Origin of the sequence: Gordonia polyisoprenivorans NBRC 16320 = JCM 10675, from assembly GCF_000241325.1 — a bacterium.
Lineage (GTDB): Bacteria > Actinomycetota > Actinomycetes > Mycobacteriales > Mycobacteriaceae > Gordonia > Gordonia polyisoprenivorans.
Window position 1 is genome coordinate 56,952 of sequence record NZ_BAEI01000094.1, and the last position, 56,635, is coordinate 113,586.

Annotated in this window: 52 protein-coding genes and 1 pseudogene (2 of these 53 only partly in view); 27 read left to right on the forward strand and 26 right to left on the reverse strand. The window is 65.0% G+C overall.

Annotated elements, in window-relative coordinates; translation table 11 throughout:
• The 5 genes from GOPIP_RS26955 to GOPIP_RS26975 all read right to left on the reverse strand — a co-directional run.
• Positions 1 to 60 carry the 5' end (the start) of an MlaD family protein gene (locus GOPIP_RS26955; RefSeq protein ID WP_035728916.1) on the reverse strand. Its footprint begins 939 nt before the window's first position, so the window shows 60 of its 999 coding nt (coding positions 1-60); the start codon lies at positions 58 to 60; its stop codon lies beyond the left edge, outside the window.
• Positions 61 to 77: 17 nt separating this feature from the next.
• Complete coding sequence (locus tag GOPIP_RS26960) at positions 78 to 1,157, reverse strand: MlaD family protein (RefSeq protein WP_006373064.1); 1,080 nt, start codon at positions 1,155 to 1,157, stop codon at positions 78 to 80.
• 1 nt (position 1,158) lies between these two features.
• Positions 1,159 to 2,025 (reverse strand): MlaE family ABC transporter permease, encoded by an 867-nt coding sequence (locus GOPIP_RS26965; protein WP_006373065.1) that lies wholly within the window; start codon positions 2,023 to 2,025, stop codon positions 1,159 to 1,161.
• A gap of 4 nt (positions 2,026 to 2,029) precedes the next feature.
• Positions 2,030 to 2,890 carry an ABC transporter permease gene (locus GOPIP_RS26970; RefSeq protein WP_006373066.1) on the reverse strand — a complete coding sequence of 287 codons (861 nt, stop codon included), beginning with the start codon at positions 2,888 to 2,890 and terminating at the stop codon, positions 2,030 to 2,032.
• Between the two features lie 92 nt (positions 2,891 to 2,982).
• The gene (locus tag GOPIP_RS26975) at positions 2,983 to 4,374 is read right to left on the reverse strand and encodes an aldehyde dehydrogenase family protein (RefSeq protein WP_006373067.1); all 1,392 of its coding nucleotides are present in this window, start codon (positions 4,372 to 4,374) and stop codon (positions 2,983 to 2,985) included.
• Between the two features lie 323 nt (positions 4,375 to 4,697).
• Here GOPIP_RS26975 and GOPIP_RS26980 point away from each other — a divergent pair, with 323 nt between their 5' ends.
• A complete protein-coding gene (locus GOPIP_RS26980; protein WP_035728917.1) occupies positions 4,698 to 5,513 on the forward strand; it encodes an enoyl-CoA hydratase-related protein in 816 nt (271 codons plus the stop codon).
• A gap of 39 nt (positions 5,514 to 5,552) precedes the next feature.
• On the opposite strand, the gene GOPIP_RS26985 is transcribed toward GOPIP_RS26980, so the two are convergent.
• Genes GOPIP_RS26985 through GOPIP_RS26995 form a run of 3 tightly spaced genes read right to left on the reverse strand, consistent with a single transcriptional unit; the run spans position 5,553 to position 8,485 of the window.
• A complete protein-coding gene (locus GOPIP_RS26985; RefSeq protein ID WP_006373069.1) occupies positions 5,553 to 6,851 on the reverse strand; it encodes a TetR/AcrR family transcriptional regulator in 1,299 nt (432 codons plus the stop codon).
• A gap of 9 nt (positions 6,852 to 6,860) precedes the next feature.
• A complete protein-coding gene (locus GOPIP_RS26990; RefSeq protein WP_006373070.1) occupies positions 6,861 to 7,727 on the reverse strand; it encodes an alpha/beta fold hydrolase in 867 nt (288 codons plus the stop codon).
• Complete coding sequence (locus GOPIP_RS26995) at positions 7,724 to 8,485, reverse strand: nitroreductase (protein ID WP_006373071.1); 762 nt, start codon at positions 8,483 to 8,485, stop codon at positions 7,724 to 7,726. The genes GOPIP_RS26990 and GOPIP_RS26995 overlap by 4 nt, the downstream gene beginning before the upstream one ends.
• A gap of 195 nt (positions 8,486 to 8,680) precedes the next feature.
• Here GOPIP_RS26995 and GOPIP_RS27000 point away from each other — a divergent pair, with 195 nt between their 5' ends.
• Positions 8,681 to 10,006 (forward strand): oxygenase MpaB family protein, encoded by a 1,326-nt coding sequence (locus tag GOPIP_RS27000; RefSeq protein ID WP_006373072.1) that lies wholly within the window; start codon positions 8,681 to 8,683, stop codon positions 10,004 to 10,006.
• Positions 10,003 to 11,156: pseudogene (locus GOPIP_RS27005) on the forward strand (CaiB/BaiF CoA transferase family protein). The gene GOPIP_RS27000 and the pseudogene GOPIP_RS27005 overlap by 4 nt, the downstream one beginning before the upstream one ends.
• Positions 11,157 to 11,223: 67 nt before the next feature.
• Here GOPIP_RS27005 and GOPIP_RS27010 read toward each other — a convergent pair.
• The 4 genes from GOPIP_RS27010 to GOPIP_RS27025 are packed head-to-tail and all read right to left on the reverse strand — an operon-like array spanning position 11,224 to position 17,469.
• Positions 11,224 to 12,363: an acyl-CoA dehydrogenase family protein gene (locus GOPIP_RS27010; RefSeq protein WP_006373074.1), complete on the reverse strand. Its 1,140-nt coding sequence runs from the start codon at positions 12,361 to 12,363 to the stop codon at positions 11,224 to 11,226.
• Positions 12,360 to 13,544 (reverse strand): acyl-CoA dehydrogenase family protein, encoded by a 1,185-nt coding sequence (locus tag GOPIP_RS27015; RefSeq protein WP_006373075.1) that lies wholly within the window; start codon positions 13,542 to 13,544, stop codon positions 12,360 to 12,362. Before GOPIP_RS27015 ends, GOPIP_RS27010 begins: the two co-directional genes overlap by 4 nt.
• Before the next feature lie 5 nt (positions 13,545 to 13,549).
• Positions 13,550 to 16,537, reverse strand: a complete 2,988-nt coding sequence (locus GOPIP_RS27020; RefSeq protein ID WP_244421236.1) for an AMP-binding protein — start codon at positions 16,535 to 16,537, stop codon at positions 13,550 to 13,552.
• Positions 16,534 to 17,469 carry an alpha/beta fold hydrolase gene (locus tag GOPIP_RS27025; protein ID WP_006373077.1) on the reverse strand — a complete coding sequence of 312 codons (936 nt, stop codon included), beginning with the start codon at positions 17,467 to 17,469 and terminating at the stop codon, positions 16,534 to 16,536. Before GOPIP_RS27025 ends, GOPIP_RS27020 begins: the two co-directional genes overlap by 4 nt.
• A gap of 81 nt (positions 17,470 to 17,550) precedes the next feature.
• Here GOPIP_RS27025 and GOPIP_RS27030 point away from each other — a divergent pair, with 81 nt between their 5' ends.
• From GOPIP_RS27030 to GOPIP_RS27055, 7 genes are all read left to right on the forward strand, one after another.
• Entirely contained in the window at positions 17,551 to 19,593 is a 2,043-nt protein-coding gene (locus GOPIP_RS27030) for a flavin-containing monooxygenase (protein WP_006373078.1), read from the forward strand.
• A gap of 92 nt (positions 19,594 to 19,685) precedes the next feature.
• Positions 19,686 to 21,521, forward strand: coding sequence for an AMP-dependent synthetase/ligase (locus GOPIP_RS27035; protein WP_006373079.1), 1,836 nt, complete (start codon positions 19,686 to 19,688; stop codon positions 21,519 to 21,521).
• A 131-nt stretch (positions 21,522 to 21,652) separates the two neighbouring features.
• Positions 21,653 to 22,873, forward strand: coding sequence for an aromatic ring-hydroxylating oxygenase subunit alpha (locus tag GOPIP_RS27040; RefSeq protein WP_006373080.1), 1,221 nt, complete (start codon positions 21,653 to 21,655; stop codon positions 22,871 to 22,873).
• Positions 22,874 to 22,875: 2 nt separating this feature from the next.
• The gene (locus tag GOPIP_RS27045) at positions 22,876 to 23,748 is read left to right on the forward strand and encodes a hypothetical protein (protein ID WP_244421237.1); all 873 of its coding nucleotides are present in this window, start codon (positions 22,876 to 22,878) and stop codon (positions 23,746 to 23,748) included.
• Positions 23,745 to 24,221 carry a class I adenylate-forming enzyme family protein gene (locus GOPIP_RS29770; protein ID WP_006373082.1) on the forward strand — a complete coding sequence of 159 codons (477 nt, stop codon included), beginning with the start codon at positions 23,745 to 23,747 and terminating at the stop codon, positions 24,219 to 24,221. The genes GOPIP_RS27045 and GOPIP_RS29770 overlap by 4 nt, the downstream gene beginning before the upstream one ends.
• 28 nt (positions 24,222 to 24,249) lie before the next feature.
• On the forward strand, positions 24,250 to 25,251 hold the full coding sequence (locus GOPIP_RS29775) for a class I adenylate-forming enzyme family protein (protein ID WP_280110156.1): 1,002 nt from the start codon (positions 24,250 to 24,252) through the stop codon (positions 25,249 to 25,251).
• A 69-nt stretch (positions 25,252 to 25,320) separates the two neighbouring features.
• The gene (locus tag GOPIP_RS27055; protein WP_035728918.1) at positions 25,321 to 25,926 is read left to right on the forward strand and encodes a TetR family transcriptional regulator; all 606 of its coding nucleotides are present in this window, start codon (positions 25,321 to 25,323) and stop codon (positions 25,924 to 25,926) included.
• Between the two features lie 65 nt (positions 25,927 to 25,991).
• On the opposite strand, the gene GOPIP_RS27060 is transcribed toward GOPIP_RS27055, so the two are convergent.
• Positions 25,992 to 26,495, reverse strand: coding sequence for a MarR family winged helix-turn-helix transcriptional regulator (locus GOPIP_RS27060; RefSeq protein ID WP_006373085.1), 504 nt, complete (start codon positions 26,493 to 26,495; stop codon positions 25,992 to 25,994).
• Positions 26,496 to 26,560: 65 nt separating this feature from the next.
• On the opposite strand from GOPIP_RS27060, the gene GOPIP_RS27065 reads away from it, so the two are divergent.
• Complete coding sequence (locus tag GOPIP_RS27065; RefSeq protein WP_006373086.1) at positions 26,561 to 27,868, forward strand: MFS transporter; 1,308 nt, start codon at positions 26,561 to 26,563, stop codon at positions 27,866 to 27,868.
• 9 nt (positions 27,869 to 27,877) lie between these two features.
• On the opposite strand, the gene GOPIP_RS27070 is transcribed toward GOPIP_RS27065, so the two are convergent.
• The 3 genes from GOPIP_RS27070 to GOPIP_RS27080 form a co-directional block, all read right to left on the reverse strand.
• Positions 27,878 to 29,521 carry an AMP-binding protein gene (locus tag GOPIP_RS27070; protein WP_006373087.1) on the reverse strand — a complete coding sequence of 548 codons (1,644 nt, stop codon included), beginning with the start codon at positions 29,519 to 29,521 and terminating at the stop codon, positions 27,878 to 27,880.
• A 226-nt stretch (positions 29,522 to 29,747) separates the two neighbouring features.
• Entirely contained in the window at positions 29,748 to 30,617 is an 870-nt protein-coding gene (locus GOPIP_RS27075) for a PaaI family thioesterase (protein WP_020171861.1), read from the reverse strand.
• Between the two features lie 27 nt (positions 30,618 to 30,644).
• Positions 30,645 to 31,436, reverse strand: coding sequence for an SDR family NAD(P)-dependent oxidoreductase (locus GOPIP_RS27080; protein WP_006373089.1), 792 nt, complete (start codon positions 31,434 to 31,436; stop codon positions 30,645 to 30,647).
• A 144-nt stretch (positions 31,437 to 31,580) separates the two neighbouring features.
• Between GOPIP_RS27080 and GOPIP_RS27085 the strand changes: the two genes are divergently transcribed.
• The 5 genes from GOPIP_RS27085 (at position 31,581) to GOPIP_RS27105 (ending at position 36,483) form a co-directional block, all read left to right on the forward strand.
• Positions 31,581 to 32,408: a PaaX family transcriptional regulator gene (locus GOPIP_RS27085; protein ID WP_006373090.1), complete on the forward strand. Its 828-nt coding sequence runs from the start codon at positions 31,581 to 31,583 to the stop codon at positions 32,406 to 32,408.
• Positions 32,409 to 32,561: 153 nt separating this feature from the next.
• On the forward strand, positions 32,562 to 33,707 hold the full coding sequence (locus tag GOPIP_RS27090) for a 2-hydroxyacyl-CoA dehydratase subunit D (protein ID WP_035728919.1): 1,146 nt from the start codon (positions 32,562 to 32,564) through the stop codon (positions 33,705 to 33,707).
• A 15-nt stretch (positions 33,708 to 33,722) separates the two neighbouring features.
• Entirely contained in the window at positions 33,723 to 35,063 is a 1,341-nt protein-coding gene (locus GOPIP_RS27095; RefSeq protein ID WP_006373092.1) for a 2-hydroxyacyl-CoA dehydratase subunit D, read from the forward strand.
• Positions 35,063 to 35,995 carry an acyl-CoA dehydratase activase gene (locus GOPIP_RS27100; RefSeq protein ID WP_006373093.1) on the forward strand — a complete coding sequence of 311 codons (933 nt, stop codon included), beginning with the start codon at positions 35,063 to 35,065 and terminating at the stop codon, positions 35,993 to 35,995. The genes GOPIP_RS27095 and GOPIP_RS27100 overlap by 1 nt, the downstream gene beginning before the upstream one ends.
• Entirely contained in the window at positions 35,992 to 36,483 is a 492-nt protein-coding gene (locus GOPIP_RS27105) for a hypothetical protein (RefSeq protein WP_006373094.1), read from the forward strand. Before GOPIP_RS27100 ends, GOPIP_RS27105 begins: the two co-directional genes overlap by 4 nt.
• Here GOPIP_RS27105 and GOPIP_RS27110 read toward each other — a convergent pair.
• Positions 36,455 to 37,156, reverse strand: coding sequence for a tyrosine-protein phosphatase (locus GOPIP_RS27110; RefSeq protein WP_006373096.1), 702 nt, complete (start codon positions 37,154 to 37,156; stop codon positions 36,455 to 36,457). The two genes, GOPIP_RS27105 and GOPIP_RS27110, sit on opposite strands and share 29 nt — an antisense overlap.
• A gap of 115 nt (positions 37,157 to 37,271) precedes the next feature.
• On the opposite strand from GOPIP_RS27110, the gene GOPIP_RS27115 reads away from it, so the two are divergent.
• Positions 37,272 to 37,703 carry a PaaI family thioesterase gene (locus GOPIP_RS27115; protein WP_006373099.1) on the forward strand — a complete coding sequence of 144 codons (432 nt, stop codon included), beginning with the start codon at positions 37,272 to 37,274 and terminating at the stop codon, positions 37,701 to 37,703.
• Between the two features lie 19 nt (positions 37,704 to 37,722).
• On the opposite strand, the gene dmpG is transcribed toward GOPIP_RS27115, so the two are convergent.
• From dmpG to GOPIP_RS27130, 3 genes are read right to left on the reverse strand one after another with little or no spacing between them, the layout of a single operon-like run.
• Entirely contained in the window at positions 37,723 to 38,799 is a 1,077-nt protein-coding gene (gene dmpG / locus GOPIP_RS27120) for a 4-hydroxy-2-oxovalerate aldolase (RefSeq protein ID WP_006373101.1), read from the reverse strand.
• 15 nt (positions 38,800 to 38,814) lie between these two features.
• Positions 38,815 to 39,783: an acetaldehyde dehydrogenase (acetylating) gene (locus tag GOPIP_RS27125; protein ID WP_006373103.1), complete on the reverse strand. Its 969-nt coding sequence runs from the start codon at positions 39,781 to 39,783 to the stop codon at positions 38,815 to 38,817.
• A complete protein-coding gene (locus GOPIP_RS27130) occupies positions 39,783 to 40,601 on the reverse strand; it encodes a 2-keto-4-pentenoate hydratase (protein WP_006373105.1) in 819 nt (272 codons plus the stop codon). Before GOPIP_RS27130 ends, GOPIP_RS27125 begins: the two co-directional genes overlap by 1 nt.
• A 201-nt stretch (positions 40,602 to 40,802) precedes the next feature.
• Here GOPIP_RS27130 and GOPIP_RS27135 point away from each other — a divergent pair, with 201 nt between their 5' ends.
• From GOPIP_RS27135 to GOPIP_RS27145, 3 genes are all read left to right on the forward strand, one after another.
• On the forward strand, positions 40,803 to 41,321 hold the full coding sequence (locus GOPIP_RS27135) for an aromatic-ring-hydroxylating dioxygenase subunit beta (RefSeq protein WP_006373107.1): 519 nt from the start codon (positions 40,803 to 40,805) through the stop codon (positions 41,319 to 41,321).
• Positions 41,318 to 42,121: an SDR family NAD(P)-dependent oxidoreductase gene (locus GOPIP_RS27140; RefSeq protein ID WP_006373108.1), complete on the forward strand. Its 804-nt coding sequence runs from the start codon at positions 41,318 to 41,320 to the stop codon at positions 42,119 to 42,121. The genes GOPIP_RS27135 and GOPIP_RS27140 overlap by 4 nt, the downstream gene beginning before the upstream one ends.
• 82 nt (positions 42,122 to 42,203) lie before the next feature.
• Positions 42,204 to 42,869, forward strand: a complete 666-nt coding sequence (locus GOPIP_RS27145) for a dienelactone hydrolase family protein (protein WP_231386699.1) — start codon at positions 42,204 to 42,206, stop codon at positions 42,867 to 42,869.
• A 92-nt stretch (positions 42,870 to 42,961) separates the two neighbouring features.
• Here GOPIP_RS27145 and GOPIP_RS27150 read toward each other — a convergent pair whose 3' ends face one another.
• Positions 42,962 to 44,287 (reverse strand): aromatic ring-hydroxylating oxygenase subunit alpha, encoded by a 1,326-nt coding sequence (locus tag GOPIP_RS27150; RefSeq protein ID WP_006373110.1) that lies wholly within the window; start codon positions 44,285 to 44,287, stop codon positions 42,962 to 42,964.
• 217 nt (positions 44,288 to 44,504) lie between these two features.
• Between GOPIP_RS27150 and GOPIP_RS27155 the strand changes: the two genes are divergently transcribed.
• From GOPIP_RS27155 to GOPIP_RS27165, 3 genes are read left to right on the forward strand one after another with little or no spacing between them, the layout of a single operon-like run.
• Positions 44,505 to 44,831 (forward strand): non-heme iron oxygenase ferredoxin subunit, encoded by a 327-nt coding sequence (locus tag GOPIP_RS27155; protein ID WP_006373111.1) that lies wholly within the window; start codon positions 44,505 to 44,507, stop codon positions 44,829 to 44,831.
• 59 nt (positions 44,832 to 44,890) lie between these two features.
• Entirely contained in the window at positions 44,891 to 46,099 is a 1,209-nt protein-coding gene (locus GOPIP_RS27160) for an NAD(P)/FAD-dependent oxidoreductase (RefSeq protein ID WP_006373112.1), read from the forward strand.
• A gap of 40 nt (positions 46,100 to 46,139) precedes the next feature.
• The gene (locus GOPIP_RS27165) at positions 46,140 to 47,207 is read left to right on the forward strand and encodes a DODA-type extradiol aromatic ring-opening family dioxygenase (RefSeq protein ID WP_006373113.1); all 1,068 of its coding nucleotides are present in this window, start codon (positions 46,140 to 46,142) and stop codon (positions 47,205 to 47,207) included.
• Between the two features lie 16 nt (positions 47,208 to 47,223).
• Here the strand turns inward: GOPIP_RS27165 and GOPIP_RS27170 are convergent, their stop codons facing one another.
• A complete protein-coding gene (locus GOPIP_RS27170) occupies positions 47,224 to 48,030 on the reverse strand; it encodes an IclR family transcriptional regulator (RefSeq protein ID WP_006373114.1) in 807 nt (268 codons plus the stop codon).
• Between the two features lie 188 nt (positions 48,031 to 48,218).
• Between GOPIP_RS27170 and GOPIP_RS27175 the strand changes: the two genes are divergently transcribed.
• The 3 genes from GOPIP_RS27175 (at position 48,219) to GOPIP_RS27185 (ending at position 51,415) form a co-directional block, all read left to right on the forward strand.
• Positions 48,219 to 49,286 (forward strand): amidohydrolase family protein, encoded by a 1,068-nt coding sequence (locus tag GOPIP_RS27175; protein ID WP_006373115.1) that lies wholly within the window; start codon positions 48,219 to 48,221, stop codon positions 49,284 to 49,286.
• On the forward strand, positions 49,283 to 50,458 hold the full coding sequence (locus GOPIP_RS27180; protein ID WP_006373116.1) for an FAD-dependent oxidoreductase: 1,176 nt from the start codon (positions 49,283 to 49,285) through the stop codon (positions 50,456 to 50,458). The genes GOPIP_RS27175 and GOPIP_RS27180 overlap by 4 nt, the downstream gene beginning before the upstream one ends.
• Positions 50,459 to 50,581: 123 nt before the next feature.
• Positions 50,582 to 51,415, forward strand: a complete 834-nt coding sequence (locus tag GOPIP_RS27185; protein WP_006373117.1) for an alpha/beta fold hydrolase — start codon at positions 50,582 to 50,584, stop codon at positions 51,413 to 51,415.
• 92 nt (positions 51,416 to 51,507) lie between these two features.
• Here the strand turns inward: GOPIP_RS27185 and GOPIP_RS27190 are convergent, their stop codons facing one another.
• The 4 genes from GOPIP_RS27190 to GOPIP_RS27205 all read right to left on the reverse strand — a co-directional run bounded on the left by GOPIP_RS27190 (position 51,508) and on the right by GOPIP_RS27205 (position 55,998).
• A complete protein-coding gene (locus tag GOPIP_RS27190; RefSeq protein ID WP_006373118.1) occupies positions 51,508 to 53,157 on the reverse strand; it encodes an AMP-binding protein in 1,650 nt (549 codons plus the stop codon).
• Between the two features lie 172 nt (positions 53,158 to 53,329).
• On the reverse strand, positions 53,330 to 54,115 hold the full coding sequence (locus GOPIP_RS27195; RefSeq protein ID WP_006373119.1) for an SDR family NAD(P)-dependent oxidoreductase: 786 nt from the start codon (positions 54,113 to 54,115) through the stop codon (positions 53,330 to 53,332).
• Complete coding sequence (locus tag GOPIP_RS27200) at positions 54,112 to 55,266, reverse strand: acyl-CoA dehydrogenase family protein (protein WP_006373120.1); 1,155 nt, start codon at positions 55,264 to 55,266, stop codon at positions 54,112 to 54,114. The genes GOPIP_RS27195 and GOPIP_RS27200 overlap by 4 nt, the downstream gene beginning before the upstream one ends.
• A 183-nt stretch (positions 55,267 to 55,449) precedes the next feature.
• Positions 55,450 to 55,998 carry a MarR family winged helix-turn-helix transcriptional regulator gene (locus tag GOPIP_RS27205; RefSeq protein WP_006373121.1) on the reverse strand — a complete coding sequence of 183 codons (549 nt, stop codon included), beginning with the start codon at positions 55,996 to 55,998 and terminating at the stop codon, positions 55,450 to 55,452.
• Positions 55,999 to 56,107: 109 nt separating this feature from the next.
• Between GOPIP_RS27205 and GOPIP_RS27210 the strand changes: the two genes are divergently transcribed.
• A protein-coding gene (locus tag GOPIP_RS27210; RefSeq protein WP_006373122.1) for a CaiB/BaiF CoA transferase family protein crosses the window boundary here: on the forward strand, positions 56,108 to 56,635 show its beginning. Its footprint extends 567 nt past the window's final position; only the first 528 of its 1,095 coding nucleotides appear in the window; its start codon is at positions 56,108 to 56,110; its stop codon lies beyond the right edge, outside the window.

The window sequence follows — 56,635 nt, forward strand, 5'->3', positions numbered from 1 at the left end:
GATGAACAGGAGCACGGTGATCACCGCGACGGCGGCCACCTTGGCCCCCGTGATGAACATCCGCGTATTCGGTGACATTATCGGGTCCCTCCCTGCGTCACGGTGGTCATCCGGGCGAGCGGGCCGGCCATTGCCGGCATGCTGTCCAGGACGATGCGCAACTGCAGCGTCTTCTGCTGGTCGGTGCCGGTGAACGACGATTCCAGACCTGCCAACGCTGCCCGTGCCTTGGCCACCGTGGCGCCACCGCCGATCGCCGCGGGCAGCGGATCGGTCAGGTACTTGATGATGGTCACCAGCGGGGTCAGTTCGGTGCCGTGCGACGCCAAGAGCGCACCTGCCTTTCCGAACAGGTCGTTGGCAGCAACGGTCAGCGAATCGTCGGTCAGGTTGTGGAAGCCCTCGTTGACCCCGCGAGAACCGTCGGGCAGCTTGTTGTACGGGCTTTCGGTGATCGCGTAGAGCCCGATCATCGTCTGCTCGGTGAACCCCGGGAAGGAGTCGAGGACATTGTTCACGCGATTGATCAGGGTCGCCGGCAACTGCTGCTGGGTGCGCGCCACGTTGTCGGCGAAGATGACTCCCGTCTGGATCAGGGGTGCCAGGCCGTTGGCGTAGCGCATCACCTTGTCGAGACTGTCGATCATGTCGCGGGTCAGTGAGCCGTCCACCACGATCGACCCCCGCTCGAGCATCGTCGACATCGTGAAGTCCGGTGCGGTGGTGCGGTCGAGGGTCTCACCATCGGTGAGTGCCTTTCCGCCGCGTTGGGCGACCAGGTTGACCGCGGTGACCCCGAAGTAGTTCTCGGGACGGAAGTCGACACTGAGCGAATCGGTCAACGTCTGTGCCGCCGCATCGTTGAGGACCACCGCGAGATGTACCGAATCTGCGCTGGGCGCCACGATGTCGGTGACCTCACCCACCTCGGCTCCGCGTAGCAGGACCTTGGAACCCGACTTGATGCCGGGGCCCAGGGCGGGCACGACGAAATGGATGGTGGTGCCGCTGGGCGCCTTGGCCTTCGGGTAGACGATGGCCACCGCCGCGATCAACACGATGACCACGGCAAGCGAGCTGAGCCCGGCGATCACGAGGGTACGCATCTGACCACGGGTGCCACCGCGCAGGAAGTCTTGACTGGTGAATCCGGCCACGTCAACCCCTAAAAGGCAATGCGGGGTTGAGTCCCCAGATCACCACTGTCATACAGAAGTTCAGGACAACGATCGCGACCAGGCTGGCGCGGATGGCCCGGCCGGATGCCGCGCCCACGCCGGCCGGTCCGCCGCTCGCGAAATAGCCGTAGTAGCAATGGATCAGCGTGACCACCGCGCAGAAGATGAGAGCTTTGGCGATGGATGCGAGGAGATCCGGCAACGTCACGAATTGCGCGAAATAGTGGTCGTAGGTGCCCGACGGCTGACTGTGGAAGGTCTTGATGATGATGCCGCCGGTGATGAAACTGACCACGACTGCCATCAGGTAGCTCGGCAGGACGACGAGCATGCCGCCGATCAGACGGGTGCCCACCACGAACGGGATGGCCCGCAGCCCCATCACCTCGGTCGCGTCGATCTCCTCGGAGATCCGCATGGCGCCGATCTCGGCGGTCATTCGGCATCCGGCCTGGGCGGCGAAGCCGATTCCGGTGATGATCGGGGCGACCACGCGAATGTTGCCGAAGGAACCGATGATTCCGGTCAGCGCACCAAAGCCCAGGAGGTCGAACGCCATGAAGGCCTCGATCGCCACCACCGCGCCGACGGCGATTCCGAGGAAGAACATGAGACTGACGACGCCACCATCGACGATGATCGACCCACTGCCCCAGGCCATGTCGTTCATCGTCTTGAGGGTCTGCTTGCGGTAGTGGCGGATCGTGGTGGGCAGCAGCGCGAAGGTCTTGCCCACGAAGACCACGATCTGACCGAACTGGGCGATGGCGCCCAAGATCTTGTCGATGACGGTGCGGGATGCACGTACGGCGAAGTTGTCTCGCGTTGCGATTCTGTTGGCGGTCATCGGATCACGCCAACTGCGCCGGGAAGAACATGGTCTGCAGCTGGCTCACGACGAGATTGGTCATGAAGATGCAGAACACGCTGAGGACGACCGAGGCGTTGACCGCGTTGGCGACGCCCTTGGGCCCGCCTTTGGCCTCCAGCCCGCGCAGGCTGGCGATGATCACCACGATCACGGCGAACAGCAACGCCTTGACCACCGAGAAGATGAGGTCGACCGGCGTGGCGAAAGCACCGAACGACTGCCAGAAGCTGGCCGGCACCACGTCGTTGACGTTCGCCGAGATGGCCAGGCCGGCGGCGACGCCGGAGGCGACGATGATGATGCACAATGCCGGCGAGATGGCCACCATGGCGATGAACCGCGGGACAATCAGTCGCTGAACGGGATTGACGCCCATGACGCGCATCGCCTCGATCTCTTCGCGGATCGACCGCGCCCCGAGGTCGGAGGCGATGGCCGATGCCGCGGCACCACTCATCAGCAGCCCCGCCGCCATGGGTGCGCCCTGGCTGACGACGCCGAGGCCGCTGGCCGCACCGGCCAGGGAGTTCGCACCCACCTGGTCCATGACGCCACCGACCTGGACCGAGACCTCGGCTCCGATGGGTACAGCCATCAGTAGTGCCGGTAATGCGGTGACCTTGAACAGTTTCCACATCTGTTCGATGACCTCGCCCAGCGCGAGTCGCAAGGTGAGGGTGTCGGTGACGGAGAACCGGACGACCTCCATTGCGAGCCGGGCCGAACGGCCGATCGTGTTGATGCTGCGGACCATGCGGTCCACGATCGAATCGATGACCTTCCGGACTCCCGCGCCGACGGCCACTGCGGGCCGGCGTCTGTCGAGCGCGCTGACGCTCATCTCCACCTCTTTCACTTCAGGATTCACCGCGTGCGATCGGGACATGACCGCACGGGGACCGGGCTACCCGCCGACGGCGGGGTGATGTGGGGCTAACCCATGACGCGCCGCAGGATTCGCCTCATCCCCGGGCTGTAGGGCGGATAGGCGAATGACGGATCCGGTCGAGCCGGCTTGCGCAGCACCGCTTTGTGATGGCTGAACGTGTCGAAACCGAACTTTCCGTGGTATCGACCGAGCCCCGATTCTCCGACGCCACCGAACGGCAGCTCGGGAACAAGGAGCTGATAGAGAAGGTGATTGACGCCGACCGCGCCGGACGAGGTCTTACCGACGACGAGGTCCTCGGTGCGTCGAGAATTGGTGAAGAGGTAGAGCGCCAGAGGTTTCGGCCGCGCATTGATGAACTCGACCGCGTCGGCGACGCTGGGCACCGAGATCAGCGGGAGGATGGGGCCGAAGATCTCCTCGGTCATCAGCTCCGAGGTCGGGTCGGGATCGGTGATCAGCGCCGGCGTGATCGTCAGCCGATCGATGTCGGTGTCGCCGCCGTACTGTTCACCGCCGTGCGAGCCCAGCACCTCCGAGAGCCGATCGAATTGACGGCGGTTCACGATGTGGGTCGAGTCGTTGGCCGCGTGGGCGGGCAACTCGGCGAGGAGTCGTTCGACGAGAGCGGGCCGAACGGAGTCCTCGACGAGGACATAGTCGGGGGCGATGCAGGTCTGGCCCGCGTTGATCGACTTCGCCCAGGCGATGCGTCGCGCGGCGACCTCGATATCGGCATCCGCGGTCACGATGACCGGGCTCTTGCCACCGAGCTCGAGGGTCACCGGTGTGAGATGGCGTGCACTGGCCTCCATCACTGCCTTGCCCACAGTGGTGGACCCGGTGAAAAAGGTGTGATCAAACCGCAATTCAAGCAGCGCGCGGTTGATCTTGCCGTCACCCAGCACGACGCGCACCGCGTCCGGGTCGACGTACTTCGGCAACTTCTCGGCGATCATCCGCGCGGTGGCACCGGCGACGTCGGAGGGCTTGACCACGGCAGCATTGCCGGCCGCCAGGGCACTGACCAGTGGCTGAATCGTCAACAGCAGCGGGAAATTCCACGTTCCGAGGATGAGTACGACGCCCTTGGGTTCGGCGACGATGCGAGCCTTCCCTGGGGCGGTCGCGGCACTCACGCGCACCCGCGACGGCTTCATCCAGGTCGCCAACTTCGTGAGGGTGTGCCGGATCTCGTGGCGCACCGGGCCGATGTCGGCCATGAACGAGGCCATGGCCCCGCGGCCGAGATCGGCACTGATCGCGTCGGCGATCTCGTCCTCGCACTCGTCGATGAAGCGCAGCAAACCCTCGAGTTGCGCCACCCGCCACGAATACGAGCGGGTGCGGCCGGTGCCGAAGGCCGACCGCGCGCGGTCCACCTCGTCGGCCACATCGGCGGGACGGGTCGTCCCCCGCAACTCGGTAACGCTCATCTGATCTCACCCCAGACGGATCGAGCGGTGGGCCTCAACGGACGGCCACACCGGGTCGTGCTTTGTTTGGACAGCGCGAGCATACAATGTGTTCATACGTGACGTCAATCACTTGTCAATGGTGCTGTCGTGCACCCGACACTGCCGTCTCCCACCATGAGCGGGGCTGTGGCATTGTGATGTGGAACACGAAACGAACGACATGACGTTAACAGACACGAGACGTTTCGTGTCAAGTGTCATCAGCTAAGTTTTCACTCTGCTGCAGGTCCACCGCTTGTGAACACCTTGTCTGGACAGAAAGTTCTCGCTACTGTGCACAGGTGACCGATTGGGAGAAGATCCGCAGTTCGCAGGTAATCGAGGTCCATCGCAGAGGATCGGCGACGCGCGTGACACTGGCGCGACCGCAGGCTCTCAACGCCTTCGACACCTTGCTGCAGTCCGAACTCCGGAACACACTCGACGAGCTCACGGCCGATGATTCCGTGCGCTGCGTGGTCCTCACCGGGGCGGGCCGCGCCTTCTCCTCGGGAGCCGATCTGACGCTCGACGACCTCGGTCCGCAGACCCGGCTGGCTCCGCGTACCGAGGAGGAGCTGCGGATGCGCTACAACCCGACGATCCGTGCGATCCGCACCATGCCCAAGCCGGTGATCGCTGCGGTCAACGGCACCGCCGCAGGAGTGGGGTGTGCGCTCGCCCTTGCCTGTGATCACGTGGTGGCCGTCCGGTCGGCGAGCTTCGTCCTGGCCTTCTCCCGGGTGGGGCTGACGCTCGACGCGGGCACCTCGGCGTTGCTCGGTGCGCGTGTCGGATTCGGCCGTGCCACCCGGATGGCCATGTTGGCAGAGCCGGTGGACGCCGACACCGCGCTGTCGTGGGGGATGATCGACGCCGTGGTCGCCGACGACGCGCTTGCCGCTCGGGTCGATGAGGTCGCCGAGCATTTCGCCACCGGCCCCACCCGCTCCTACGCCGCCACCAAACGCAGCCTCAACGCCGCACTGCTCCCCCATCTCGACGAGGCCTTCGAAGCCGAGATCGCCGGGCAGACCGAGCTGGTCGACTCCACGGACTTCCGCACCGGGGTGGACGCCTTCATGAATCGGCGCACACCGCAATTCATTGGTCGCTGAACAGAATTCGGCGCGGACCCGCGCGTGGGGCGGGTGGCGTCAGCGGCGTCCGTAGACGGCTGCGTACAGGAATCGACCGACCATCTCGGTGACCGCAGCCAGATCGGCGAGGTGCTCCTCGCCGGCGAGGGCACCGGCCACGGCTCGTTCGATGGTCCAGAGGATGACCACCGCATACGCCGGCACGGGCGGCCCCGCAGGTGCGAGTCCGGCAGCACGATCGGAGTCGATGATCGACTCCAGGGTCGTTTCCATGGCGTTCATCGCCGCGAGATACTCCGCGCGCAGTTCCGGCAGACGCGGCCACGCGTGGACCGCGTTGCGGATCACCGGACCGGCGAAACCCTCCAGATTGAGCCACTCACCGACCTGGGCCAACAGCCTCTCCGGCTCGTCTCGATCGATGTCGGCCAGCCCGCGTAGGCCCGCCACGATGTCGGCCGCTGCCTCGCGGAACAACACCACGAAGGCGTCTTCCTTGCTACGGAAGTAGAAGTAGAACGATGCGCGCGAGATGCCGGACTTCTCCAGGATCTTGGCCACGCTGACATCGGCGAGGCTTTCCTCGACGAGGAGCTCGCGCATCGCCTGCAGAATCGCCGTCGCGGTTTCTCCCTCGACGACGGGTGCGGTGATCTCGGGCATCGGTGATCGTTCGAGATCGGTTGCTGCAGATGAACTCTTGTCGGATACAGCCTCGTGACGTCCACCGAAGATCGCCGCCTCGTTGACCGCACGCAGCGGTGCCACCACGTCGTCGACCGTGGCCAGCCGCGGATCGAGCCCCCGCGAGCTGACGTAGAACACGCGCTCGGCCGCACCGACGAGCATGGTGGCGATCATGTCCGGCGGCGAGCCCGCCGGAGCTTGGCCCGAATCCCGCTCGTAGACAACCTGTTCGGTGATCGCATCGACGAAGCGTGCATACATGCGCTGCCACGCCGCGGCCACTGCCGGTTCGCTGTGCATGTGCTCGATCACCGAGCAGATGACTGCGCCGTGCGCAGACCACATCTCGAGCGTGCTCTCCAGACTCGTGCCCATCCGCTGAGCGCGGGCCTTACCCGGAGTCGTGGACCACGGCGCGTCCTGGCCGTACGAATCGTCGAAGACCCGCCCGAGCAATGCCACGAGGACGTCGTACTTGTTGGCGAAATAGTGGTAGAAATTCGCCCGGGACAGTCCGGCCGCGCGCAGGATCTGCGCCACCGTGAGTTTCTGGAGCGACGTGTCACGCAGCAGTTCTTCCGTCGCGGCGAACACGGCCAGTTCGGCGGACGAGGTGCCGTCGAACTCGCGGGGTCGGCGCCGCACGAAAGAGCCCTGGGTCATGACCATGACTTTACATTATGTCCGGACACGTAGTATTGACGCTTCTGCGCCGGATTCTTCCGCCTTGGGCACTTCCCGGCGCCTACCGATTCCGCCGAGAAGCGCGGCGTCGAACTCGTCGGGGCATTCGAGCATCGGATAGTGCCCACAATCGAGTTCCACCAGCGTCGAGGCGAGGCGATCACGCACCCATCGCGCGCCGCGCACGGACAACGCCGGATCGGCAGTGCCGACGATCTGGGTCACCGGTACCGAGAGATCGTCGAGGACATGGGTCTGATCGGTGCACATCAGCGTCCGCATCGCCGCCTGCGCGGCCCAGGTCGGCGTCTGCAGCGACACGCGATGGAGCCAGTCGAGCGTCTGCGGATCGGGATCACCCTTGAACGGGTCGCCCACCGCGCTGCGCCGCAACGCAATTCGATCGGCATGCTCGGCGCCGAGGATTGCGGCGAGTGGCTTGTCGGCGGGCACGCCGAAGGCGAAGGCGTCGGTACGCGAGGCCGACACCCCATTGGATGCCACCATCACCAGCGCGTCGACGAGGTCGGGGTGGTCATGGGCCAGACGCAGCCCGACCATCCCGCCCAGCGACCAACCGACCACGACCGCATGGTCGACACCGAATGCGCCGAGCACGTCGACGGCGTCTGCGACGAGGCCGTCGATCTCATATCCCTGCAGTGGCGCATCGGAATCGCCGTGTCCGCGTTGGTCCATCGCCAGCGCCCGATAGCCGGCGGCGGCCACAGCACCGAGTTGTCGGTCCCACACCTCTCCGCTGAGACTCCACCCGTGGATGAACAGGACCGCCGGACCCTGCCCCACCTCGCGGACATTGATCCGTGTGCCGTCGCGGGTTTCCACGAGCCGCCCGCTCATGCCCGCGCCCCCGTCGGACCGACCGCACCGGGACCGTCGTGGAATGTCACGATGTCGCCGACCTCTTGCCGCTCGGTACGGTACGCGTTCACCGGGTCGTCGAGGTCGGGGTAGCCCAACGAGATACCCAGCAGCACCTGACGATTCTCCGGGTAACCGAAGTAGTCGCGCAGCACCGGCGCCTGGGTCGCCAGCGCCGCCTGCGGAATCGTGCCGATGCCGCGACTGTGCGCTGCGAGCAGGAAATTGTTGACGAAGAGACCACAGTCGACGGCCCCGTACGTTCCCAGCGCCCGCTCTGTCGTCACGACGGCGACATGGGGTGCGCCGAAGAAGTCGAAGTTGCGCAGGGTTTGTCGTGCCGATGCCGCGCGATCACCCTTGGCGATTCCCAGGCTCTCATAGAGCTGCCATCCACTGGTCCGCCGCCGATCCCGGTAGACCCCCTCATACGCGGTTGGGAACTCGATGTCCGGATTCTCCTGCGGGCCTTGCGAGATGGCCTCACGCAGCGCATCGCGCAGAGCGTCGGTGGCCGACCCGGTGGTGATGTCGATGTGCCAGGGCTGGGTATTGCACCACGACGGTGTGCGGCGGGCGATGTCGAGGACCCGGTCGAGCTCTTCGCGCGGAATCGGTTGCGGCAGAAAGGCACGACAGCTCCACCGGGTCGACAACAACCTGTCGAGCGCGTCGGTGGCCACCTCATCGGCGGATATGTCGGACGCGGCAGCGACGCCCACGGGGTCGGCGGTCATGACGGCACCTTCCTTCTGTCGGACCTCGTCGTCCGAGATCTCCCCACCGCACGCGGGAAACGGTGCGGGCGGCCACACTCTTCATACATGCGGCCATACAGTGAGTGTAGACATAGTGTTCACCACGGTCTACCCTGAGTTGTAACGGCCATCACAGGGAAACCGCCCATCACACCGCGATCCACAGGAGGCGACATGACCACCACTGAGCCGAAGCCCACTCGTGAGATGACCTTTCGAGGAGACCTCGATGTACCGCCAGGTCTGCCGAAGGGTATCGACCTGGGGCGAATCGCCAACAAGGACAAGGCGATCGCCATGTACGGACGCGAGATGGTCGAGACATTGACCGATCACGCGCTCCTCGCCGACGACTACGCCTACCAGGCGATGCTCGACTTCAAGGACAACAGCAACACCACCAGCTGGCGCACCTTCGACCGTGCCCTCGAAAACGGTATCGATTCCATCGACGACCCCACTCCGGGCCTGGTGGCGATCTTCGAGCAGCTCGATCGGGTACCGGAGTGGGTCGATTTCGACCAGCTCTATCGCGGGGCGGTGGCCTTCTGGCGTGCCGGCCCCATCGTGCCGCCCGTGCTGGCGTGGGGCGCGATCGCCGGTGGGTTCTCCATGTACAGCGCCACCCGGCCGGTTCTGTTCAGCGGACGTCTGCGGAAGATGGATCAGGTCGGCACCCGTCTCATCGAGAGTTTCCGATATGTGGTGGCCGCCTACACACCCGGCGGTATGCGCCGTTACGAGGAAGGCTTCCGACTGACCGCCAAGGTCCGGATGATCCATGCCGCGGTCCGCCACAGCCTCGGCAGCTCCGACGCGTGGGACTGGGCCAACTGGGGCATCCCGATCAACAACCTCGACGGCATGGTCACCCAGGCCGGCCAGTTCGGCGTGAAGTTCATCGACGCGGTCCAGAGTTCCGGAATCCGCTACAGCGACCGTGAACTCGAGGACATATTCGCACTGAGCCGCTACGTCGGATACGTCATCGGTGTCCCCGAGGAGATCTTGCACACCGACTACGAGGACGCGCGACACAAGACCGAGTTGCACACCCTGATCGAACTGCCGCCGGACGAGCTCTGCCGCGACGTCGTGCACTCGATCGTCGAGTACAGCGTGGAGAACCCGCCCGGGGACGTCGAGGTGTTGCCCGGCCCGGTCGCCAAGTTCATGACCAACGAGCGCCGCCTGAAACTCGCTTACGGACTTCTGCATTCGTGGATTCCGGCCGACGTCATGGAAGGTCTCGAAGCGGAGAAGACGCCGTGGCGCCACATCCTGCCGACCATCCGTCCCGCGGTCGCCCTCGCCAGCCGCGTCGGTCGACTCCTTCCGCACGACGACGAGCGCGCCGCGTTCACGATGCTGCGTCAGTTCAACGACGCGATCAAACTCCCCGACGGCTCCAACAAGGAGATGGCCGTGGCCAACCCCGACGAGGTGCACGCCGACATCGTCGCCAACAAGGGCGGTATGCCGACCGTGTCGCACGCGTGACCACTGCTGCGGCACCGCTCGACGGTGTGCGGGTGATCGAGCTCGCAGGTATCGGTCCGGGCCCGTTCGCGGGGATGTTGCTCGCCGACATGGGTGCCGAGGTCATCACCGTCGACCGTCCCGGCGGCAATCCGTGGGCGGTGGCCGGCCACGACATCCTGTTTCGCAGTCGACGCCACGTCGCCGTCGATCTGAAGAGACCCGAGGGCGCCGAGGTGGTTCGCCGGTTGTGCGTCGGGGCGGACGGACTGTTCGAGACGTTTCGTCCCGGCGTCGCCGAGCGCCTCGGGGTGGGTCCACAGGACTGCCTCGCCGTCAACAGCGACCTCGTGTACGGGCGGATGACCGGTTGGGGGCAGACCGGGCCGCTGGCGTCGACGCCGGGTCACGACATCAACTACATCGCCCTGACCGGCGCGCTACACGCCATCGGCAGGGCCGGCCAGGCGCCGGTCGCCCCATTGAATCTCGTGGGCGATTTCGGTGGTGGCGGAACGTTTCTCGCGCTCGGCATGCTTGCCGGTATCGTGTCCGCCCGGGCCGGCGGCGGAGGGCGCGTCGTCGATGCCGCCATGATCGACGGCGCCTCCGCGCTGATGTCGATGTTCCATTCCTATCGCGCCGAGGGCGACTACACCGAAGAGCGCGGAACCAACCTGCTCGACACCGGCTCGTTCTTCTACGACGTGTACCCGACACGCGACGGAAAGTGGGTCAGCATCGGGGCCATCGAGGACCAGTTCTGGATCGAACTGTGCGACGTCCTCGATCTTCCCGAGTCGATGCGCACCGGTCATCGTGACCCCGAGCGCTTCGACGAGTATCGCAAGGTACTGGCCGATCGGATCGCCGAACACAGCCGCGACGAGCTGGACCGCCTGTTCGCGGGCCGAAACACCTGTTACGCACCGGTTCTCGCCTTGTCAGAGACGGCGGATCATCCGCATCACATCGAGCGTGGGACATTCGTCTCGATCGACGGCGCCGTGCAACCCGCCCCGCCCCACGCTTCGACGGCGTCGCGCCGACGCAGCCCCGCAGTCGTCGTTCCCCCGGGGCGGATTCCGAAGATATCCTGGCCGATGTCGGCTTCAGCGATTCCGAGATCGGCCGGCTGTGCGACTCGGGCGTCGTGGCTTCCACGAACTGACCGTACCCACACGTAGGCCGTGGGCCCGACCGCTCTCGGTCGGGCCCACGGACTCGTTTCTGCGGGTTCACAATCCGAGTGAACGCCCGACGATCTCGCGCATGATCTCATTGGTGCCGCCGTAGATCCGCTGGACGCGCGCATCCCGCCAGCGGCGGGCAACCTCGTACTCCTCCATGTATCCGTATCCGCCATGCATCTGCAGACACGTGTCGAGTGCCTCGAATTCGAGTTCGGTGGTGAGGAACTTCGCCCCTGCCGCCTCCGCCGCGGTCAACTCCCCGGAGTTCTGCGCCTCGATACACCGGTCGACATGTGTGCGGGCCATGGCAACTCGCGTGTGTAGCTCGGCCAACCGGAAGCGATTGGCCTGGAAGCTGCCGATGGACTGCCCGAAGGCCTTGCGCTCGCCGGCATAGTCGACGGCCAGCCGGACGGCGTACTCGGCGCTGGCCACCGCCACCACCGCCATCGACAACCGCTCTTGAGCGAGATTGCCCATCAGGTAGTGCAGACCCTTCCCCGGCTCACCGAGGACGTCGGTGTCGGGGATGCGTACATCGGCGAAGAACAGTTCGGCGGTGTCCTGCGCCCGTCGTCCGATCTTGTCGAGTTTGCGTCCGCGGGTGAAACCCGGTGCGCCGTCGGGTACGACGAACAACCCGAATCCCCCACCGTCGGACTCACCGATACGCGCGGCCACGATGACGAGGTCGGCCTGAATCCCCCGTGTCACAAAGGTCTTGGACCCACTCAGGCGCCAACCGCCGGGCTCACGCACTGCTGTCGAGGTGATGGCACGCAGATCCGATCCGGTACCGGGTTCCGACATCGACACCGCGATCGCGGTGTCGCCGTTGACGATGCCGGGCAACCACCGCGCCTGCTGTTCGGCGGAGGCGATGTCGAGGAAGTAGGGCAAGACGATGTCGTTGGTCAGCGAGAAGCCATCGCCGACTGTTCCGGTGCGGACGACCTCTTCATCGAGGATCGCGTTGAACCGGAAGTCGCGCTGCCCGGCTCCCCCGAATTTCTCCGGCGCGGAGAAGCCGACGAACCCCTGGGCGGCGGCCAGCGACCAGAATTCGCGGTCGACGAGCCCCTGGGCCTCCCACTTCTCGGTGTGTGGCACAGCCTCTTTGGTCAGGAATGCCCGCACACTGTCGCGGAACTGGTCGTGTTCGGGCTCGAATATGGTGCGCTTCATGCGGTCAGTCCCATCGACTTGCCCACGATCTCCTTCATGATCTCACTCGTCCCGCCGTAGATACGCTGGACCCGCGCATCGACATAGGCACGTGCGATCGGGTACTCGGCCATGTAGCCGTATCCGCCGAACATCTGCAGGCATGCATCGACGACGCGTCCCTGCACCTCGGTCGCCGCGAGTTTCGCCATGGCGGCCCGATCCGCGCCGAGCTCAGCGGTGGCGTGATCCCGTAGGCATTCGTCGACGAACGCACGAACGACCTGGACCTGCACATGGGCATCGGCCAGGGTGAACCGCGAATTCTGGTTGGCGGCCAACGGCTTACCGAACGCGGTGCGCGTCATGATGTGATCGCGGGCCAATTCCACCGCCCGGTTGGCGGCGGCGGTGCTCGCCACCGCGATCGTCATCCGCTCCTGAGGCAGATTCGACACCAGCTGCCGGAACCCGCTGCCCGGCTCCCCGAGCACGTTGTCCACCGGCACCCGGACACTGGTGAACGACAGTTCCGCGGTGTCCTGGGCGTGCATCCCGATCTTGTCGAGATTGCGGCCTCGCTCGAATCCGGCCATCCCACGCTCGACGACCATCAACGACAGTCCGTTGTGCCGGTCGCCGGTCTCGGTGCGGGCGGCCACGATGACCACATCGGCGTTGATCCCGTTGGAGATGAATGTCTTCGAGCCGTTGAGGACGTAATGATCACCCTCGCGCACCGCGACCGCGGTGATGCCTGCGAGATCCGAGCCGGTACCCGGCTCGGTCATCGCGATGGCAGCGATCAGTTCACCGGAGGCCAGACCGGGCAGCCAACGCGCCCGCTGTTCGGGGGTGCAGTACCGCAGGAAATACGGAACGCAGATGTCGTTGTGCAGGTTGATACCGAACGACATCACCCCGGCGTCGGCGACCTCCTCGGCCATCACCGCGTTGAACCGGAAGTCGTCGACTCCTCCTCCGCCGTACTCCTCATCGATGGCCATTCCCAGGAATCCGTGAGATCCGGCCTCGGCGAACACTTCTCGGGGAAACAGCCCTTCGGCTTCCCATTTCGCATAGTCGGGTACCACCCGCGTGTCCAGGAATCGGCGGAAGCTGGCGCGGAAATCCTCGTGCTCTGTCTCGTAGACCCGGCGTACCGGGAATCGTGTGTCGTTCGTCATGAGTGAACCATACATCCTATCTATACAGTCTGTTCAGCGTGCGTGACGAGGCGTCTGAGTGCAGGCACATCCGGTCGATACCACCGGGTCAGTGGTATCGCCTCGACCTCGACGATCTCGACGCGCCCCGCCGCATCCGAGACCCCCTCGAGCACCAGCCGCGCTCTCCCGGAATCGAAGACCTCGCCGGCCTTGGTGGCGATGGCGGCCAGCACTTTTCGCCGCTCGGTGATCACCGCGACCGCTGCGACGCCGGGCACTCGTGCCGGCGCGTCCTCCACCTCGCGGGGCCGCAACGGCCCGGCCTGGGTGGTGATCGTGTCCGACGATCGTCCCGCGGGCCAGAAGTCACCCTCGGCGTCGACGGTGAAATCCTCACCGGTGTCGACCCAGGCGTCATGGGCATCGAAGACTCCGCGCATGGGCACGTCGTCGGCGTGCGGATGCCCGCGATCCACCTCGACGAGCAACCTGCCTCGGTCACCTCGCTTGGCCTTGCGCACGTATCCCTCACCATCACAGCGCAATTCACCGGTGTCGGGATCGATGGCTGCCAGCTCGACCCGCGCGGTGCCGGGCAGTGGCCGACCGATGGAGCCGATCTTGCGCCCGGAGACGTTCGCCAGGATCGCGTCGGTGCGCACCGGGACGAACATCTCGAGGATCTGTGCGGGCGCGAATCGCTCGAGCGCGTCGCGCCAGACCGTCGTCGGTATACCGGAACCGATGAACAGCCGCACCGGGTGATAGGCCTCGTCCGGACCGGGCGGTTGATCGAGCAACAGCCGGAGCATGCTCCAGGTGTACGGGACGACCGTTGCACCATAGTGCCGCACATCCGACCAGAAGGTCTGCGGATCAAAGGAATCGGTCAGCGCGACCCGCGCCCCGACGGCGACCGGCGCCGCCGTGGCCAACAGTAGTCCCGATGCGTGGTATAGCGCATTCGCCGAATACACCGTGTCGGACTCGGTGAGGGCGGCCGCCGAGGCGGCACCATACGCCGACAGCGCCCAGCGCCGGTTGGTCACCGGGATCGACCGGATTCCGTCGGGCCCGTCACCGAAGAGCACGAAGCCCAGGTCCCGACCACGTCCCGGATTCGGCCGATACCAGTCCGGGGTCCGCACGGCGGAGGTGTCGATGCTGTCGAGATCCTCTGCTGTACTCGACTTCTCGGCGGCGCTGGGCTTCTCGGCGGTGCCGGACTTCTCTGAGCTGCCGGAACCACCGATCACGTGTGTCCGCACACCGGCCTTGCGCGCCTCGTCGAGATGACTCGCGTCGACGAGCACGCGGCGCGCGCGCCCGATGCGCAGTTCGGCGGCGATGTCGCTGCCCGGTCGCAGGAGCACGGCCACCGCACCGATGCGACTCAGAGCTGCTGCGGTCCAGAGCAGCACGGCCCCCGAATCGACGAGCACCCCGACGTGCTCGCCACGGCGGACGCCGACCCACAACAGCCGCAGGACCAAGTCGTCGACCTCGCGTGCGACGTCGGCGCGGGTGTGGGCACGGCCGCGGTAGAGCAGGCAGACCGCGGTGGGGTCGCGGTCGTACGCCTCGGCGAGCAGCCCGCCGTAGGACACCGTCGTCGATCCTCGGACCCGTTCCAACCGCAACAATCTCGGCACCTGATTGACCGCTTCGGTGGTGACCTCGGCCAGTGCTCCGGTGGCGCGCCCCACCACATCTCGTGCCAGGCCGGGCGCCGCGAGCATGCCCTCGGTGCCCGCGTTGAGCAGTTGCCGTACCGTGCCGCCGCCCTCGGGTTCGCGTTCGACGAGGCCCACTTCCCGCGCGTCCGCCAGGTTTTCCGGCCGCTCGTTGCGGCCACCGATCCATCCCACCCACCGTGCGACGGTCGGCCAGGTCTCCCGATTGGCCCGTGATCCCACTCCGAGGCCGAAGTGCCCGGTGGGCATTGTGCATTCCCAGACCTGGGTGTGTGGCAAACCCTTGACGACGTCGCGGACCGCGCGCGGCGGCGCGAAGGCGTCGTACTGGCCGGTGAAGATCAGGACCGGGCAGGTGATGTCGGCCATGGTGACCGCGCGGCCGTCGAAGACCAGGCCGCCCCGCACGAACCGGTCGTTGGTCATCGACTCCATGACCTCGGCGATGGCGGGCCCCGGGAAGGCGATCCAGCCCTCGTTCGACAGGAAGCGGCGTTGACGCTCTCGTGGGAGCAACGCGTCACGGTCGCCGAGCGCCATCAGGTACTGCAGGCGTTGCTTGGCCGTGGCGATCGGAGAGGTCCAGCTGAACAGATTCGCCGATGCCCAGCCGGGCAGTCCGGTGCGCGAGAGCACCCCGATGCCGAGTGTGCTGATCGCCGAGAAGATCTCCTCGGGGAGGTCGAGCCCCGGGAGTGAGAGCGGCTCCATCGGGCTACCGAGCGCGAAGATACTCGCGATCGATTCGGTGCGGCGCAACGCCGCTGCCTGATAGCAGAACAGTCCGCCCTGGGAGTATCCGCCGATGTGCACGTCACGTCCGGTGGTCCGACGTACGGCGTCGATGGCGTCGGACACCGCAAGGACATGGTCGGTGACGTTGCGCTGCAATCCGTTCGGCTCCGCGGCCGGGTCGCCGAAGTCGACGACCCACGGGTCCATCCCGGAATTGTGCAGGTGCGCAACGGCACTGGTGGACGGTGACACATCCCATACATCGGCACTGAGCATCAGCGGCGGAACGAGCAGTACCGGATCACGGTCGGGCGACGTGCGGGTCTCGGCGGTGAAATAGCGCCGCAACGTCACCAGCGGTGTGCGCAGCATGACGTCGTAGGGCGAAGGCTCCTCGCCGGTGTCGAGGCCGCCGAAACGCAGGTACTCCACCACGTTGGCGACCGTGTGGACGGCCTGCGAGATGCGGCTGCCGAGACCCTCGTCCGTCGTGTCGGTGCTCGCCGTGTCGTTCTTCGCCGTGTCGTTCTTAGCCGTGTCCTTCTTCGCCGTGTCCTTCTTCGCCGCGTTGTTGTTCGTCACATCGTTGTTCGTCACCGTCGGTTGCCCTTTCGATCCATCGGTTGCGAGCCAGGAGCAGCGAGGTCGGACGCTGCTGCGACCTCGGCGAGAATGTCGGCGACGCGTTCCGGCGCGTCGATCTGGGGTAGGTGGCCGGCACCGGGAATCATCACCAGCCGGGTACCGGGGACGGCCTCGATGAAGGCGTCCGCGCCACGGACGTCGCACACCGGGTCGGCCGACCCCCAGACGAGCGTGATCGGCCGCCGGAAATCGTCGACCGACCACACTCCCTGCTGTATCTCGGCCATGAGTCGCCGGCCCAATACGCCGACCCGACGGAACTCCGCCATGCCGCGAAAATGTGAGCCGAAGCGCCACGCATTGCGCGCACCGTGCGCGAGCCGGACACGGTAGTAGACGGCGATCGCCCCCTGGACGGCCACCGCGGGATAGGGAACCCGATAGGCGACCCGAAGCATCGGCAGCAGATGGTCGATGGCGTCACTGGCGTGGTGCAGCGCGGGCCGGAACCCGAGCCCGGCGGGCGCGAGCGCCACCGCGGCGGCGACGTCGTCGCGCGCCGTGGCCGCGCGCACCGCGACGGTGGCGCCCATCGAGTTGCCGACGACGATCGCCGGTGGGTCGTCGGGACCGCGCAGGGCGGCGAGCACCGCGGCGACGAAGTCGTCGTAGATTTCCAGCAGACGCCCGTCCCGGGAGATCCCCGAGGCCCGACCGAATCCCGGGAGGTCCACCGCGGCCGCACGGATTCCGCGAGAGCCCAGTACTTCCAACAGATCTCGCCAGGTGTCGGCACTGTCGGCGAAGCCGTGCAACAACAGCAACAGCGGTCCGTCGCCGTCGGACTCCAACACCCTCGTGCGATGCGGACCGACGACGAGCCGACGCTCGCGCACCGCGGTACGTCGTCGGGAAAGCATGGTTGCCGGGCGGGTCTGCCCCATGGGTTCTCCTCTTCACCGGTGGCATCCGTCCTCCGCACATTCGGAGTGGACTGTGATTGACACCACGTCTGAACAGATTGTATGGTCGCACGTATGGTGCAGTCCAGACCCCAATCGAAGAAACTCCGCTCCGGACATCAGCCGTCGGGCGCATTCACCCCGACGCCCGATTTCACCGACGCGGAACTGACCGATGCCCTCGCCGAGGCGAATCTGCCGATCCTGCTCGGCTCGCTCGCCCTTCTCACCGGCGACGACCGCTGGATCTCGGAGCCGTATCTCCCCACCGCCCCGAGGGACCTCGGCGATCACGATTCGGGCGGGTTCGACGACGAGTTTGCAGCGCGGATACGCACGGAAGCGGCCGAGGTGCTCATCGCCTGGCGGGACGGAACGTTGCAACCGCCGGCCGATCTGCCGGAACCCGAGCGACTTTCGGCCGCGCTGTCGGTGATGCTGCACGATTCGATCCCCGCGGATTACGGTCGTCTGCTCGGTGAGGAGATGGGAATCTATGCCCGTCACAGCGAACCGCAGTCGACGCCTCGGTCGGGCTTCCGGGTCCTGATCATCGGCGCCGGCATCTCGGGGTTGGCGATGGCAGTGCGTCTGGCGCAGGCCGGTATCGCCTACACCGTCGTCGACAAGAACCCCGACGTCGGCGGCACGTGGCACGAGAACTTCTATCCGGGGTGCGGGGTCGACACCCCGAGCTACCTCTATGCCCTGTCGTTCGATCCCAAGCCGGACTGGTCGAGCTACTTCGCACCGCAGAGCGAGCTCGCCGACTACTGGCGCACCCTGGCGCAGCGTCACGGCGTCCTGGCCAACACCCGGCTGAGCACGCTCGTCCACGAGGCGCAGTTCGACGAGGCCACCTCGAAGTGGGAGGTCAGCATCGGACCGGCCGACGGCGATGAGGCGACGGAGACACTCGTCGCCGACGTCGTCATCAGCGCCGTCGGGCTCCTCAACCAGCCGAGCATCCCCGATCTACCCGGACTCTCCGATTTCGGTGGTCCGACCCTGCACACCGCCCGTTGGGATCGCTCGGTCGATCTCGCGGGCAAGCGGGTCGCCGTCATCGGAACCGGCGCCAGCGCAATGCAATTCGTGCCCGCAAGCGCGGAGGTGGCGCAGGAGGTCCGCGTCTTCCAACGGACCGCGCAGTGGGCGATTCCGCATCCTCTCAAGGGTGCCGAGGTGTCGGCCGCCGTGCACTTCCTCAACGAGCACGTGCCCTACTACCTGGCCTGGTACCGCGCCCGGCTGTTCTGGCGCATGGGTGACAAGGTGTGGGGTCTGCTGCAGGTGGATCCCGAGTTCCCGCATCTCGGTCGGGCCATCAACAAGGGCAACGACCGGCTTCGCGCGCAACTCACCGCCTACATCGAGCACGAGCTCGCCGAACACCCGGACGTGCTGGCCCGCAGCGTGCCCGACTATCCGCCGTACGGAAAACGCCTGCTGATCGATGCCGGCTGGTTCCGATCACTGACCCGCGACAACGTCGTACTCGTCACGGACGGCATCGAGAAGATCACCGAGACCGGCGTCCGAACGGTCGACGGCACCGATCACGAGACCGACATCCTGGTGCTGGCAACAGGTTTCAAGGCGGTCGACGTCCTCGCCTCCCTCACCGTACGAGGCCGCGGCGGGCACACCCTCCGGGAGGTGTGGGGCGAGGGCGACGGCCGCGCCTTCCTGGGCATCTCGGTTCCCGGTTTCCCCAACTTCTTCTGCCTGTACGGCCCGAACACCAACACCGGGCACGGCGGCACCGTGATCGCGGGCACCGAGATGCAGGTACAACACGTCACCGCGTTGATCAGCTCGATGATCGACGACGACCTCGCCACCATCGAGGTGCGCCAGGAGTCCCACGACTCGTACAACGAGGAGCTCGACGACGCACTCGCGCACACGGTGTGGGATTTCGGCGGTACCACCACCTATTACCGCAATGCCCGCGGGCGGATCGTGACGAACAGCCCGTGGCGCTACGTCGATTACTGGGATCGCGTCCACGAACCGGAGCCATCGGATTTCGTCGTCACCCCCCGCAACGGATCGGCGGCAAAGCATGCCACCGAATCGGCAACGGTCACCTCGTCCCAATAGGGAATACCCCGGTAGGGCATGCCCCACCCCACCCACACATCTCGATCCCACCGAAGATCCATCGCCACCACGAGCAGCGAGGTCACGTCCCCATGTCCCAGAGCACCGACACCCGTACTCCGCAAGCCGCACCCGGAGTTGGCGCCACCACGATCCCGGCGGCATTCCAAGCCACCGTCGTCGACCGCGGCGACCGGCTCGCACTGCACGACTTCGGCACCGAGAAGTCGTTGTCGTGGAACGACTATGCGAGGATCGTGGCGGAGGTGGCCGGCGGGTTGGCCGATCTCGGCATCGGGCGGGGCGACACCGTGGCGATCATGCTGCCCAACTGTCCGGAGTTCCACATCATCGACATGGCGACCCTGCATCTGGGCGCGACGCCGTTCTCGATCTACCTGACCTCGGCGCCCGAGCAGATCAGTTATCTGTTCGACAACGCCGAGAACACGGTGCTGGTGACCGAATCCCGCTTCCTCCCCGCGATCGGAGCGGCGGCCGCTCCGCGGCTGGCGCATGTGGTCGTCGTCGATTCCGTCGACGGCAACGATGCGGTGGGCGCGGCCCGGGTGAGCACCCTTGACGAGCTCCGCAGCCGCCGGCCGGACGGATTCGATTTCGAATCAACGTGGGGCGCAGTCCGGTCCGACGATGTCGCCACGCTCATCTACACCTCGGGGACGACCGGCGACCCCAAGGGCGTGGAGCTCACGCACGCCAATCTCATGTTCGTCATGCATACTTGTAATCTGCGTTTCCCCTTCGCCGTCGAGGGTGCAGCGATCTCCTACCTGCCGACCGCACACGCAGCAGACCGGGTGTTCTCGCACTACCTGGCAACGGCCACCGGATGGCCGATCACCACGGTCGCGAACGCGTCGTCGGTGTTCGCCGCGGTCGCCGAGACCCATCCGTCGTGGTTTCTCGGTGTCCCGCGGATCTGGGAGAAGCTGCGCGCCTCGCTCCTCGCGAAATTCGATGCCCTGCCCGATGGTTCACGCGAGACCACCCTCGCCGCGGTGGACGCCGCCATCGAGAAAGTACGGATCGAGCAGCGGCAGGAGGAGGTGCCGGGTGATCTCGCCGACCGGGTTGCCGAGGCCGATGCCATGATCCTCGCACCGTTGCGGACCCAGCTGGGTTTCGATCGTGTCGCGCTCCTCATGACCGGTGCTGCGCCGATTGCGCCCGCGGTGCACGAATTCTTTCTCGCACTCGGTCTTCCGCTCCAAGAGGGCTTCGGCATGTCGGAGACCGGCGCTCTGGGCTTCACCAACCTGCCCACCGACATCCGGATCGGGAAAGTCGGTATCGCGCAGCCGGGGACCGAGGCGAAACTCGCCGACGACGGCGAACTGTTGCTCCGCGGACCCCATGTCATGAAGGGCTACCGCAAGACTCCCGAGAAGACCGCCGAGGCCATCGACTCGCACGGCTGGCTGCACACCGGCGACATCGCCGTCATCGATGACGACGGATGGGTGAGCATCGTCGACCGCAAGAAGGAACTCATCATCAACGCGGCGGGAAAGAACATGTCGCCGGCCAACATTGAGGGGACCCTGAAGAGTGCGTCCCCGCTGATCGGGCAGGCCTGTGTCATCGGTGACCGCCGCCCCTACAACGTGGCGCTTCTGGTGCTCGACCCCGATTCGGCGCGGACCTTCGCCACCCAGTGTGGCCGTGCCGATGCCGCATTGTCGGACCTGGTCGACGATCCGGAGCTCAAGCAGCTCATCGCCGAGGCCGTGGAGCAGGCGAACGCGCGACTCTCGCGTGTCGAACAGATCAAGGCCTACCGTCTTCTCGACGCCGAGTGGTTGCCCGATTCCGAGGAACTCACCCCGACGATGAAGCTCAAACGACGCGGTGTCGCAAGCAAGTACGAGGGACTGATCGAGGAAATCTACGAGCAGTCGGCTCGCTGAACGCAGGACCCGCTCTGCCACAGACTCATTGACGGCCACTGTGACACGCGGGCTTGACAGAAAATAAACTAACGTCGATAGTAAACGTGTGACCCCGCTCACCCACCCGCGGAGCAGACTAAGGACTACCGATGACCACTGACACCACCACCATGCCGCCGGACGTCTGGTCGGAGCGCATCCAGGAACGCCGGACGCGCGCGTTGCGCGGTCTCCTCGCCCATCTGGACGGTTCCCGGACGGATCAGTGGGCGCGCATCACGCACACCGAACCCGACGACTTCCGCGATCACCGACGAGCCGAACTCGAACGCGATCGAGTGTTCGGCGAGGTACCGTTCATCGTCGCCCACTCGTCGGAGGTGGCCGAGCGCAACGATTTCGTCAGCGTGGATCTGCCCCGCAACAAGGTGGTGGTGATCAGACAGCGCGACGGCGGGGTCAAGGCCCTCGTCAATGCCTGCCGCCATCGCGGTGCACAATTGGTCACCGAACCGGCAGGCAAGTGCCGGCTGTTCTCGTGTCCGTACCACCGGTGGTCCTACGACCCCGATGGCCGATTGCGGACGGTCACCCTCGACGACACCTTCGGCGACTTCGATCGCGGCGACTTCGGATTGGTGCCGATCCCGGTGGAGGAGCGCCACGGATTCATCTGGGTCATCGACAACGCCGACCGCGAGATCGACGTGGCCGCGTGGCTCGGACCCGAGCTCGATGCGATCCTCGCCGAGTACCGCATCGACCAACTGGTGAGCATCGATCCACACACCTATGAGCGACCCGTCAACTGGAAGATCATGCAGGACGGCTTTCTCGACAACTACCACGTGAAGTACGCACACCCGAACACCGCCGGAAAGATGCTGCACACCAACGCTGTCGTGCTGGAAGAGCTGGGCTCGTCGTTCTGGTTCCTCACCGCACGCAAGAGCATCGACCAGTTCATCGGGCACGACGTTGACTGGGATCGGTCGATGGAGGGACACACCATCGAGAGCTGCTTCCTCGCGCCGAACACGATGTTGCTCAAGCACGCAACACATTTCGAGTTGCTCACCTTTCGACCGGTCGGCGCCGATCCCCATCGGTCGATCATGCAGATGCGCATCATGGCGCCGTCGGTCGAGGCGAGCGGGCTCTCACCGGAACACTGGACCAAGCGATGGGCCAAGAACTGGGGCTTGCTGATCGCGATCCTGCACGACGAGGACTTCCCGATCCTCGACGGCTCCCAGGAAGCGCTCACCAGCCAGGACATGGGCACGATGCTGTTGGGTCGCAATGAGATCGCCAGCCATCTCTTTCGGCGCGAGATCGATCGGCTCATCGCTCTGGAGCCGTCCCGATGATCATGACGACGACGGAACCGACGACTCTGACGTCGTACCCCGGACCGCCGTCGGCGGCCGCGTCGGAGCTGATCGATACCGCCCGCACTGTCGATCTCGAGATGGGGTTCGCCGACCGAATCCCCACGCACCCGAGGGCGACGTCCACGATCGAGATCCGCACCCGGCTGCACCGTTGGGGCGCACCGACCACCACCGAACCCCGGCTCGCCGGCGTCATCCTGGTCACCCGAACCGAGGACGGCCCGTACGAGCTCGACGTGGTCATCGACCCGGATCACCGTGCGACCGGTGTGGCCACATCGGCGTTCGAGTGCATCGCAGCGCAGCGTCCACCAGGATTCCCTCCGGTCGGGCGGCCGATCCTGGCCAGGAGCGCAGGCGCCCATCCGGCCGCCGCGCGCCTGGCCCGACGATGTGGCGCAGCGGTCATCGGCGAGCGACACCACCTGGTTCTCCCCTCGCGCTCGGCGTTGTCGCACTCCCGCGCGTCAGACGTGGCGGGCTCGGATCGGCTCGTGCACAACGCTGTCGGTGCGGACGGCACGCTCGAGGTGTTCGACCACGGCCACCTCCTCGCCGCGGTGCGGACGGACCGGCACGGTGACGTCGGCGTCATCGGCTCGGTGACGATGATCGGTCCGCCATCCGCGCAACGCTTGTCACCGGTTGTCGCCGCCGCAGCCGACGCCTTGTTCGCCTCGGGGGTCACCAGCGTGGAGACGACCCTGAATCCCGAAGAGCCCGACGCCCTGGCCGCATTCCGCAGCGCAGCGTTTCATCACGATCGCACCGACATCCTCTATTCGCCCGGCGTCCCATCGCCCAGCCTCTCATCACCCGGCTTCCCATCGCTCACCGAGGACTTCTCATGAACAACAGCATTCTCCGACCCCTGGCCGCGTGGACCGAGCGGCAGCCCGATCAGCCGTCGGTGACGTGCGGGGATCGCACGCTGACCTGGCGCGAGCTCGATATCGCCGCGAATTGTGCCGCGCACGAGCTGATCTCACTCGGCGTCACCCGCGGCCGACGCGTGGCCCTGCTGGGCCGCCCGTCGATCAGCTGGGTTGTCGCCGCGGTGGCCGCGCTCAAACTCGGCGCGGTCATCTGCCCCCTCAACGAGCGCAGTAGCGCAAGCGAACTCGCGCATTTCATCGACAAGGTGACCCCTCAGATCGTCGTCGCCGCGTCCTCATTACGCCCGCTGCTCGACGCCACGACACCGTCGGCCGACATCGACGGCCTCGGATCGGCCCACATACCGGCACCACTACCGCATATCCCGGCCGACGGCTCGGCACCGGTCGCGATCATGTCGACGTCGGGTTCCACGGGCGAACCGTAAAGGCGTGGTCTACTCGCATGATTCGTTGATGAGCGCACTGTTCGAGTGGTGTCTGCAGGAGCCGGCGTTTCTGCGGGCGCGGGCGCTCAGTGTGAGTTCGATGGCATTCGGCGCCGGCCTGCTCAACGGTTTCCTCGGTCCGCTGATCCTCGGTGGGAGCTGTGTGTATCTCCCGGAATGGGATCCCGCTGTGGCCCTGGCACTGATCCGCGACGAGAAGATCACCCATCTCGGCGCCACCACGATCTTCTACGAGCAGATGGCCGCGCACCCGGAGTTCGCCGCTGCCGATCTGTCGTCGCTGACTGTCGCCTTCACCGGGGGAAACCCGGTGACCTCGGCTCTCATCGAAGCGTGGTCGGCCAAGGGCATCGGACTTCGGCAGGTGTACGGGCTGACCGAGTCCCAATCGAACGCCACGGTACCCGGTGTTGCGATGGCCATGGCTCACCCCGAGTATGTCGGCATCGGTGGAATCCTGAACGAGGTCACCCTCATCGGTGCCGACGAACACCCCTGTGCGCCCGGCGAACCCGGGGAAGTACGGATCACCGGACCGGGCATCGCCGCGGGCTACTGGCTCGATGAGCCACTCACCGAGGCCACCTTCGGGGGCGGGTCGTTGCGAACCGGTGACATCGGTGTGCGGGACGAGTACGGGATTCGGATCATCGGGCGCACCAAGGACATCATCATCTCCGGTGGCATCAACATTTATGCCGCCGAGCTCGAGCGCATCATCGCGGAGATGCCACAGGTGACCGAGGTCGCCGTGATCGGGGTCGCCGATGCAGAGTTCGGCGAGACGCCCGCGGCATTGGTCCGGGCAGCGGGGAGCATCACGCCCGAGGACGTCGTGCGACACTGCCGCGACCGGCTGGCCGCGTACAAGGCGCCGCGCTATGTGGAGTTCGTCGACGACCCGCTGCCCCGCACGGCGGGAATGAAGATCCGGAAGGGGAGCCTGCGCGACCGCTATGCCGATCTCCCGCAACATGGGACGCGGATCGGGACCGCAGTGGCCACCTGACCGCGGTGGCGAGCCAGGTATCGTTGGCGAGTTGTTGCCGGGCACCGCTACCCGCAGGAGGAGGTGGACATGGGACGGCGACCGCTCATCGAGCGCTCCGTGGCGGTACAGACCGCGATCGACATCGTCGACTCCGACGGTCCCACCGGGCTGAGCCTCGAACGCATCGCCGTGCGGCTCAACGTCCGGGCGCCCTCGCTCTACAACCACTTTCGCGACAAGAACGAGATCCTCGCCGAGGTTGCGCGAGCGATCGTGCTACAGACGCCACCACACGACCCCATCCGTGACGGCGACTGGCAGCAGTGGCTCATCGAGGGCGCGGTGATGTTCCGTAGCGCGCTGCTCGCCCACGCCCGGGCGGTCCCCCTCGTCGTCGAGCACTTTCCCGCCGGGCTGCTCGAAAAGCTGTACGCCACACACTGTGCCGTACTCGACGAGCACGGTGTCCCGTCGGATCGTCAGATGTTCATCGTCGAATCCGTGCACCGCATGACGATCGGATCGGCGATGTGTGCGGCTACCGGCCGGCCGGCGATGACCCCGGTCACCGACCCCTCCCTGTTCAGCACGGAGGTCGCGGCGTCGCTCGATGGCGACGACTGGAACGACGACGTGCTGTTCGTCGAGATGCTGCGGGTCTTCTTGCAGGGGATCGGCGCCGAGATCGCGTAGGAGAAGGCGACCCGCTCGGCGTCGTCGCCGCCCAGCAATGACGGCCGACGATCCGTCCGGCCCCTTCACCGGTGATGCGTGTCGGCCCCGCGCACGGCTTTCTCCAACTCCCACAACGCAGGCACCGCGGCCACCAGTGCCGCGCGCTGATCCTCGGGTAGATGCGCGAGATGCCTACCGACCCGTTCACTACCCTCCCGACGGCGCCCGAGAACGTACTCGAGCCCCGCATCGGTCAGTTCGATCACCGACACCCGGCCATCCGACGGGTCGCGTCGGCGCACGACGAATCCGGACTTCTCCAGCGAGGCAATCAGATTCGTCATCGCCGGCTGGCTGACACCCTGAATGGTCGCCAGCGCGGTGATCCGCTGCGGCCCCTCGCTGCGCAAGGTCGACAACGTTGATACCGCGGTCACGCTGATCTCCCGCGGTTGCTGTCTCACGAGCACCGACAACAGCGCGTACAGGGCCTCGCCGACGTCGGAGACATCCCCGAGTCCTTCACGGGCGTCAACAGGTGCACCGCCCTCATTCTCGAGAGTCACCGGCGTCGCGGAATCGGCCATCCGCCCAGTGTAGATAGCGACAGAGCTATTGCATAACTCATTTATATAGCGTAGTTATGGAATTTATGTCAGCCAGCTCCACCACCAGCGCTTTCCGACAACCCCGGGCGGTGTGGGCGGTGGCGTTCGCCTGCGTGGTGTCGTTCATGGGTATCGGGCTCGTGGACCCGATCCTGCCGGCGCTCTCCTCACAGCTGAATGCCACACCCTCACAGGTCACCTTGCTGTTCACCAGCTACCTCGTGGTCACCGCCGTCGCCATGCTCATCACCGGGTGGGTATCGAGCGTCATCGGCGCCAAACGCACCCTGATCGTCGGCCTGGTACTGATCGTCGCGTTCGCTGCAGCGGCCGGGGCGAGCAATTCCATCTCCCAGATCGTCGGTTTCCGCGCCGGATGGGGACTGGGCAACGCCCTGTTCATCGCCACGTCCCTCGCGGTCATCGTCGGGTCCTCGGCCGGCGGCTTCGCCGGGGCCATCGTCCTCTACGAGACAGCGCTGGGAGTCGGCATCGCCGCCGGTCCACTGGTCGGCGGGCTCCTCGGCACCATCAGTTGGCGTGGGCCGTTCTTCGGCGTCGCCGTGCTGATGCTCATCGCACTCGTCGCCACCATCGTCTTGGTCGAACCCACCCCGAGGCCGGAGAAGACGTCGTCGATCATCGAACCGATTGCGGCGCTGCGCCATCGGAGCCTGGCCACCACCAGCGTCACCGGACTGCTCTACAACTGGGCCTTCTTCACCATCCTCGGCTACGCACCGTTCCTGATGCATCTGTCGGCCATCAAACTCGGGTTCGTGTTCTTCGGCTGGGGCATCTTGGTCGCATTGTTCGCCGTCTTCGGTGCACCAATGCTCAAGTCCCGCTACGGAACGCCCAAGACCCTCTACGGAGCGCTGCTGACAATGGCGGTGATCTCCCTGGTCATCGGCATCTGGTCGGACCACCGATGGGTGGTCATCGGCGCCGTCATCGCCTCGGGAATCGTCGTCGGACTCAACAACACCCTGGTCACCACCGCGGTCATGAGTATCGCCCCGGTCCCCCGCCCGGTCGCCTCGGCCACCTACGGCTTCGTCCGTTTCATCGGCGGCGGCCTGGCCCCCTTTGCCGCGGGCAAACTCGTCGAGCATTACAACGCGCACGTGCCCTTCGTCCTGGGTGCCGTCACCGCTGCCGTCGCCGCCATCGTCCTGGGCACCGTGCACAAAGCGCTTGTCGCCGCCGATCACGAGGAGGAACTGCCCGTTTCTCACGAACGCCAGGACGCCGAAGACGCCGCCCGGCAGGTCCCGGCCGTCGAGGAGGAATCCATCCTCGCCGAAAGTGCGCTACTCGCCGATCGGCGGTTCGATCACAAGCCTCGGTGAGCTACGAACTCAGCCGTTCATCGTCGCCGGTTTGCCGCCGGTGACCTTGTCCGGAGTCATGTCCCCGTGCGCGATGGCGTCGCGCACCTTGAACTTCTGGATCTTGCCGGACGGCGTCATGGGGAACTCGTCGGCGAAGAACCACATCGTCGGGACCTTGTGAGCCGAAATACGCTCTCGACACCAGTTTTTCAGATCGTCGGGATCTGGGCACCGGCTCGGGTCGGCGGCTCGCAACACTGCGGCGACCTGTTCACCCCAATAGTCATCGGGTACGCCGACAACGATGGCATCGCCGATGTCGGGATGTCCGAAGAGGAGCTCCTCGATCTCCCTCGGATAGATGTTGACCCCGCCGCGGATGATCATCTCCTTGAGACGACCGGTGATCTTGAGGAATCCGCGATCGTCCATCGTCGCCAGGTCACCCATGTGTAGCCAGCCATCGGCGTCGATGGTGACCGCGGTGGCCTCCGGCATGTTGTAGTAGGCCAGCATGTTCTGGTATCCGCGGCAACAGATCTCACCCTGTTCGCCGATGGGCACCACAGTGCCCGTGATCGGATCGACGAGTCGTACCTCGAGTTCGGGGAGCGGTTGCCCGACCGTCGTCGCCTGATCGGTGGGACTGTCGGCGATCCTGGTTTGACTGATGACGCCGTGCATCTCGGTCTGTCCGAACAGGATCGAGAAGTCGCAGTTCCACTCGCTGGTCACCCGTCGCACGAGAGCCTCGGGTACTGCGGCCGCTCCGGACAGCACGGTCTGCATGCTCGAGAGGTCACGAGTCCTGCCGTCCGGGTGATCGAGTAACGCGAGCAGCATCGTCGGGACGAACAATCCGTGTGTGCCACGGTAGGTTTCGTAGGCTTCGAGAGCCGTCGCCGGGTCGAAACCGGGAAGTACGACGTAGGTGCCGTGGGCCGACAGAGTACCGAGTTCGGTGACCGCTCCGCCCCCGATGTGATACATCGGCATCGCGTTGATACACACGCCCCCGTCACTCATTCCCGCACGTTCGAACACGAACGTCGCCTCGTTCACGATGCCCTTGTGGTGCAGCAGCGCCCCTTTCGGAAAACCTGTTGTGCCCGAGGTGTACTGGATCTGCACCGGATCCGTCGGTGCCACAGCCGGCAACTCGACCGAGGAGTCGGACCCGGCCGCGAACTGCTGCCACTGATGATCGGGAACGACGAGCCGGACAGAATCGACGGAGGTGGTCACTGCGGCAACGATCGCCCCGAGATCGGCGCCCCGGTACTCACGCTGGTAGAAGATCGCCGACGCCTGCGATTGCCGCAGGACGTACTCGAGTTCGTCGACACGGTAGGCGGGATTCGCAGCGACCACGATCATTCCCGACATGGCGATCGCCTGTTGGAGGATCACCCAGTCGGCGCTGTTCGGGGCGAAGACCGCGATGCGGTCGCCGGGTGAGAATTCCGCCAGGAGCGCGCGCGCATACCGCTCGACGTCGTCGAGGAGTTCGGCATAGGTCCATTCACGCCGTGCCCCCACATCGGCGACCGCGTCGACGAGAGCGACCCGGTCGGGGTTCACGTCGGCGCCTTCGCGCAGCAGGTCGGGCAGGGTGATGTCGCGAACACCGGTGCTGGCGACGGCGGGCCAGTAGGAGGTGGTGAGGGTCATGGATCGATCTCCATTCGCAATCGGGGCTGACGACGGGCTGTCCGCGTCGAGAGAGGTCTCGATGTATGGTCCACGTCACAGAATAAACGGTCTAACCATTACTCGGCAATACCCCGTGTCTACCGAAAAGTATTTTCTGTCAACAGCTTTCACGAATCACACAATCGCCATCCGCCGGCTCGATGCCGACGGCTGGGAAGTTCGAACGTTCGCCTCGGGTCTGCGCTCAACCCCTCCGGACCGAGTCGTCGCGTCGCCGTCGATAGGTGATGGTGACGACGGTGCAGACCTTCCCGTCAGTGCGGGTGGATCGCACTACTGCGAGAGCGGAACTGCGGCCGATGTATTCGATATCGACGTCGAAGCGCACGGTCTGTCCGGCCGGGCCGGGACGGAGGTAGACCGCGTTCATCATCGCGGTCTCGAGTCCTGGTGCGCGCCCGGCAATGGCTTGGCCGGCAGCACGATCCGACGCGTAGAGCGCTACCCCGCCGTGAAGGCTTCCGCCGGGATTGATGACGGGGTCGACGACGTCGAGTTCAAGGCCGGCACCCGCGTCCCGAAGGCCAAGACGCTGGGCCAGTCCTTCCCCTGCGGGCGTCGCGCTGCGACCCGCGGGAAGTTCACGTGGTCGCGGCGCAGCGGTGCTGAACTGAACCCGTTCGGTGACCACCGCGACCGTCGACCCCGTGTCATCGGTGATGGTGCCGGTGGCAACCGCCCCCGTCGCATAGCGATGAGCGGTCCGGCCGCAAGCGTGTAGGAATCCACCCGCCGCGGGAATCGGCGCGCAGAAGTCCATGGTGAGTTCGGTGGTGGCCGCCCACCCGCCGGATGGTCGGTACGCGACCGCGGCGCTGCCGATCGCGGTGTCGGCAAAGACGCCGAGCGCTCCCGGCGACACACCGTCCGCGGTGTACATCAAGGGATTCAACGTCATCCGACCAAGGGTTTCCGCACTGGTCCCCACGACCTCGTCGACGCCGAAGAGGAGTTCGGGCGGGCCGGGGATGTACTGCACCGGCCGCGGCGTCGCGTCCCATCGCGCACCTGCCGAACAGGTCCGACCGTCGACGAGTATGTCCCGATCACCCATGTCCACAGTCACCTCCGTGCGGCGATATCAGAAGGCGGAGATGCCGCCGTTGACACTGACGGTCTGACCGGTCAACCGGGCGGCACCGGGGCCGGCCAGGAAGACGATCAGGGACGCCAGATCGTCGGGGACCGCCACTCCCAGGTGCGCCTGCCCGGCCGCCTTCTCGAACAACGATCGGCTGAATCCGTCGCGCAGGACGTTGTCTGCGGTGCGGGTGCCCTCGATCAGCGATGGGGTCACCGCGTTGACGCGAATACCGTTGCGCTTGGCCTCCACCGCCACCACGCGCGTGAACATGACGATGGCCGCCATGGCCGCCCCCAGAACACTCTCTCCCGGGGTCGGCACCTTGGCCGCATCGGAAGCGATGTTGATGATGCTCCCGCCACCCTGATCCTGCATCAGCGGCAGTACCGCACGGGTGAACAACATCGGCGGCAGCGCCTGGCCGGTGAGGATTGCCGACATCGACGCGGCCGGTGTGCGGTGCAACAGCTCCGGCTTGTAGGCGGTGGTCGTCGAGCTGATGCAGATGTCGACCGAACCCAGCCGGTCGTGCGCCGCGGAGACCGCGCGATCCACGGCCGACTCATCGGTCGCGTCGGCCGACACGAAGGTCACCTCGACATCCGGGTACTGATCGAGAACCGCTCGACGCGCACCGTCACCCCGTTCGGCGTCACGGCCGACGAGCACCAGCCGGGGAACTCCGGCCGCGGCGAGCCCGAGCGCACTGGCGAGGCCGACACCCGAGGTTCCTCCGGCGATCAGGGCACCGGACTCCTCGTACTTACGAACCAGCGGCGACTCGGACATCAACTCTCACCTCTCAACTCACGACAACTATCTAACGTTCTACACTACTGTCGCTGTTCTATCTATAGATGTATTATTTTTTCTGTGCCTGTATCCACGCGGCGTGCTCCGACTCGACGTCGATCGACCGATACGATGTCACCCATGTCCGAGCACGCCGACGAGTCCGTCACCTCGATCGCCAGCGCCCGATCGGCGCTCATCTCAATCCTGGGCGAACTCGTGGCCCCGTATCACCAGCCCGTACGCACAGCAGCACTGCTGTACGCACTCACCGGCGTCGGCTTCGGCGAGTCGGCGAGCCGACAGGCCATCGCACGCGCCGGAGCCTCCGGACTCCTGGCCGCCGAACGTGACGGGCGAGAGACGAAGTGGGCCCTGACCGAGCGAACCCATGAACTGTTCCGCGAGGGCACACGGCGAGTGTTTCCCGACTCGACGATCGGCCGCTGGGACGGCAAATGGTTGATAGTGATCGTTCCGATACCCGAATCCCGACGAGCTACCCGCAAGAAGCTCTACGCCGCCCTGCGCTGGGCCGGTTTCGGCAATCCCAGCGCGGGAATCTGGGTCACGCCGCATGTCGAGCGGCTGCCCGAAGCGCAATCAGCCATCGACTCGTTGGGCCTGCACGACAACACCATGTCGTTCATCGGCTCCCCGGCGTCAGTGGGCGTGTCCGAGGCCGAACTCGTCGAGCGCGCGTGGGATCTCGATGAGGTTGCACGCACCTACGAGGCTCTGCGCGCACGTTTTGACAACGACGAGCAGCTCGCCGGCAAGGCCGCATTGGTGGCCCACATCGAACTGATCGACGCCCTGCGCCACACGCCCTACATGGATCCCCAACTCCCCCATGAACTCTTGCCGGAGTGGCCTGGCCTCAAGGTCATCCGACGACTGCAGGAACTGCGCGCCGAACGCGCACCGGCGGCACACGCGCACTGGCTCACTGTCGCCCAACTCGACTAACGCGTGCGGCGATCCGACAACGTTCTACATTTGTGGACAGAGACGATCTGAATTTGTAGTATGAGCTCGACGCCTGAATGAGCACGCCTCGTTCTCAGCCCCGCGTCTCACCACAGCCAAAGGACACACGTGAGCTCACTTCACGCACCCACGATGGCGCTCCTGACATCGGCCGCCGATGATCCCGTGACTTACGCGCGCCGGTGGAAGCACGCACACCGACGTCCCGTGATCGGGTCGTTCCCGATGAACTTCCCCGCCGAGTTGGCGCATGCCGCGGGCGCTCTGCCCGTCATCGTCCAGGAGAGCCGCACTCCCATCACCGAAGGCCGCAGCCTGCTCGCCGAGTTCTACTGCGGATACACCCGCAGTGTGGCCGATCAGGCCGCGATCGGTGAGCTCGACGTCTTCGATGCCTTCGTCGCCGCGGACCACTGCGTGCAATTGCTCGGCGCCGTCGATGTCATCCGGTATGCACGTCCCGACAAACCGGTCCACTTCGCGCAGTTCACCAGTGCAATGGACAACGCGTCGACCCGTCCGCGGGTCGACGACCGCATCGCCGACCTGCGGGCGGAGATCGAATCCGTCACCGGACACCGTGTCACCGATGCCGCGCTGAGGGAGAGCATCGCGGCATTCAATCGGAATCGGGGCCTGCTCCGCGACATCTACGCGCTGCGCCGATCGGGCCGGGCCCACATCACCGCGAGTGAGATGCAGGTGTTGGTCAAGTCGAGCATGGTGATGGACATCGACGAGCACACCGGACTCCTGAAAGACCTTCTCGTGCACCTGACTGCGGAGGCAGCACCGGCCGACGTCGTGCGCGTTCACGTGTCCGGACACTTCTGTCATGCGCCGCGTCCCGAGATCCTGGATGTGATCGAAGAATCCGGTGCCGTCGTCGTCGACGACGACCTCTATACGGGATACCGGTACATCTCCACCGATGTACCTGAGGAATCCGATCCCGTTGCCGCACTGTCGGAATGGTATCTCGATCGCAACCACAACGCCCCCTGTCCGACTCGGGTCACCAGTGATGTGGACTGGGACACCTACCTTCTGGATTCCATCGCCGCCAGTGGCGCGTCCGGGGTCGTCGTATTGATGGCCAAGTTCTGCGAACCCCATATGCTGTACTATCCGGAACTTCGCAAAGCACTTGATGCACAAGGTATTCCGTTGCTACTCATCGAAACCGAGCACGAAGGTATCCCGCTGGAGAAGCTGCGCACCCAGATGGAGACATTCGTCGAACGAATCCGCCGAAGCGCCGCCCCGCTGACGGTTTGACCGAAGGAAAATATCATGAGTACCCCTCTGTTCCAGAAGGACAAGACCAACAAGCTGTCGAGCACCAAGGTCGGCGGACGGATGACCGCGGCCTACTGGGAGAACATCTTCACCGCGAAAGAGCGCGGCAAACACGTCGTCTGGTACAACGGCGCCGCGATGAACCCCCTCTTTCAGGCGGCCGGCCTCGAATGGTGCCACGGCGAAGCCTTCGCCGCTCGGCTGGCCGCCCAGCATCTCGAGGAACCCGCCCAGGCCGCCGGGGCCGAGTACGGATACATCGGCGAATTGTGTTCCTATGCCCGGACCCACCTGGGATGCGCCGTGCTGACCCGGCAGAATCTCGACGAGAGTGACACCGGAGTGGTCGGCATGCTCGACCAACAGGAACTTGCCGCGAAACTGCCCGCCCCCGACTTCTTCGTCAACGGGTACGCCGGCTGCAGCACCGGACAGCAGTGGGATGCCATGACCTACCGCGTCTTCGATCGCCAGCTGCCGGTCTTCAACGTCTCGCTGCCGATGTTGTGGGGCAACAAGCCCGATGCCGGCTATATGCGGGGTGAAGAATGGGAAGAGGTCAGCGCTTACGCCGAGGGGCAATTGCGCGAACTCGTCGAGTTCCTCGAGTATCAGACGGGGCGACCCTTTGACTGGGATGTGCTCAGCGAGAGCATGTCCTACATCAAGCGCGCATCCGAGCTCAGGCTCGAGGGGATGGCCCTGTGCACCCAGGCCCCGACGCCCGCGACATACTGGGATTGGGTGGCGAGTATCGCGCCGATCAACTTCCTCCCCGGAAACCAGGCTCTCGTCGACTATTTCGCCGGAGTCAAGGCCGAGATCGAGCAACGGCTCGCCGATGGTGTCACCGCGGTGGCCGACGAGCGCTATCGGGTCTACTTCGACGGAATCATGAACTGGAACAAACTCGGGTTCCTGACCAAGAAGTTCGCCGAGTACGATGTCGCGGTGGTCGCGGGCCGCTATACCCACGAATCATTCTGGCAGGAACCACAACTCATCGATGTCGAGAACCCACTGCGCGGAATGGCTCAACACTATTTGTTGTGCCCACTCAATCACGGGCTCAAGAATCTGCAGGAGCTGCTGCTGCGTCGAATCGACGAGTATTCCATCGACGGCATCGCTTTCCACTCCACTCGGACGTGCCGAGCGATGACGAATCCGCAGACCATGCTGGCGCGCGCCGCCGAACGGGAGCGCGGGGTGAAGTCGTTCTTCTTCGAGGGGGACGTGGCCGATGCGTCGTTCTACAACGACGAGCTGTTCGACAGCCGTCTCGAGGCGATGCTCGAAGCGATCGACGTCCAGCGCGCGAAGTCCCTGGTCTGATGACATGGCATGTGCTGGGGGTCGATCTCGGCTCGACCACGGCGAAAGCTGTCGTCGTCGACGACTCGGGCAGCCTCGTCGGTTCCAGCGTCGTGCAGATGGGTGCGGTCAGTCGCGATGCGGTGGTCATCGCGATCACGTCCGCCCTCGAGGACGCCGAGGTGTCCGCCGGGGACATCAAGCGCACCATCAGCACCGGATACGGACGCAAGCTCGTTCCCGGTGCGGACCGCTCGTTCACCGAGATCACCTGTCATGCAAGGGGAGCCGCAGCGTTGTGCCCCGGTGTACGTCTGGTGGTCGACATCGGCGGGCAGGACAGCAAGGCGATCGCCGTCGACGACGACGGACTGGTCGAGCGATTCGCGATGAATGACCGGTGCGCCAGCGGCACCGGCCGATTCTTCGACGTCCTGGCTCGCGCCCTCGAGGTCGACGTCAGTGAGGTGGGAGCACTGGCCATGTCCGGGGCCGACGGCCTCGAGGTCAGCAGCATGTGCGCGACCTTCGCCGAGACCGAGGTGATCTCGATGCTGGCACAGGGACAGGAGAAGGCCGACATCGCCGCGTCGGTGCACAAGGCGGTGGCGGCACGGACCCTCGGACTCGTCGCCCAGGTGGGTAAGGCGACTCCCACCGTGATGACCGGCGGTGTGGCACGCAACGAAGCCGCACGCCACTACCTCGAGCTGGCGCTGCGACACCCGGTCGAGGTGTTGGCGCAACCGCAGATCGCCGGCGCGTACGGAGCCGGGTTGCTCGCGCACGACGACTACCAAGGGTCGCTCGCCCGAGCCGAACGGCACGACTCGTCGGCGAAAGCCCAACTGGCACAACGGACAGGGCAAACGGCGCCACGCTGTACCGGTTGTGACGGAGACCTGTCGCACGATCACGGTGCCGTGCCCTTGACTTTGCGGAGCAGCACGTGACCGACGGCGACCTCGATGACGTGACGGTCTTCCTCGTGGGTGACGATCCGACTCTTCTGCAGGAGATCGCCCTCGGATTCGTTCGGGCGGGGATGCAGCGCATCGGAATCGCCTGTCCTGACGAATCTTCGGCGAGCGCCGCGGCCACCGCTGCATTCCGGGCGGCGTCGGGCATCTGGGCGGTACCGGCGTCGGGTGATCTGGTGTCGGCTCCCGACGCCGAACGGATCGTCGCCGAACTGACGGCCTCGCTCGGCGACCCCGACATCATCGTCCTCGGCACAGCCGACCTGGAGCACATGACCCGGTCACTCGGAGAGTCCACGCGCGAGCACCCCGTGGTGATCCGAATCGACGACGAGACAACCGATTCCCATGAGACGGACCAGGCACTCGGCGTCGCTCTGCGGCCCGGAGTCGCGATCGGGGAGATCGCCGCGGACGTCGTCAGGCGCGCCGCTACGATGGTGCGCCGGCGAACCTCGTGACCCACTTCGAAAGCCGTTCCATGTCACCGCCGTTGGCCTCCACCCAGCCCCACGCCCCGCCCGGGTTCTCCGATACCGCGCCGAGGACCAACTCGATCGCCTCACGCGGGGTTCCCCAGACAGGGGCATCACGTGTCACGCCCCGCGGCAGACGCTTGCGGACCTTCATCCGCTCATAGATCCCCGGGACCGCCTCGGCCGTCCGCTGGTAGTCGGCGATGATCGCCTCACGTTCCACGTCGGCAAGGAGCAACGCGACCGCAATCACCACTCCCGTCCGATCCTTGCCCGCCGCGCAGTGCACCAGTGTCGAGCCGACCGGATCGACATGGTTGAGCGCTGCGACGATCCGTGCCGAAGAGGTCGTAAGCATCTCCCCGTACAGCTCACTGAGCGACGAGTGCATCACCCGATCGATCCGAGCGCCGGAAAACAGCGGATTGCCGACCAACTCGACGCCGGGCTCCCAGGTCCAGGCGAACCGACTGGCCTCGGTGGCATCTCGGAGATCGATCACGGTGGTAGGCGGCCACTCGACGTTCGTCGGCGCGGTGTCACCTTCGTAGAGCGCGTCGCTGCGCAGCAGCATCCCCGGCTGGGTCGAGCCACCCGAACGAACCGGCAGTCCGGCCAGATCTCGAACGTTCACCGGTGCGTGCAACGACACGGTCATCGGACAACTCCTCGGGTGGCGTCGGAAGTCGCGAGCCTCGGCGGTAATATTTGGTCGTACCATATCAACTGATGTTCTGGATCCTGCGCCAGGCCCCCGAGCGGAGAACTTGCCGATGCCCACAGACCACGATCAGATCCACCGTCGAGCCGCGTCCGGCGCGGGATTCGATGACGCTCTCGGACTCGTCCTGCTGTCCCGGGAGCCCGACGGCGTGACCAGCCGGCTTGAGATCGGTCCGATGCACCGCCAACCGTTCGGCATCGTCCACGGCGGCGTCTATTGTGCGATCGCCGAGAGCGTCGCGAGTCTCAGCGGCTACTTCTGGCTTCAGCACAGCGGGATCGGCGGAACGTCCGTCGGCGTCAACAACAACACCGACTTCCTCCGGTCGGTCACCGAGGGCATCATCACCGCGCGATCGCAGCCGATCCATCGCGGTCGGCGCCAACAGTTGTGGTCGGTGGACATGCGCATCGACGACGGCACGCTCGTGGCCCGGAGTCAGGTCCGGTTACAGAACATCGCGATGTCCGAATCGGTGTGATCGGAGGCCGGTGAAGCTGTCATGCAACGCTTTCCGCCGCAGAACCATTCGCCGCTGAATGGGCCGTCGGTTCGGCATTGCGTACGAGATCGAGGGCGATATCGACGATCATGTCCTCTTGACCACCGACGAGTCCACGCCTGCCGACCTCGATCAGGATCGTGCGGACGTCGATACCGTAGCGGGCGGCGGCGGTCTCGGCGTGACGGAGGAAGCTCGAGTACGCACCGGCGTAGCCGAGGGTCAGTGTTTCCCGATCCACCCGGACCGGCCGGTCCTGAAGCGGACGCACGATGTCGTCTGCCGCATCCTGGAGTGCGAACAGATCGCACCGGTGCTTCCACCCGTTGAGGTTCGCCACGGCCACGAACGGTTCGATCGGGCAGTTGCCCGCTCCCGCGCCCTGCCCGGCGAGTGACGCGTCCACCCGGGTGACCCCCTCCTCAACCGCCACAACGGAATTCGCAACCGAGAGTGAGAGATTCTCGTGCGCGTGGATGCCGATCTGGGTGTCCGGGTCCAGCACGTCGCGGTAGGCACGGACACGTTCCCGCACGCCGTCCATCGTGAGCCGGCCACCGGAATCAGTCACGTACACGCAGTGTGCACCATAGGATTCCATCAGCTTCGCCTGCTGTGCCAGTTCGGGAGCCGAGAGCATGTGACTGAGCATCAGGAATCCCGACACATCCATTCCCAGCTCTCTCGCGGTGGCGATGTGTTGCGCGGAGACGTCGGCTTCACTGCAGTGCGTCGCCACTCGTACCGATCGGACTCCTAGCGCATGAGCCCGCTTGAGATCGTGGATGGTGCCGATACCCGGAAGCAAGAGGGTGGTCAGCATCGCGGTCGAGATGTTTTCGGCCGCGACCTCGATCCACTCGCTATCGGTGTGCGAGCCGGGACCGTAGGTCAGGCTTCCGCCGGCGAGTCCGTCCCCGTGGGCCACCTCGATCGCATCGACGCCGGCCCTGTCGAGTGCGGCCACGATCCGCCCGACGTCGGCGGGACTCATTCGGTGCCGTACTGCATGCATGCCGTCGCGGAGTGTGACGTCCTGAATGTACAGGTCCTGGCCAATCGAATCGTTGTTCACCTGGAACCCTTTCTGTCAGTTCGTGGTCAACGCGTGCGACGACGAATGCGATTGCGCGCGTGCAGCGATCGCCTCGCCGGTTCGCAGCGCCGCAGAGGTCATGATGTCAAGGTTGCCCGCGTAGGCCGGAAGGTAATGTGCAGCCCCCTCCACCTCGAGGAACACCGAAACCTTGTATTTCACAGAGCTTTCGGGTTCTGCCAGCAGCGTGTGAATCGGCTCGTCAGTGGACACCGGCGTGAACTGAACCTCTTGCTTGAGGCGATATCCCGGAACATAGTCGGCAACATCGGCGGCCATCGCCGCGATCGACTCGCGAATCTGCTCGTGATCGGCATCGCCGATCAACGCCACCACGGTGTCACGCATGAGCGGCGGTGGTGATGCAGGGTTGAGGACGATGATGGCCTTGCCGCGAGCCGCGCCACCGACCGATTCGATGGCCGCAGCAGTTGTCTCGGTGAACTCATCGATATTGGCCCGCGTCCCCGGTCCCGCGGACGCAGATGCGATCGACGCAACGATCTCGGCATACGGGACCGCGGTGACACGCGAGATCGCATGCACGATGGGGATGGTTGCCTGCCCACCACAGGTCACCATGTTCACATTGTCGGCGCCCCGGGCCAGCTGATCATCGAGATTGACCGAGGGAACCACGTACGGTCCGATCGCCGCAGGGGTCAGATCAACGAGTTTCTTGCCGAAGGGCGCGAGCCGCTCGGCGTTTCTCAGGTGCGCGCCGGCAGACGTTGCGTCGAACACGATGTCTATATCATCGAACGTGTCGAGCGCGATCAGACCTTCCACCCCGTGAGCAGTGGTCGGGACCCCGAGACGCTGCGCACGGGCGAGCCCGTCGGAGTCCGGATCGATGCCGACGAGCGCACCCATCGTCAAGCCCTGCGATTGCCGCAGAACCTTGATCATGAGATCGGTCCCGATGTTGCCGGAACCGATGATCGCCACGGACACCTTGCCCATCACAGATCTCCTCGCGCGAAAGAAACCTCGACGATTCCCAGTCCGGAAATCTCGGCCCGCACAACGCTTCCCGGCTGCACCGGCGCCATGGGTCCCAGCGCACCGGACAGGACCACCTGTCCCGCTCGGAGCGGAGACCCATAGTCCGCGGCGGTACGCGCGAGCCATTGCAGAGCGATCAGGGGGTCGCCGAGGCAGTCGGCACCGGTGCCCTCGGAGACCACCTCACCGTCCACCGACATCGTCATCGAGGTGGAGATCGGTTCGAAGTCGGCCAGCGAGACCGGATTGTCACCGAGAACGAACAACCCACTCGACGCGTTGTCGGCAACCGTGTCGGTGATGGTGATGTCCCATGCGGCGACTCGGGAGTCGACGATCTCGATGGCGGCCACCGCGTGGCCGACAGCAGCACGAACCGTCTCCAGGTCCGTCGGACCGTCGAGATCGGCGGAAAGCGCGAAGGCCACCTCCGCTTCGACCTTTGGCTGCAAGAGCACTCCCACGGGTACTTCGGAAAGCCCGGAGACGTCCATGTCGGCGAAGAGAACCCCGAAATCGGGTTGGTCCACGCCCAGTTGACGCTGGACGGCCGGCGAGGTCAGCCCTATCTTTCGGCCGACGATCCGAGCGCCGTCACGCTCACAGTCGTCGACGAAGCGCTGTTGCACCTCGTATGCCGCGGCGACGTCCTCGGTGCCGAGCAGATCACGCACCGGAGGGCAGGGCGTCGCGGTGCGCCGTGCCGCAGCCAACCGCTCGGCGGCCGAGACGATGACACGCGGCGTGTCGTTCTGGAGCTTTTCGGTAGCAGTCATCGAATACCTCGCTGTCGGTTCACGAGTGAAGAATGCAGCCGTGACGACCGATGGCGGCAGAGTTCGTTCCGTTCGCCGGAACGTGTCCGCTCCCGGGCCCGCTCGTTCCAGACCCCGGAACACACCGTGGCCGGCAGCGGGCCGCGTCGACGAGTGTCGATACGCAGACCTGGGTACCAGGCACCGAGCCGAGGAGTGAACATGGTTGATGTCGTAGCCCGCCCGAACATCGCCGAGTCGATGGCCCTTTCCCATGAGGTGGAGCAGTTTCTCTACCGCGAGGCCGAGATGCTCGATTCATGGCGCCTACCAGAGTGGCTGGAACTATTCGGTCCGACCGGCCTCTATCTCATTCCTTCCACCGACAAACCGGACGGCGACCCGGCTCGCGATCTGTTTCTCGTCCAGGATGACCGATTCCTGTTGGAACAGCGCATCAATTCACTCATGCGCCGTTCGGCTCACGCCGAGTATCCGCATTCGCGTACCCGGCGGCTGGTATCCAACGTTCGGGTCGCCGTGCAGACCGAGGCCACCCTGCAGGTCTCTGCCAACTTCGCCGTCTTCCGGATGCGTGGTGGCACGGTGGATACCTACATAGGCCATTACGATCACATCCTGGAACGCGACGAGGACCACGGCTTCCGCTTCCTCACCCGGCGATCTGTGCTCGACCTCGATGCCCTGCGCCCGCACGGCAAGGTGAGCATCATCCTATGAGCCGGCTGGCCGACAAAGTCGCCGTGATCACCGGCACCAGCCCCAACATCGGCGGGACGCTTGCCGCGGGGCTCGCAGCCGAAGGCGCGCGGGTGGTGTGTACCGATCTTTCCGGCGACGTCGCCGAGGCCTGCGCCGCGGGTATCCGAGCCGCCGGCGGCGAAGCCATCGCGGTCGCCGGTGACGTCACCGACCCCGATCACGCGAACGAGGCCATTTCCCGAGCACTCTCGCAGTGGGGGCGTGTCGACATCCTGGTCAACAATGCGGTCTTTTTCCGACAGCAGGGACTACTCTCGATGCCCTACGACGTCTATCGCGCGCAACTCGACGTCATTCTCGGCGGCGCCTTTCTGTTCACTCGCGCTGCTGCGACGGCAATGATCGAGCGCGGTGAGGGCGGCAGCGTGATCAACGTGCTCTCGACCGCGGCATTTCAGGGGCAGCCCGGAAACATCGGATACTCCACCGCCAAGAGCGGGCTGCTCAACTTCACGCGTTCGGTGGCGATGGAGTTGGCCGAATTCAATATCCGGGTCAATGGTTTCGCTCCCACCGCCACCGCACCAACCAACCCGGCAGCCATCGCGCAGATGGAAGAGCTCGTCACCCGACCCCAGGAGTACCAGATGGACTTCTCTGCCCAGATACCGATGTCGCGTCTGCCCGCCCCGCAGGACTATGTCGGTGCCGTGGTCTTCCTCGCTTCTGACGAGGCGTCGATGGTAACCGGAACCAGCATCACCGTGGACGGGGGTGCAGGCGCGAAGTACTGGCCATGGATTCCCCACCGCGCATAGCAATGACGACCCCACCCCCAAGCCACACCCAATGGATACGGAGGGCCCGATGACCACTGTGATGATTGCACCGACGTCGGCGGTGATCACTCTCGACGCCGTGGAGACAGTGATTCGCGAGATAACTTTGGGCGGCTCCCCGGACGGGATCGTGATTCTTGCGGTCGAGCCCGGGTTGCTCGACGTCCTCGGCGTCGAGATCATGAATCGGCTCGCCGAAGACGGCTACGAGTCCCTCGCTGCGGGCTGTGACACGGGCCGGCTCGATGGACTCCTCGATCGCGCCGGATCTCGCGGTTGGACGCCGGAGCAGGTGGGCGTCTTGGGCCTGGGCCGCAGCGGTCAGCTTGTTCTCGAGGCCGCAACTCGCCTGGAATTCGGTGCAGCTGTGAGTATTTCAGCGACTCACCAACCAGAAGGATCAACAGGGCGATTGACCGACCATGTCCGTGGCTCGCTGTCGACGCCGTGGCTGGGCCTTTTCGGCTCAGCCGATCCCGGCGCGGATCACCATGCGATCACCGAGTTGACCCGTACCCTTGACGCGAATTCCCTTGTCCACAGCGAAATCGTGCGATACCCCGGTGTCGGTCGAGAGTTCTATCGCCATGCCGATCAGGACGGGCTCAGCTACGGCGCGTGGTACGACTCATGGCAACGGACCATTGAGTGGTTCGGCGCACGCGTCGCTCCCCGGCCCACCCCGCTCGCGCTGAAGTGGCGCGAGCGGGGTGCAAACCGCGACTGACCGCGACGTGGGTCGGCACCGTCGGAAAACGCGGCCGAGCAGAACGCCGTCGGACCCTCGGGACCGGCGGCGTTCTGCGCTATCGATTCACGTCACCGAGCAGATACCGCAGGTGGCGGCGCCTCCGAGTGGCGACGCTGGGCCGTGAACACCTCGCCGAGTTCGTCCTGCTCCTCGGGCGGCAGCACCTCTCCGGTGACCAACTCGTTCCACCGACGCCACCACGTGCGCATCTGCAACTCGTCGGTGCTCGAGGCTGCCGACTTGTTCATTCCTCGGGAGATGTCTGACCAGCCCAACTCCCGACGTCCGCCGTAGCCCACCTGGCAGCTCTCCAACGCCTCGACATCGTCGGGCGACGCGAGACCGCCCGGCCCCCAGAACGTGAGGAAGTTGTCGAGCCGCTGCTTACGCAGTTCGCTCCCCTCCTCCGGCGGCGCGAGCTCCCAGGCGGTCACCTCCATGTAGTCGGCTGCCAGCGGATCGATCTTGCGAATCAGAACACCCATGACGAGATCGATGACGACGAGATTGGGAAAGATCACCAGGTTGCGATTTCCCTGCATCCGGTTCACCCAACCGTCGCCGTACAACTCCCGGAAGTGGGCGAATCTCGCGTCGCGCTCCGACGCGCCCTCGGTTGACAGCGGACGTCCGAACAAGCCCTCGGTCGCCGGAGCGCCAGCGATCACCGCATGCCCGTTGCCGAGATCGATCGCGCGGGATTCCGCGAGCGCACCCGGGTCGAGCGCCCCACGCGCCGCCAACACCATCTCGAAATATCTCTGGTGGGTCGAGACGGCGTGATAGCCGTCGAAACTGTTTTCCACCAACAGCTTCCAGTTGGCCTTTACCGAGTACTCGTGGGTGCCGTCGAGAACCTCCATGCCCGACTCCGATTGGTCGCACACGAGATCGAGGTACTCGGCTGCGCCGGCGAGATAGGTGCGCAAATCGATGATGTCCGGGTCGAAGCTGACGAACACGAACCCCCGGTAACTGTCGACCTTGGCAGGTGCGGCAAGATCGGGACGAGCGAAATCGGCACCGTAGGCAGCGTCGTCGGGCATCGAGACCATGTCGCCGGAGGTACTGAAGCTCCATCCGTGATAGAAGCATGTCATGAAACGTGCGTTGCCCTGACGTTCGCGGCACAACATCGCTCCTCGGTGCGGGCACGAGTTGATCCACACCCGGATCGCATTCTTGGAATCCCTGGCAAAGATCAGCGGCCGACCGGCAACCGTGCGAGTCCGGAAATCATTCTTCTTTTTCAGCTCGGTCTCGTGACCGACATAGAGCCAACTGTGTTCGAAGATATTGTCACGCTCCTTGGCGAATACCTCCGGGCTCACCATCGCCTCGCGATTCACGCGGAATCGCGGCATCTCTCGGTCGTCGATCACATACTCGGACACCGGGGTCCTCCTTCATGCTGTGGCTGTCGATTGTGGCCTGTGTCTCGACTCTCACTCAATCCGCGATCGAATGGAGCTGCCGGTTCCATCCGCCGGAACCCCGGCTATGACTCCGGTCACCGGGAGCCTGACACTGAACCCACGCAACTCATTGCCTCTCGTCGCCGGGCTCCGAAGTGCGACAAACCGAATCGCGACTCTGCGAAGGAGTGAGGGTATGGAAGACACCCAGACGGTCGAACGTCGATTCGCTTGCATGGTGGACGATCTCCACAATGGCGAGTCCATGACGGTGCCCGGAGACATCGCCGTCGCGCTGTTCCGCAACGAAGAAGGGCAGTTCTTCGCCACAGCCGACATCTGCACCCACGAGGAGTGGTCTCTCGGGTCCGACAGCGACCTCGAAGGCGACGAGGTGATCTGCCCGCTTCACATGGCGCGCTTCGACATTCGTAGCGGAGCACCACTGTGCTTCCCGGCAACCGTAGCCCTCAGGACCTTCGACGTCGAGGTCGACGACGACAAGGTCTACATCTTCCACTGAATCGCTGCCATTTCGGCCACGTCGGCGGCCCCACCGTCGACCACCATTTTAGGAGAATCATGCATGTCGTGATCGTCGGCGCCTCCGTCGCCGGGATCCGAACCGTCCAGGCTTTGCGAGCCCAAGGCTACGGCGGTCGGATCACGGTGCTGGGAGACGAACTGTACCCGCCCTACGACAAGCCACCGCTGTCGAAAGAGATGCTCGATCCCGATGCAGACGGCAGCCCTGTCGAATTGGTCGACGCGCAGACGCTCGAGGCGCTGTCGGTGGATCTGCGGCTCGGTGTGCGCGCCACGGCGGTGGACACCGACGCCAAGGTCGTGTCCACCGACTCGATCGGCGAGATCGCGTACGACACGCTGGTCATCGCGACCGGCATGAGCCCGCGAACGCTCCCGGAAGCCGACCGGTTCGCCAACGTCTACACCATCCGCACCGTCGACGATGCGCGTGCCCTGCATGCCGAACTGTCCGTCGGACGCCGGGTAGTCGTCATTGGCGCCGGCTTCATCGGTGCCGAGTTTGCCTCGGCCGCAAGATCACACGGCGTTGCGGTGACACTCGTCGAAGCTCAGGAGGCGCCGTTGGCCGCCCAGTTGGGCGCGTCGGTCGGGATCACACTCGCCGAACTCCATTCCCATAACGGCGTGCAGATCCATACCGGCGTGCGTTGTGCCGGGTTCACCGGCGACGGACGGGTCACCGCGGTGAATCTGTCCGACGGACATTCACTCCCAGCCGATTTCGTGGTAGTCGGGATCGGAGCGAGTCCCGCCGTCGACTGGCTGAAGTCCTCCGGCATTGAGCTCGACAACGGGATTCGCTGTGACGCCACACTGAGGGCCAAGGGATGCCATGACATCTACGCGGCCGGCGACGTCGCGTATCGGGAGCATCCAACCTATGGCGAGCCGATGCGGATCGAGCACTGGACCAACGCCAATGATCACGCAGCCATCATCGCTGCCGATCTCCTCGGTGCCGCACCGCCGCGACCCACGCTGCCGTACGTATGGTCCGATCAGTACGGCAAGCGTATCCAGATCGTGGGGCGGCCGGCGGCCGGCGTGCCGACGATCCGCACAGGCACCGCAGTGACCGGCGATCTTGTGGTCGGTTACACCGATTCCCACGGCGTCGTGGTCGGCGCTCTCGTCGTTGACAATCCGCGCTTGCTGATGAAGTTACGCAGGGCGATCACAGCAGGTGCCGACCGAGCCGAAGTCGAGGCGGCAGTGCTCGCGACAGCCCCGGCCGGCGCGTGAATCAGGCTGTATATCAACACTATTACACCAAGGAGTTGTCATGGCAGACGTCATCGGTGTCGGACTGACCCACTATCCGTTGTTGGCGGGCAAGGACTCGCATATGGCGAGCCTGCTCACGAGCACTCTGAAGGACCCCGACATCCCCGCCGAACTCAAGGACCCCGCATCGTGGTCGGCGCAGGCACAAGCCGAGTGGGGCGACGACGCGGGTGTGAACGCCGCCGCCGAGCACCGGAAGCGGCTGATGGCCGACATTGACGTGTGCCGATCCGCGATCGACGAATTCGAACCCGACGTGTTGATCGTCTGGGGAGACGATCAGTACGAGAATTTCCGCGAGGAAGTGATCCCGTCATTCTGTATCCTCGCCTACGACGACACCGTCGTGCATCCCTTCGGCGTCCTCGACATGATCAAGGTCCCCAACTATTGGGATCTGCCTGGTGATACCTCCTTCGTGATGCGTGGTGACCCGGCGTTCGCCAAGCAGGCCGCCGGCGACGTCCTCAACTCCGGCGTCGACGTCGCCTACTCCTACCAGCCCAGGGAAGGCATCCACTTCCCCCACGCTTTCGGTAACACCCAACTGTTCCTCGACTTCGACAATGTGGGTTCCCGGTTCCCGTATCCGATGGTCCCGATGGCGGTGAATTGCTATGGCGAGCACGTCATCGCCCGCAAGGGCGGGATCGCCCGCTTCGCCGACATCGAGGCAGGCGAGAACCTCGATCCCCCCGGCCCGAGCCCGCGCCGATGTTTCGAATTCGGGGCGGCCGTTGGACGATTCGCCCAGCGCAGCGACAAACGGGTCGCACTCGTCGCATCCTCGAGCTGGTCGCACGCGTTTCTTTACGACAAGGGCTGGCACCTTCGGCCCGACACCGAGGCCGATCAAGCACTCTACGACGCCATGCTCGTCGGCGACTACGACACCTGGAACGCCCGGACCAGCCGGGAGGTGGTCGACTCAGGACAGCACGAGATGCTCAACTGGTATTGCCTGCTCGGTGCGATGGCGGCACTCGACATGTCGCTGACGTGGTCTGACTTCGTCACCACCGAGATCTTCAACTCCAACAAAGCGTTCGCCGTATTCGGCGGCTGACGCAACGGCGCCGGACTCAGAGTTCGCGGGGAAACCAGTGTTCGCGGCCGCTGGCCAGACCGTCCTCCAATTCGGCGACGATCTGACCGGCGGTCGAGCGCACCGCGCCCGAGACATTCACGGTGGGGGGCCGCTGGGCGCAGAAGCCCACCGAGATGGCGCCGACCGCGAATCCGTTCATCACGATCGGCGCTGCGACACAGGCCAGGCCGGGCTGGGCTTCCTCGCTCTCGCGCGCCACTCCTTCGGCGCGAACCTGGCGCAGTTGTCCGATCAACGCCTCCACCGACGCGATCGAGCGCGGTGTCATCCGGGGCAGTGGGGAGGGCAGGAAGTCGGCCAGGTCGTCGAGATTCTCGTACGCGAGCAGCGCCTTGCCGAGCGCGGTGCAGTTCGCGGGTAATCGAGACCCGATCGTGACGATCGATGCCGGCGAATCGCGTTGCGCCAGCTTCTCCAGGTACACCACGTCGAAATCGCGTAAAGCGCCCATCAGCACGGTCTGACCGGTCCATTGGTGGAGTTTCGTCAGGTGCGGCATGGCCAGATCGCGCATGTAGCCCGCAGGCGTGGACGCGCCGAGCTGCAGTAGCCCCATACCGATCTTGTACCCCGATCGGTGGTGCTCGACCGCTCCGAGATCGACCAAGCGTGACAGCAAACGATGAACCGTCGACTTCGGCAGACCCGACGCACGCGACAGTTCGCTGAGTGTCATCACCCGCTCCTGCGCGTTGAATGCGCGCAACAGATCGAACGCCTTGGTCAGGATCGACGGCGTCTCACCCGCGCCTTCGCGGGGCTCTGAGCCGGTGGTCGACATCGGTCACCTCATACACATCGTGTCTGGTCAGGGTTACTCCATATCGTGATCGGCGTCACGGGTTTGACGCTTCTCAGGGTTCCGGTCGCTGGAACCGCCGGTTCTCGTCGACGCATTCCGGGTTCTAACCTCGGAGCTCCAACCTCGGAAGCCACCACCAGGACCCGATGCCGCAGAGCGGAGCACACATGGATGCCACTGCAACGCCCCCCGACGCAACCGGTGTCGATGTCCACGCCCACTATTTCGGTACCGATCTCGGCGAGCGGCTGGCGGTGGCCCCGGACGACCGCTGGCCAAGACTGGTGACCGACGGTGACACGGGTCGGCTGATGTTGGGCGACAGGATTTTCCGCAGCGTCCGATCAGTGCTCTGGGATGTCGACGTACGTATCGCAGAACTCGATGCGTCCGGGGTCGGCCTGCAGGCGATCTCGCCCGTACCGGTGACCCTGGCCTACTGGGCTTCGGAACCCGACGCGGCGGCTTACGCCCGTGCATCCAACGACTCGATCGGCTCCGCCGTGGCTCGCTCCGCGGGCCGTCTCGTCGGGCTCGGCACCCTGCCACTGCCTCACATCGATGCCTCCATCGAGGAACTGGAGCGGCTGGTCGGAGAACTTGGCTTGTGCGGTGTCGAGATCGGAACACAGATCGCGGGAATGGACTTGGATTCACCCGTTCTCGAACCGGTATTCGCAGCCGCCGAGAGACTGGGGACGGCTGTGTTCGTCCATCCGACAGACGGTGGCGGCGGAGTCATTCGCCGAGGCGGTCAGCCCTACGACTTCGGCCTCGGCATGATCAGTGACACCGCGATCGCGGCGACAGCGCTGGTCTTCGGCGGAGTCCTCGAGCGTCATCCACAACTGAGAATCGCCCTCGCCCACGGTTGTGGAACGTTTGCCTGGGCGTATCCGCGACTCCGTCTGGGCGCGAGCATCTTCAACGGTATCGAACCCGACCGTGTCGATCGGATCATCTCGTCGATGTGGGTCGACTCACTGGTGTTCGATCCGCAGCACCTTTCGCTGCTGATCGATCGATTCGGCTCCGACCACGTCATGCTGGGCACCGACTACCCCTTCGTGCCCGGGCAGATCGAAGGCCATCGCGACTTCCTCGGCAGTGCAGTCGAAATCGGCGCCCTGAGCCCAGAGCAGGCCGACGGTATCCGGCGTACCAACGCAGCGGACTTCCTCACTGCGATGTCTCGGAAAGCCCTGGCCGGTGGGCACTTCGACGGCACACGATGACTCCACACGTCGTGATCGTCGGCGCACAACCGGTCGGCCTGTGCACGGCCCTCGGTCTCGCGCAGCAGGGCATCGGCGTCACCCTGGTGGCCCTCGAATCGGACGACTCGACATGCTTCCAATTCGTTCACAATTGGTCTGTTCTACCGGGTCTGGATGCGCTCGGGGTTTTGGCCGATGCGCGAGCCGTCGGGTCGTCGGAGACTCAGATCGGAATTCGCATCGGTGCGACCGGCGAGACAATCGTCCTCGATCTCGGAGTGCTCGGCTCCGAGGTTCCCTTCCCGTTCAACCTTCATCTGGAAGAGACCGCGTTGTCGGCCATCTTGCTCGATCATCTCCTACGGTTTCCGGCGGTCACCCGTGTGGACGCTGCGCGCGTCACCGCGGTGGCCCAGGACACCGCTGGGGTACGCATCGACATCGAGAGCCCCGGCGGCGCGACATCGATCGGTGGCGACTGGCTCGTTGCTGCTGACGGTACGAACAGCACCGTCCGGCGACTCCTCGGTATCGGATTCCCGGGCTTCACCTGGCGAGAGCGATCCGTCAGCGTGCTCGTCACCACGCATCAGAAGACCCCCGATCTACGACCGACCACGTTTGTGGTCAATCCCGAGCGGAGCGCGCTGCTCCAGAAGGCCGGCCCTCACCGATGGACCTGTGCGTTCACAGAATCGTTGGAGCTATCCGAATTGTCCCTCCAGAGCCGGGTGGCGACCGCCGCGAACGACTTCCTCGGCCCTGACCTCTCATCGCTGGACGGGTGGGTGACGGCGCGGATGCATCACCGCAGCGCCCAGACTTACCGTGCCGGACGTGTGCTCCTGACGGGAGCCGCAGCGCATGTCACCAATCGCATCGTCGGACATAGCTCGATCACGGGCTTTTTCGACGCCTATCGACTGGTGGAGGCACTCGGTGCGCACATCGAGGGCGTCGCCGACGACCGGGTCCTCGACACATGGGCGGCCAGCCGACGACGCATCTTCCTTGACGATGTGGCCCCGCTGAGTACCAGTAGAAAACAACTCTTGAGTCTCGATGCCGATCAACTGAACGCCGAACTCGACTCCTATCGCGACGCTGCGGCATCGCCGGACGTGCTGCGGGACATGCTGCTGGTCAATCGCGCACTCGCCGGCGACTCACCCCTAGCCCGGCAAGCGTGATTCCAGCGAGTGGAACCAGCGATGTGATCCCGTCGTCAAACTTCATAAGGTCATGAAGTCACCGGCAGGACAACATCTTCCGATCAACCCCTGTTACCCGTACCCGACGTGAGGGAGTCCGACATGACGTCGACCGTGAATCTCGAAGAAGGCCTGTTCATCAATGTGCAGGGAACGCGTACCCACTATCACGATGTCGGGGAGGGTGCACCCGTACTGCTGCTGCACGGCTCCGGTCCGGGCGTATCGGCGTGGGCGAACTGGCAACACGCGATTCCCTCCCTTGCCGAGAACTCGCGCGTACTCGCTCTCGACATCGTCGGTTTCGGACACACCGAGCGCCCCGACGACGTTCGCTACTCTCTGCGCACCTGGACCGACCATGTGTGGAACTTTCTGGACGCCTTGGGAATCGACAAGGTGTCGATCATCGGCAACTCACTGGGCGGGCGTATCGCATGCCAGATGGCCGAGGACAACGACACTCGGCTCGATCGCATCGTTCTCATGGGTGCACCCGGGGTCGGGATGACCCTGACCGAGGGATTGAAGGCGCTGCGCGCGTACGAGCCGTCACCGGAGAACATGCGCAACCTGTTGATCAATTACTTCGCCGTCGACAGCTCGATCATCACCGACGACCTGGTACGCATCCGGTACGAAGCCAGCGCCGCACCGGGTGCACACGAGGCTTACCACCTGATGTTCTTCAGCCCCGACCACGCCGGCAGTGAACTGGCGATCACCGAGGAGCAGGTCCGTGCGATCACCGCACCGACGCTTCTGGTGCATGGCCGTGAGGACCGGGTGGTCCCGGTGGACGTGGCGTGGAACATGGTCCATCTCCTCCCGGACGGCGATCTCCATGTGTTCTCCCGTTGCGGCCACTGGACGCAGATCGAGCGGTCGGCCGAATTCAACTCCCTGGTCAAGGAGTTCCTCCGCATCACCGCGTAACGCGCACCGACAAACCCAGCTGGTGATGATGTGCATGCGCCGAATTCCTCTCGGCGCATGCACATCACGGACACGCGCGGCGCCGGCGCCGATCAGCCAATCGAGTCGCGCAGAACGAATTTTTGAATCTTGCCAGTTGCCGTCATCGGCAAAGCGTCGACAACCACAAGGCGCTCGGGCAGTTTCTGCACCGCGATCTTGCGCTCGTCACGTAGATACCGGCTGACCTCTTCGAGATCGATGGACACACCCTCCGCCGTCACGACGAACGCACACGCCCGCTCGCCGAGCCGTTCGTCGGGGTAGCCGACGAGGGCCGCCGCGGTGATGTTCGGATGCGCGATCAGATGGTCTTCGATCTCGCGGGCAGAGATATTGGTGCCGCCCCGGATGATCAGGTCTTTGATTCGTCCGGTGACCCGCAGATAGCCGTCGGAGTCCATCCGCCCGAGATCACCCGAGCGCTTCAGCCCGGACGAATCGATATCCCGGGCAGTGAGTTCGGGATTGTTCCAGTAACTCAACATCAGTCCGGGACCACCGTGGCAGATCTCTCCCTCGGCGCCGGCGGGCGCCGGACGACCGTCGGTGTCACGCAAGTCCAACCACACCCCGGGCGAGGCCTTTCCGTCGGACCCCACGATCTTCTCGATCGGATCCGTGGGGCTGCACGCTGTGATGATGAAGCCTTCGCTGCACCCGTAGAGCGGCAACAGCGATGTGGTCGGCATCTTCTGCTGCCACTCGCGTAGCAGCGACTCGGGGATCGGTGCGCCCGCACAGATCCACGTCCGCAACGAGGAAACGTCGATGTCGTGAGTTGCCAACGCGTCAAGCGCCATCCGCACGAATGGTGTCGCGGTCATACTCATCGTGCAGCCGAATCTCTCGATGCGACGCAATCCGTCGACCGGCTCCCATGCGGGCATCAGGTGGGCGGCGGCGCCGAGCACGATCGGACCGCACACTCCGGTCATCAGGCCCGTGGCATGCGTGATCGGCGACGGCTGGAACATGACCTCGCCAGGCGCCATCGCCATGATGTCGCGGCACAGGTTGTACAGGCTGAACGAGATCGTGTTGAACGTGTGCTGACAGCCTTTGGGCCGCGATTCGGTACCCGAGGTGTAGATGATCGCGTGGTTGTCATCTCCGGAGGGAACCGGCCCGAGTTCGTCGTCATCAGGCGTCGGACCGTCACCGATGAGGTCCTCCCAGCGTGTACCGGTGAACGAATCGTCGGCGCGCACGGCGACCACCGCGTCCAGCCCGGCGCAACGATCTGCGATGTCGGCGTGCATCGCGGCATAGTCGAATCCCCGGAAAGTGTGTGCCACGAACGCCATTCGCGCGTTCGAGTGATTGATGATGTACTCGACCTCGTCGTGGCGATAGATCGGCATCGTCGGCACGAGCACCGCGCCGATCCGCGTGATCCCGACATAGGCGATCGCGAACTCGACCCAGTTGGGTAGCTGCACCTGGATGCGGTCACCGGCCCGTATGCCACGCCGCCTCAGTTCGGCGCCCAGCCGGTAACCCTGGTGACGCAGTTGCGCCCACGTGACCTCGGCGTCCCCGTCCGAGAACGCGACGACGTCCGGCTGTGTGGACGCCCAGTGATCAACCCACTGAGCCAGGCTCTCGTCGCGCCAGTCACCACGTGACCGGAAGGTCGCGAGTTGGTCAGTGCTGTAACAATTCTCCGGCCGGATACCTGCCGGGTTCTCGGTGATGGCCATACTGGGCTCCTCGCATCATGCTGACAAATCTCCACCGGCGACCTGATTGCCGGCTCGGTACCGGGTTCCTGCTACTGCCGGGAGGTTAACCTCGGCCCCGCCCGGAAAGTCCGTCTTCACCACGAACCCCTCCAAAGTCCCCCGTGACCACCCGCTCGGGTGACCGGTGAACTCACGCGGCAGATATGCCGCCGTTGACGCTGATCGCCTGACCTGTGAGCTTCGCCGCCGCCGGAGTGATCAGAAAGCCGGCCAGTGCCCCGATGTCGTCAGCTGTGGCCACACCCAGGTGCGCTTGTTGCGCGGCCCGCGCGAACAATTTGCCACTGAAGCCGCCCTCGGTGATTCGCTCGGTGGAGGCGGTCCCGCTGACCAAGGACGGTGTGAGCACATTGGCCCGAATACCGTGCCTCTTCTCCTCGATTGCGAGCACCCGGGTGAACATCACCAGCGCGGCCTTGGCAGCGCCTATCACCGATTCGCCGGGGGTGGCAGTCTTCGCGGCGTCGGAGGCAACGTTGACGATGACTCCCCCTCGCTGTTCTCGCATGCCCGGCAAGGCGGCTGCCGCCATGAACATCGCCGGTAGCGCCAGATCATTGAGTATTGCCGGAATCGTCGATGCAGGTATGTCCTTGAACAGCTCGGGGCGTGTGTCGGCAGCTGTGGTGCACATCATGATATCCAAGCCGCCCAGCACTTCTCGTGCACGAGCCACGATGTCATCGGCGGCGTCTGCTGATCGCGCATCGCCCGGCAGGAAGTACGCCTCGACACCGCGTTCGGCAAGCTGCTCGCGTGCCTCCTCGCCGCGCCGCACCGTTCGTCCCACGACAGCGATCCGCCGCACGCCGACCTCCGCCATCGCGAATGCGCTGTGCAAGCCGATTCCGGCAGTGCCGCCCACAATCAGCGCGGCGCTGTCCTTGGTCTCCTTCACCACGATGTTCTCGCTCACAGCGACACCGTCCCTCTGCGGAACACATCGCCGGCGATGATCCGCTTCTGGATCTCGGCGGTGCCGTCCGCGATCAGGTAGGCGGTGACGTCTCGATAGCGTTGTTGGAGTGGAAATTCGGCAGCATATCCCAGGTTTCCGTGGATGCGCATGGCGGCTTCGATCGCGTTCTTGGCAACCTGCGGTGGCCACCACTTACCCATCGACGCCAGTGCGGTGTGGGGCTGCCCCGTGGCACGTAACCACAGCGCCCTGTAGCAAATCCACCGTGCCGCCTCGAGCATCGTCGTGTGTTCGGCGATGAGAAACGAGACACCCTGGTACTCGGTGAGCGGTTTGCCGAAGGTCTGGCGATCCTTGGCATACTGGACAGCCTCGTTCAGGCTTTGCTGTGCGGCGCCGAGACACAGCAGACCGAGGGCTGCACGGCTGAAGTCGAAGTGGTTCATCACCGTGTGGAATCCGCGGCCCTCCTCGCCCACGAGATGATCTTCGGGAATGAAGACGTCGTCGAAATGAATCGATCCCCAACCCAATGGGAGACAACCCATTCCGAGCATGTGGTGAGCCGAGACGCCCTCGCTGTCCATCGGAACCACAAAGCAGCTGATGCCCTGGGATCGGGTCGTTCCGGGAGTGCGCGCATAGACGAGAGTCGCGGTGGCATTCATCGCCCAACTGATCGCGGTCTTCTCGCCGGATAGTCGCCAGCCGCCGTCGACCTTGGTCGCGCTGGTGCGCAGCGCACTTGCATCGGAGCCCGAGCCGGGCTCGGTGAGCGCAATCGCGACGGTCTCCTCACCTCGGATCAACGGCGGCAGGTACCGCTCTTGCACTGCCCGATCGCAATGCAGGAACTGCGAACCGACCAAGCCGATCTGCACGGGTGCCGACGCGATGTTCACGTCGCCGGCCGCGAGCACTTCGGTAGCAAGACCCAGCAATACCGGATCCTCCTCGCCGGTGCCCCCGAACTCCTCGGGCAACCCGATGCCGAGGACACCGAGATCGCCGAGCTGTTTGAACGCTTCGAAGGGGAACTCCGTGGACGCGCTGCGGTCGCGATAGTGCGGCAACAGTTCGCGTGCAGCGAATGTCTTGAGTGTGTCCGCGAAAGCGGCGTGCTCACTGGAAAAGTCGAACGAGACCATCAGGCTGCTCTACATCCTCATCCGTGCGCCGAGTCGACGGCGCGATGTACTAGGTCGCCCTACTATAGGTCGACCTATCATTTAGGATCAAGGGTATGACCAAATGACTCGCCGACTCGAGCGCCCACAGTGCACCCACACGGAACAGCCGGCACACCGGCACCGATCGGGAGGTCGACGGCGTCAGTTGACAGAGTCGATCCACGAATCCGACTGCAGCTCTGCGGCGAAATCCCCGGCCGCCTGACGATAGTCGGCGAGGATGCGATTGAGTCGGCGCACGTCGGCCCGCTCGATGTGCGGACGAGCGAAGACATCGGCGTTGAGTTCGAGGGTGGCTTCGCGGGACACCTTGCGGCCCGCTGCGGTCACCTCCACCAGGGTCGCCCGGCGGTCGGTCGGGTGCGGCCGGCGCGCCACCAGTGCTGCGCCTTCGAGCCGGTCGACCACATTGGTCACACTCGTCGGATGCACCTGCAGCCGCGAACTGATCTTGGCCATGGGTAACGAGCCGTCACGGGTAAAAGTCAGCAACGCCAGCAGTTCGTAGCGCGCGAACGTGAGACGGTGCCGCTTCAACACCGCATCGACCTGCGCGAGCATGATCTGCTGCGCCCGCATGACCGACGTGAACGCTGCCATCGTGTCGGCCACCTCGGCCCAACCCTGGCGCCGCCATTGCCGATGCGCTTCGGCAATCGGGTCGTACGGAAGCGGATCGGATGCAGGCATGAGAACGAGTTTGACATACGCCGCGTACCCACATGTTGAACCACGTATCATTTGGTACGACCAAAAGCGAGCGACTCAGATCGCGGCGAACTCACGAGGATGGCTGCACATGTCCACCAACCACACCCCGACTCGCTCCTCCAGTCACTCCGGTGACGCGCTGGAGGGGGTGGTGGTCCTCGATCTCGGACAGGTGTACGCGGCGCCCTACTGCACCCATCTGCTTCGGTCATTGGGCGCGACGGTGATCAAGATCGAGCCCTTCGGTGGCGAGCCCATTCGTTGGCGTTCGACCGGTGAGTCCTCCGGGCCGGCATTCCTGATGCTCAATGCCGGCAAGTTGGGCGCACGGATCGATCTCAAGTCCGGGCGCGGACGCGAACTCTTCTGCGACCTCGTCCGACATGCCGATGTGGTGGTGGAGAACTTCGCTCCCGGCGTCATGGAACGGCTTCAGTTGGGGTTCGAGGTTCTCCATGACATCAATCCGGCGCTCGTTCTCGCGTCGGGACGAGCGTACGGCGAACATCCCGCGACCAGAGGCCTGCGCGGGATGGACGTCACGGTGCAGGCGATGTCGGGCATGGTGTCGGCCACCGGTTTTCCCGATGGCGCGCCGGTCAAGTCGGGCGGAGCG

Excerpts from the sequence above, each read along its gene's own strand:
- GOPIP_RS26990 (WP_006373070.1), bottom strand. The coding sequence starts at position 7,727 with ATGAGCGGGCGGCTCGTGGAAACCCGCGACGGCACACGGATCAATGTC.
- GOPIP_RS27025 (WP_006373077.1), bottom strand. The coding sequence starts at position 17,469 with ATGGGGCAGACCCGCCCGGCAACCATGCTTTCCCGACGACGTACCGCG.
- GOPIP_RS27075 (WP_020171861.1), bottom strand. The coding sequence starts at position 30,617 with ATGGGTGATCGGGACATACTCGTCGACGGTCGGACCTGTTCGGCAGGT.
- GOPIP_RS27115 (WP_006373099.1), top strand. The coding sequence starts at position 37,272 with ATGCCCACAGACCACGATCAGATCCACCGTCGAGCCGCGTCCGGCGCG.
- GOPIP_RS27090 (WP_035728919.1), top strand. The coding sequence starts at position 32,562 with ATGGCGCTCCTGACATCGGCCGCCGATGATCCCGTGACTTACGCGCGC.
- GOPIP_RS27095 (WP_006373092.1), top strand. The coding sequence starts at position 33,723 with ATGAGTACCCCTCTGTTCCAGAAGGACAAGACCAACAAGCTGTCGAGC.
- GOPIP_RS27055 (WP_035728918.1), top strand. The coding sequence starts at position 25,321 with ATGGGACGGCGACCGCTCATCGAGCGCTCCGTGGCGGTACAGACCGCG.
- GOPIP_RS29770 (WP_006373082.1), top strand. The coding sequence starts at position 23,745 with ATGAACAACAGCATTCTCCGACCCCTGGCCGCGTGGACCGAGCGGCAG.
- GOPIP_RS27080 (WP_006373089.1), bottom strand. The coding sequence starts at position 31,436 with ATGTCCGAGTCGCCGCTGGTTCGTAAGTACGAGGAGTCCGGTGCCCTG.
- GOPIP_RS27125 (WP_006373103.1), bottom strand. The coding sequence starts at position 39,783 with ATGGGCAAGGTGTCCGTGGCGATCATCGGTTCCGGCAACATCGGGACC.
- GOPIP_RS27035 (WP_006373079.1), top strand. The coding sequence starts at position 19,686 with ATGTCCCAGAGCACCGACACCCGTACTCCGCAAGCCGCACCCGGAGTT.
- GOPIP_RS27000 (WP_006373072.1), top strand. The coding sequence starts at position 8,681 with ATGACCACCACTGAGCCGAAGCCCACTCGTGAGATGACCTTTCGAGGA.
- GOPIP_RS26970 (WP_006373066.1), bottom strand. The coding sequence starts at position 2,890 with ATGAGCGTCAGCGCGCTCGACAGACGCCGGCCCGCAGTGGCCGTCGGC.
- GOPIP_RS27015 (WP_006373075.1), bottom strand. The coding sequence starts at position 13,544 with ATGTATGGTTCACTCATGACGAACGACACACGATTCCCGGTACGCCGG.
- GOPIP_RS27205 (WP_006373121.1), bottom strand. The coding sequence starts at position 55,998 with ATGCCTGCATCCGATCCGCTTCCGTACGACCCGATTGCCGAAGCGCAT.
- GOPIP_RS27175 (WP_006373115.1), top strand. The coding sequence starts at position 48,219 with ATGGATGCCACTGCAACGCCCCCCGACGCAACCGGTGTCGATGTCCAC.
- GOPIP_RS27110 (WP_006373096.1), bottom strand. The coding sequence starts at position 37,156 with ATGACCGTGTCGTTGCACGCACCGGTGAACGTTCGAGATCTGGCCGGA.
- GOPIP_RS26985 (WP_006373069.1), bottom strand. The coding sequence starts at position 6,851 with ATGGTCATGACCCAGGGCTCTTTCGTGCGGCGCCGACCCCGCGAGTTC.
- GOPIP_RS27165 (WP_006373113.1), top strand. The coding sequence starts at position 46,140 with ATGGCAGACGTCATCGGTGTCGGACTGACCCACTATCCGTTGTTGGCG.
- GOPIP_RS26965 (WP_006373065.1), bottom strand. The coding sequence starts at position 2,025 with ATGACCGCCAACAGAATCGCAACGCGAGACAACTTCGCCGTACGTGCA.
- GOPIP_RS27160 (WP_006373112.1), top strand. The coding sequence starts at position 44,891 with ATGCATGTCGTGATCGTCGGCGCCTCCGTCGCCGGGATCCGAACCGTC.
- GOPIP_RS27065 (WP_006373086.1), top strand. The coding sequence starts at position 26,561 with ATGTCAGCCAGCTCCACCACCAGCGCTTTCCGACAACCCCGGGCGGTG.
- GOPIP_RS27060 (WP_006373085.1), bottom strand. The coding sequence starts at position 26,495 with ATGGCCGATTCCGCGACGCCGGTGACTCTCGAGAATGAGGGCGGTGCA.
- GOPIP_RS27010 (WP_006373074.1), bottom strand. The coding sequence starts at position 12,363 with ATGAAGCGCACCATATTCGAGCCCGAACACGACCAGTTCCGCGACAGT.
- GOPIP_RS27085 (WP_006373090.1), top strand. The coding sequence starts at position 31,581 with ATGTCCGAGCACGCCGACGAGTCCGTCACCTCGATCGCCAGCGCCCGA.
- GOPIP_RS29775 (WP_280110156.1), top strand. The coding sequence starts at position 24,250 with ATGAGCGCACTGTTCGAGTGGTGTCTGCAGGAGCCGGCGTTTCTGCGG.
- GOPIP_RS27180 (WP_006373116.1), top strand. The coding sequence starts at position 49,283 with ATGACTCCACACGTCGTGATCGTCGGCGCACAACCGGTCGGCCTGTGC.
- GOPIP_RS27100 (WP_006373093.1), top strand. The coding sequence starts at position 35,063 with ATGACATGGCATGTGCTGGGGGTCGATCTCGGCTCGACCACGGCGAAA.
- GOPIP_RS27200 (WP_006373120.1), bottom strand. The coding sequence starts at position 55,266 with ATGGTCTCGTTCGACTTTTCCAGTGAGCACGCCGCTTTCGCGGACACA.
- GOPIP_RS27030 (WP_006373078.1), top strand. The coding sequence starts at position 17,551 with ATGGTCGCACGTATGGTGCAGTCCAGACCCCAATCGAAGAAACTCCGC.
- GOPIP_RS27140 (WP_006373108.1), top strand. The coding sequence starts at position 41,318 with ATGAGCCGGCTGGCCGACAAAGTCGCCGTGATCACCGGCACCAGCCCC.
- GOPIP_RS26975 (WP_006373067.1), bottom strand. The coding sequence starts at position 4,374 with ATGAGCGTTACCGAGTTGCGGGGGACGACCCGTCCCGCCGATGTGGCC.
- GOPIP_RS27130 (WP_006373105.1), bottom strand. The coding sequence starts at position 40,601 with ATGACTGCTACCGAAAAGCTCCAGAACGACACGCCGCGTGTCATCGTC.
- GOPIP_RS27040 (WP_006373080.1), top strand. The coding sequence starts at position 21,653 with ATGACCACTGACACCACCACCATGCCGCCGGACGTCTGGTCGGAGCGC.
- GOPIP_RS27185 (WP_006373117.1), top strand. The coding sequence starts at position 50,582 with ATGACGTCGACCGTGAATCTCGAAGAAGGCCTGTTCATCAATGTGCAG.
- GOPIP_RS26995 (WP_006373071.1), bottom strand. The coding sequence starts at position 8,485 with ATGACCGCCGACCCCGTGGGCGTCGCTGCCGCGTCCGACATATCCGCC.
- GOPIP_RS27135 (WP_006373107.1), top strand. The coding sequence starts at position 40,803 with ATGGTTGATGTCGTAGCCCGCCCGAACATCGCCGAGTCGATGGCCCTT.
- GOPIP_RS27045 (WP_244421237.1), top strand. The coding sequence starts at position 22,876 with ATGACGACGACGGAACCGACGACTCTGACGTCGTACCCCGGACCGCCG.
- GOPIP_RS27070 (WP_006373087.1), bottom strand. The coding sequence starts at position 29,521 with ATGACCCTCACCACCTCCTACTGGCCCGCCGTCGCCAGCACCGGTGTT.
- GOPIP_RS27155 (WP_006373111.1), top strand. The coding sequence starts at position 44,505 with ATGGAAGACACCCAGACGGTCGAACGTCGATTCGCTTGCATGGTGGAC.
- GOPIP_RS27170 (WP_006373114.1), bottom strand. The coding sequence starts at position 48,030 with ATGTCGACCACCGGCTCAGAGCCCCGCGAAGGCGCGGGTGAGACGCCG.
- GOPIP_RS27190 (WP_006373118.1), bottom strand. The coding sequence starts at position 53,157 with ATGGCCATCACCGAGAACCCGGCAGGTATCCGGCCGGAGAATTGTTAC.